Source organism: Achromobacter sp. (genome assembly GCF_049647645.1).
Lineage (GTDB): Bacteria > Pseudomonadota > Gammaproteobacteria > Burkholderiales > Burkholderiaceae_B > Achromobacter.
Map to the genome: position 1 here is coordinate 57,672 of NZ_JBARYB010000091.1, position 47,814 is coordinate 105,485.

Here is a 47,814-nt window from a genome sequence, read left to right on the forward strand (position 1 = left end):
CACCTTCGATGCCGGCGGCATCTCGCTCAAGCCCGCCGCCACCATGGACGAAATGAAGTACGACATGTGCGGCGCCGCCAGCGTGCTGGGCTCGTTCCGCGCCCTGGCCGAACTGGAGCTGCCGCTGGACGTGGTCGGCCTGATCCCCGCTTGCGAAAACCTGCCCAGCGGCAAGGCCAACAAGCCGGGCGACGTCGTCACCAGCATGGCCGGCCTGACAATTGAAATCCTGAACACGGACGCGGAAGGCCGCCTGGTGCTGTGCGACGCGCTGACCTACGCCGAACGCTTCAAGCCGTCCGCCGTCATCGACATCGCCACCCTGACCGGCGCTTGCGTGGTGGCTCTGGGCAACGTCAACAGCGGCCTGTTCTCCAAGGACGACGCACTGGCCGACGCGCTGGCCGCCGCCGGCCGCCAGTCGCTGGACACCGCATGGCGCATGCCGATGGACGACGCCTACCAGGAACAGCTCAAGTCCAACTTCGCCGACCTCGCCAACATCGGCGGCCCGCCGGCGGGTGCGGTCACGGCGGCCTGCTTCCTGTCGCGCTTCGCCACCTCGTACCGCTGGGCCCACCTGGACATCGCCGGCACCGCCTGGCGCGGCGGCAAGGACAAGGGCGCCACCGGCCGCCCCGTACCCTTGCTGATGCAGTTCCTGCTGGACCAGGCTTGAAGCGGCGGCAACGGAACCCGGCATGACGCGCATCGACTTCGCCTTCGGCGCGCCCGACCGCTTGCGCACCGCCTGCCAGGTGGTGCGCAAGCGCTACCTGGCTGGGCAGCGGATGGTGGTGTACTGTAGGGATGGCGCCCGCCTGGCCGCGTTCGACCGCATGCTCTGGGCATTCGACGACACGTCTTTCGTACCGCACGTGCTGGCCAATGATCCGCTGGCCGCCGAAACGCCGGTGGTCCTCACCGCCGGAGATCCCCAGCAGGCGGCCGCAGCGGCAAGCCAGGGCGAACAGCCCCAACCATCCTGGCTGCTGAACCTGGACAGCGACTGCCCTCCCGGTTTCGAGGCCTTCGAGCGCCTGCTTGAAATAGTCTCCGACGACCCCGAGGACAAACAGGCCGCCCGCCAGCGCTGGCGGACCTACCTGACCGCGGGCCATACGCCGCAAAGCCACGACCTCAGCCGCCAGCAGCCGGACGGTTGAGCGCCCCGACCGTACGGCGCGCCATCTCGACATCCGGGAGCCACCATGCCCTCTCGCTCCGCCGACCACGGCATCCCTACCTTGACCCAACGGGCCGAGCCCTCGCTCTACCCGCCGCCGGCCGAGGACGACTTGGACGCCCCCCTGTTGACCGAGCTGGCCGACGACGCTGCGGCGGCCCATGACGACAACGCCTTTCCGCTGCTGACGGACGTGGCCGACAGCGACGATACGTCCCTCGATACCGCTATACTGGAAACGCCAACCCTGGCCTCTCGCGCCGCGCTGCCTGACCCCACGGTCCTGAGCGCCCGCCTGCAGGCCGAGGTCGAACAGTTGATGCGCGAGGCGCTGGCCGAGGCCATAGACCAGATCCAGACCCGCATGGACGCGGAATTGCCACGTATCGTGGCCCGAGTCCTGCAGGATGTGAGGCCGGGTTGACCCGTCTGGAACCTATTCCCCGCGTCTGGTCTAATTCTAGGCAGAACTGGATTCTTCAGGGAACTGTAAGGTATCCTTCCCATCTAAGCCTTCTAGGCAAACATTACTCTGCCGTACACAGGAGTTCTCCATGAACGAATATCGTCCGTCCCCTTTTAACCGTTCCGGCGCCGTAGCCGGCGCGCCGGGCGAGGTCGCGCGCAACCAGGTTTTGCGCAACACCTATTGGCTCCTGGCGCTCTCGCTGATCCCGACCGTGCTGGGCGCTGCCGTGGGCATGTACACCGGCATCAACCGCATCATGGGCGCCAGCCCCGGCCTGTCCGCCATCGTCTTCCTGGTGGGCGCGTTCGGCCTGATGTTCGCGATCGAAAAGAACAAGAACAGCTCGCTGGGCGTGGTCCTGCTGCTGGCCTTCACGTTCTTCATGGGCGTGATGCTGTCGCGCCTGCTGGGCTTCGTCATGGGCATGAGCAACGGCTCGCAGCTGGTCATGACGGCCTTCGGCGGCACCGCGATCGTGTTCGGCACCATGGCCACGCTGGCCACGACCATCAAGCGCGACCTGTCGGGACTGCAGAAATTCCTGTTCATCGGCGCAGTCGTGATCCTGGTGGCGGCCCTGGCCAACATCTTCCTGCAACTGCCCGCGCTGATGCTGACCATCTCGGTCCTGGCCATCGTCGTCTTCTCGGCCTTCATGCTGGTCGACCTGCAGCGCGTGGTCAACGGCGGCGAAACCAACTACGTGTCCGCCACGCTGGCCATCTACCTGGACGTCTATAACGTCTTCTCGAACCTGCTGATGCTGCTGGGCATCTTCGGCGGCAACCGCGAATAATCGCGACGCAGCCAAACCGGCGCAAAGGGCCTACATTCACGTGTAGGCCCTTTTTCTTTGCCGCGCCAGGCGCCTTTCTGCCGGAACCATGCCATGCCCGATCGCCGCCGCTTCCTCCAGACTGCCGCAGCCGCCGCCCTGAGCGCGCCGGCGTGGCCGGCCCGCGCGCTCAGCGTGGTGACGCCGATGTGGACCCGGACCATACCCGTATCCGGCGAGGCGCTGCCTGTCATCGGACTGGGCACCGCCGACACCTTCAACGTCTCTCCCGCTGACAAGGCCGCCATGGCGCCGCTGGCGCAAGTGCTGGACACGCTGCTGCAGAAGGGAGGCAAGCTGATCGACACTGCCCCCAGCTACGGGCAGGCGGAAGCGGTCACCGGCGCGCTGCTGGCCCGCGACGGCGGCCAGCGCGCCAGGACGTTCCTGGCGACCAAGATCAGCACGCAGGGCCACGAATCAGCCATGCGCCAGGTCCGGCAATCGCAGCAGGCGCTAGGCAGCGACAAGCTCGATCTGGTCCAGGTGCACAACCTGATCGACACCGCCAACCAACTGGCGCTACTGCGCGAACTGAAGCAGCAGGGCGTGATCCGCTATCTCGGCATCACTCACTACACCGACCATGCCCATGACGAACTGACTGAACTGGTCGAACGCGAAAAGCCCGACTTCCTCCAGGTCAATCTGTCCGTGGCCGACCGCAACGCCGAAAAGCGCCTGCTGCCCGCCTGCCAGGCCCATGGCGTCGCGGTGCTGATCAACCGCCCCTTCCAGGACGGCGCCCTGTTCCGCCGGGTCAAGGGCATGGCGCTGCCCAAGTGGGCCGCCGAGATCGATTGCGAGTCCTGGGCGCAGATCTTCCTGAAGTTCATCATCAGCCATCCCGCGGTCACCGCCGTCATCCCCGCCACCTCCAAGCCGGCCAACATGGTGGACAACGCACAGGCCGGCTTCGGGCGGATGCCGGACGCCGCCATGCGGGAACGCATCGCCGCCCTGCTGGCCTGACGCCATGGCGCCCGCCCCCGGCAGCTTGCCAGGCCGCGCCGCGCAGGCCTTGGGCATCCCCCAGGAAGAACTGGCGCCGGCGGCCTGCGGCTTCGCCTTTTTCTTCTTTCTGTTCTGCGGCTATTTCATGCTGCGCCCGATACGCGAGACCATGGGCATCCAGGCGGGCGTCGACCAGCTGCAATGGCTGTTCACCGCGACCTTCGTCGCCATGCTGGCCGTGGTGCCGCTGTTTGGCTGGCTGTCGGCGCGCGTGCCCCGCGACATGCTGGTGACCTGGGTCTACGCCCTCTTCGCGCTCAGCATGGCCGCTTTCGCCGTGCTGCTCCATCTGCGGCCCGGCAGCGTCTGGGCCGCGCGCGGCTTCTACGTCTGGCTGTCGGTCTTCAACCTGTTCGTCGTCTCCATCGCCTGGAGTCTGATGGCCGACGTGTTCCGCATGGATTCGGCCAAGCGGCTGTTCGCCCTGATCGCCGCGGGCGCCAGCGCCGGCGGGCTGGCCGGCCCGCTTTTGGGCGGCATGCTGGCCGGCGTCCTGGGTCCCGCCGGCCTGCTGCTGCTGTCGGCGCTGCTGTTGACCGCCACCCTGCCGCTCAAGCGCTGGCTGCTGCGCTGGCGCGCGGCCAACCGCGAGGACGCGGCGCCGGACGACATGCGCCGGCCGATCGAGGGTTCGATCCTGGCAGGCATCTCGCGCATCTTCCAGTCGCCCTATCTGCTGGGAATTTCGCTGCTGGTGATCCTGCTGGCCACGCTCAACACCTTTCTCTACATGGAGCAGGCCCGGCTGGTGGCGCATGCCTTTGCCGACACGGCCCAACGCATCCGCGTCTTCAGCGCGCTGGACTTCACGGTGCAGGCCTTGTCGCTGGCGTCGCAGATCTTCATCACCGGCCGCGTCGCCACGCGCCTGGGGCTGCGCTTCCTGCTGACCGCCGTGCCGCTGACGATGACGGTCGCCTTCCTGGCCCTGGCGGCCTTTCCCGTGTTCGGCGTGCTGGCCGCGGCCATGATCGTGCGCCGCGTCGGCGAATACGCGTTGATCCGGCCCGGACGTGAAATGCTGTTCACGGCGGTCTCGCCGGAAGACAAGTACAAGACCAAGAATGTCATCGATACCGTGGTCTACCGCGCCGGCGACGCAGCCAGCGGCTGGGTCAAGGCGGGCGTGGACATGCTGGGCTACGGCGTGGCCCTGGTCGCCGCGCTGGGCGCGGTCTGCGCGCTGGCCGCCGCGGCGGTAGGCCATGGCCTGGGCCGGACCGCGGACCGGCGCAACGAGGACAAGTCTTAGATTTTATTGAACATCCGTCTCATTGAAACAAACGTATTCTCCAGGCCGCGACCGCACAATGGCGCAGCTCTCAATGCCTGGGGAAACGTGATGAAACGCACCGCCTGTCTTGCCGCCCTGTTGCTCAACCTGGCCGCGCCCGCCGCACTGGCCGCCTATCCGGAACGCGCCATCACGCTGATCGTGCCGGCCGCGGCCGGCGGCAACGCCGACATCACCGCACGCCTGGTGGGCCAGGAAATGAGCCGCCAATTGGGTCAGCCCGTGGTGGTGGAAAACCGCGTCGGCGCGGGCGGCCGCATCGGCACCCAGGCCGTGGCGCGCGCGGCGGCCGACGGCTACACCATCGGCTATGCCCACGTCGGCACTCTGGTGCTGCATCGTTTCCTGTTCAAGCAACAGTTGTACGACCTGGACCGCGACATCGCCGCAATCGGCCTGGTCGCCGAAACACCCAACGTCATCGTGGTGAATGCGTCCTCGCCCTATCGCGACCTGAAGGGCTTCATCGAAGCCAGCCGCGCCCAGCCGGAACGCCTGACCATGACCTCGGCCGACCCGGGCACCACCAGCGAGGTCGGCGTCAAGCTCTTCATCGCCCAGACCGGCGCCGCCGTGCGCCAGATCCCGTACAAGGCCACGGCCGCGCAATTGTCCGACCTGCTGGGCGGCCATGTCGATTCCATGATGGAAAACCTGCCGCCGCTGATCGGCAACCTGAAGGACGGCCGCCTGCGCGCGCTGGCGGTCACCACCCGGACCCGCGCAGCCTCCAATCCGGACGTGCCCACCGTGGCGGAACAAGGCTATCCCGACTACGAGCAGTCGGCCTGGAGCGCACTGGTCGCGCCCGCCGGCACCCCGCCCGAGGTCATCGCCAGGCTGAACGCGGCCATGAATGCGGCGCTGCGCTCGGACAATGTCAGCAAGGAACTGCGCAGCCGTTCCCAAGAGCCCCTGGGCGGCACGCCGCAGGACGTACAGAACCAGATACGCAAGGAGCTGCCCAAATGGGAAGGCATCATCAAGGCCGCCGGCACCACGCTGGATTGAGCCCGAACGCCACACGAACGGGAGCCCCCGCATGGCCACGGTAAGCCGCGAGGACTTCTCCTGCGCCGCCGCGACCAACACGTCGGCCTACCGGCGCGTCACCATACCGATGCTGCGGATCGAGGCGGGGCCTGGCCCCGCCGTGGCCTTGATGGCGGGCGTGCATGGCGATGAATGGGAAGGCCAGGCCGCCATCCTGGAGCTGTGGCGCCTGCTGCCCGGCATCCTGCGGCGCGGCACGGTCTATCTGCTGCCCGCGGTCAACGCCGAGGCCTCGCTGGCCGGCACGCGCCTGTCGCCCTCGGACGACGGCAACCTGAACCGCGCCTTCCTGGGCGCCCCCGCGCGCGGCTACACGGAAAGCGTGGCGGCCGCGCTGGAAGCCCGGCTGTTGCCCCGCATACAGGCGCTGGTGGACGTGCACAGCGGCGGCGCGTCGCTGCGCTACCTGCCTTCATCCGTGATCACGCGTTACGGCAACGATGCCTACGACGAACGCCTGCCCGCCCTGGCGCGCGCCTTCGGGCTGCCCGATTGCATGTTCTTCCGCGGCACCGAGGCGGGCTCCATGCCGGCTGCCGCCAGCCGTCACGGCGTGCTGCGCCTGAGCGCCGAAATCGGCGGCGGACGCGAAACCAGCCAGGCGCTGGTCGACCGCTGCCGCGACGGCCTGCTGGGCTGCCTGGGCGAACTGGGCCTCCTGCCCGACCGCCCTCCCGCGCCAAACTCGGAAGTCCGCCTCTACGACCTGGACGCTCCCGCCGCCACTGTGCGCGCCAGCGAAGCTGGCGTGTTCGTGCCTGCCGTCGGACTGGGGCAAATGGTCGGCGCGCGCCAGCGCATCGGCCAACTGATCGAACCCGCCCGCCCCGACCTGCCATTGCGGACCCTGACCAGCCCGCAGGCCGGCACCATCGTCTGCCTGCGCGCCATTGCCCGCAGCGACGACGGCGATTGCCTGCTGCAGATCGCGCCCGCCCTGCCCCTCGACTCCCTCGCTTCAAAGTACTGAAACATGCAGATGAACCCTAGCTTGTCCGGCCTGCGCTGCATCCGCTGCGCCAGCCTGTGGCCGCCCGCCGATTACCCCGAAGGCTGCCCCAGCTGCCTGGAAGCCGGCCACCCTGCCGGCCTGGAATGCCTCTACGACCCATCCACGGACGACGCCATGCCCCTGCCGGTGCTGGACGCCGTCACGCTGGGCGAAGGCGCCACCCCCTGCCTCGCCGCGCCCGCGCTGGCGCAGACCGAGGGCCTGGGCCAGCTGTGGCTGAAATGCGAAAGCGCCAATCCCACGGGCAGCCACAAGGACCGCATGGCGGCCCAGTTGGTGTCGCGCGCACGCCTGGCGGGCGCTACCCGCGTGGCGGCCGCGTCCAGCGGCAATGCCGGGGTCTCGCTGGCCGCCTATTGCGCCGCCGCGCGGTTGGAGGCCGACATCGCCATCACCACCAACTGCCCGCCCTTGCAGCGCGAAGCCATGCAGCGCTTCGGCGCCCGGCTGACCGCCTTCGAGGACAGCCTGAGCCGCTGGCCCCATGTCGAGGACTTGTGCCGCAATCACGGCGCCTTCGCCGGCACCAACTATCTGAATCCGCCCGTCGGCACCCATCCCTACGGCGTGGAAGGCTACAAGCCCATTGCGCTGGAAATCCTGGAAGCCTGCGGCGTGCCCAGCGACATCGTCGTGCCCACCGCCCGCGGCGATCTGCTGTGGGGCATTTTCCTGGGCTGGCAGCATCTGCTGCAAAGCGGACGCATCGCCCGCCTGCCCCGCCTGCACGCGGTAGAGCCGTATGCCCGCCTGTCACGCGCCCGCGCCACCGGTGACGTGCGCAAGCTATGGGACGGCGTGACGGACCAGTATTCGATCGCCGGCGGCACCAGCACCCTGCAATCGCTGGAAGCCTTGTCGCGCTCCGGCGGCACGCCAGTCGAGGTATCGGACGCCGCGGCCGCACAGGCGCAGCAGCGGCTGGAACGCATGGGCCTGGCGACCGAGCTGTCGTCGGCGGCGGCGCTCGCTGCCGTTTCCCGGCTGCGGCGCTCGGGCCTGCTGGACGCGGAATCGTCTGTCGTGCTGATCGTGACCTCGGACGGCCGCCGCGGCTAGCGTCCCGAAGCGGACGTTAAACGCCGAAGCTGTCCACCAGCGGCGCCAGCGCGCCGCGCAGGCAGGTCGCCCAGAATTTGCCCGCTTCGGACAAGGGGCGGCTGCCGTGCAGGATCATGTGGCATTCGAAATGCACCGGCGCGGCCAGCGGGCGATAGCTCAGGCCCGCCGCCGCCATGCCGACCGCCGTGGCCGGGTTGGCGATGCCCACTCCGTGCCCTGCCAGCGCCAATTGGCACACGGTGCTGGAGTACGGCGTTTCGATGGCCACCTTCAGGCGCTGCCCCGCTTGCGCCAGCAGCGCGTCCAGGCGCTTGCGCGACCCGTCCTCTGCATTCAGCGCGATCACGTCGGCGTCGGCCAGATGCGAAAACTCCACCTGTTCCAGCCGCGCCAGCGGATGCCCCTTGGGAAAGACCGCCACGGCGCGCAGGCTGGCCAGCCGGTGGCCGCGCAGTCCTTCCAGTTCGGACTCGTCCGCCACCGCGGCCAGGTCCAGCTCGCCCGACACCACCATGTCGCGCAAAGTGTTGGAGTCGCGGATCTGCAGATACAGCCCGGTGTCGGGATAGCGCTCGCGAAAGCGCGCGATGGTGTCACTGATGACCGCGCCGCTGTAGGCATGGATGCAGCCGATGCGCAGCCGCGGCTGCGCCGCGCCGCGGATCGCGCGGATCTTGCGGCCCAGGCTTTCCAGGCCGACATTCAGGCGACGGATTTCCTCGTATAGCAGCGTCGCCTCGGGCGTGCGCTGCATGCGCTGGCGCACGCGCTCGAACAGGCGCAGCTCGATGCTGGCTTCGAGCGCGGCCAGGGTGGCGCTGACGGTCGCGGGCGACACGTCCAGCCGCCTGGCGGCGGCGGTCACGCTTTCCGTTTCATAGACGGTGCGGAAGGTCTCGACCTGCTTGAGCGTGAAGGTCATGGCCAGGTCGCAATGCGCTCAGATGCGCTGCAGGTCCATCAACACGCGGCGGGTCGACAAGGGGCGGCCCGCCAGGATTTCGGCCAGCCGTTCGCGCAGGTCGCGGCGCAGGGCCGGCTCGATCGCCGGATCATCGAAATCGGGTGGCGCTTCGTCCACGCCATAGCCGGTTTCGCGCAGCAAGGTCCATTCGAAGCGGCGCAGCGCGCCCGCCGCGCGGGTGCCGCCGGACAACTGCTGCAAGGCGAAATCGTAGGCGTCGTACAACAGCGGATGGGCGTCTTCGCGCGGCAGCAGCCGCAGCAGCAGCTCGTTCATGTACCAGGCCGACATCAGCGCGGTGCCGGTCAGCGGCCGGATGCCGGCGATTTCGGCTCGGGTCAGGGTCTTGACCTCGCCATTGCCGGTCCACGACAGTAGCAGCGGCTGAAACGCGGACAGCACCGGACGCAAGACGGAATACGGGCGCTTGGCGCCCTTGGCGACCATGGCCACACAGCCATGATCGCGGGAGAAAGTCTGAACGATCAGGGAAGTCTCACGCCACGCGGTGGCGTGCAACATATATCCGGGGCGATCCTGGACGCGAGGCGCCCTTCTACTCATAGCCCAGATCGCGGAGCGCACCCTCGCGGTCGGACCAGCCCTTGCGCACCTTGATGTAGACCTCCAGGTGCACCGGCTTGTCCAGCAGCTTGGCGATGTCCTGCCGCGCCTCCGTGGCGATGCGCTTCATGTGCATGCCGCCCGTGCCCAACAGGATGGGCTTGTGGCTGTCGCGTTCGACCACCACGCAGGCATTGATGCTGGCGCCCTTGCTGGTCTCTTCCCACTGCTCGATGACGACGGTACAGCCGTAGGGCAGCTCGTCACCGACCAGGCGGAAGATCTTCTCGCGCACAAGCTCCGCGGCGATGAAGCGCATCGGGCGGTCGGTCAGCGTATCTTCCTCGAACATCGCCTCGCCTTCCGGCAGGCGCGACGCAATCTCTTCCAACAACTGATCCAGCTGCTGCTTCTTGGTGGCGCTGACCGGCACCACCGCTCCGTAGGGATGCAGCGCCATGATCTTGGAGACGAAGGCGAACAGGTCGTCGCGATTCTTCAAGGCGTCGATTTTGGACACGACCAGGATGGTGCGTTCGGGCGCGGGCAGCAGCGGCAGCAGCTTGGCATCGCCTTCGGACCATTTACCGGCCTCGACCACATGCACCACCACGTCCACGTCGGCCAGGGCCTGCGTGACCACGCGGTTCATCATGCGGTTCATGGCGCCGCCATGGCGGGTCTGGAAACCGGGGGTGTCGACGAACACGAACTGTTCGTGCTCGCGCGTCAACACACCGTGGATGCGATGGCGCGTGGTCTGCGCCTTGCGCGACACGATGGAAATCTTGGAACCGATCAGGGCATTCGTCAGGGTGGACTTGCCCACATTGGGGCGGCCCACGATGGCGACGAAGCCGGTACGAAAAGGGGTATCGCTCATTTAGTCTCTTGAGCCACTGCCACCGGCAGCGACAATTGCGCGGTTTTGCGCGCCTTGCCCGACTTGCGGGCAGCCTTGGTCGCCGGGCTGACGGCCAATGCGGCCTCCAGCGCCAGCTTGGCCGCCGATTGCTCGGCGGCGCGGCGGCTGGCGCCAGGCGCCATCACCTTGATCTCGAGCGCCGGAATGGCGCATTCGACTTCGAACTGCTGGCTGTGAGCCGCGCCATGCGTGGCCACCACCGTGTACAGCGGCAGCGCCAGCTTGCGGCCCTGCAGGAATTCCTGCAGCAAGGTCTTGGCGTCCTTGCCCAGGGTCTTGGGATCGACGGAGGCCAGCACCGGCTGGTACTGGCGCACGATCACGCGGCGGGCGGCATCGAAGCCCGCGTCCAGGAAGACGGCTCCGAACAAAGCCTCGACCGTGTCCGCCAGGATGGAAGGACGGCGGAAGCCGCCGCTCTTCAATTCGCCTTCGCCCAGGCGCAGGTACTGCGACAGTTCCAGCCGCTGGGCGATGTCCGCCAGCGAAGCCTGCTTGACCAGGTTGGCGCGCAGGCGCGACAGGTCGCCTTCGTCGATTTTGGAATAACGCTCGAACAGCATCGCCGCGACGACGAAGTTCAGCACGGAATCCCCAAGGAATTCCAGGCGCTCGTTGTGGCGCGCGCCGTGGCTGCGATGCGTCAGCGCCTGTTCGAGCAATGCCGCATCACTGAAGTGGTGATCCAGGCGGTTTTCTAGCGTGGCTAGCGACATAATCAGTTGAAGCGGCCGATGCGGCTCAGGTCGCTGAAATTCATCCAGATGAAGAACGCGCGGCCGACGATATTGGCTTCCGGAACGAAGCCCCAGTATCGGCTGTCGGCGCTGTTATCCCGATTATCGCCCATGGCGAAAAACTGCCCTTCGGGTACTTTGCAGCGTACCCCATTACGGCTGTATTGGCAGTTTTCCCGGTTGGGAAATTGCCACATCGCCCCAAACTCCTGCGGCTTACCCTCATCCAGCAGGATCTTGTGCTCAATTTCGCCCAATTTCTCCTTATATTGCGCAATATAGGAGACGCGATCCGGTTCGAAATAGTCGCCGTCGCGCACATGCGGCACCAATTCGCCGTTGATGTAGAGCTTTTTGTCCAGGTAGGCGACCTCGTCGCCCGGCAAACCGACCACGCGCTTGATGTAATCGACGTCCGGGTCCACGGGGTAGCGGAACACGAACACATCGCCGCGCTGGGGTTTGCCCACGTCGATGATCTTCTTGTCGATGACGGGCAGGCGCAGGCCGTAGCTGAACTTGTTCACCAGGATCAGGTCGCCCGACTGCAAGGTCGGCAGCATGGAGCCCGACGGAATGCGGAACGGCTCGACCACGAACGAGCGCAGCATGAACACGAACAGGATCACCGGGAAGAAGCTGACCGCGTATTCGATCCACCACGGCATGCGGCGCGCGGCATCGCCGGCTTCGCGGCGCAGGCGCTCAGCCTCCTGGGCGTCGCCGACCAGGGCCGTATCGTATTGCGCCATCGCCGCCTGGGCCCGGCGTTCGCGGCCCTTGCGCAGCACTGCCAGATCAAGCACCCAGATAATGCCGGTCAACACCAGCAAAACAAAAAGAATCAGGGCAAAGTTCCAACTCATCAGCTAACCGCCTTTTCGGGTTCTATTTGTCTTCCACTTGCAGGATGGCGAGGAACGCCTCCTGCGGAATTTCCACGCTGCCCACCTGCTTCATGCGCTTCTTGCCGGCCTTCTGCTTTTCCAGCAGCTTCTTCTTGCGCGAGATGTCGCCGCCGTAGCACTTGGCCAGCACGTTTTTGCGCAGCGCCTTGACGTTCTCGCGGGCGATGATTTCAGCGCCGATGGCGGCCTGGATGACCACGTCGAACATCTGGCGCGGAATCAGGCCGCGCATGCGCGTGACCACGTCGCGGGCGCGATGGCGCGCGTTGCTGCGGTGGACGATCACGGCCAGCGCATCGACGCGGTCGTTGTTGATCAGCAGGTCCACGCGCACCACGTCGGCCGAGCGGTACTCCAGGAACTCGTAGTCCATCGAGGCATAGCCGCGCGACACCGACTTCAGCTTGTCGAAGAAGTCCAGCACGATCTCGGCCAGCGGGATCTCGTACACCAGGTGCACCTGGCGGCCGTGGTAGCTCATGTTGACTTGCGAGCCGCGCTTGTTGTTGCACAGCGTCATCACAGGACCCACGTAGTCCTGCGGCATGAACAGCGTGACCTTCACGATGGGTTCGCGGATGTCGGCGATCTTGCCCACTTCAGGCATGCGCGACGGGCTTTCCACCGTGATCACCGAACCGTCGCGCTGCTCGACTTCATACACCACCGACGGCGCGGTGGTAATGATGTCCATGTCGAATTCGCGCTCCAGGCGCTCCTGCACGATTTCCATGTGCAAAAGACCCAGGAAGCCGCAACGGAAGCCGAAGCCCAGAGCCTGCGACACTTCCGGCTCGAACATCAGCGCGGCGTCGTTCAGCTTGAGCTTGTCGAGCGAATCGCGCAGTTGGTCGTACTCGGAGCTTTCCACCGGATACAGACCCGCGAACACCTGCGGCTTCACTTCCTTGAAGCCGGGCAGCGGCGTGGCGGCGGGCTTGTTGGCCAGGGTGACGGTGTCGCCCACCTTGGCATCTTCCAGCTGCTTGATGCCGGCGATGATGAAACCGACCTCGCCCGCCGACAGGTGCGGACGCTGTTGCGACTTCGGCGTGAAGACGCCAGTCTGCTCGCACAGATGGGTGGCGCCCGACGCCATCAGCAGGATCTTGTCCTTGGGCTTGAGCACGCCGTTAATGATGCGCACCAGCATCACCACGCCGACGTAGTTGTCGAACCACGAATCGATGATGAGCGCCTGCAGCGGCGCGTCCGGATCGCCCTTGGGAGGCGGCACGCGGGCGACGACCATTTCCAGGATCTCGTCGATGCCCATGCCGGTCTTGGCGCTGGCCAGCACCGCCTGCGACGCGTCGATGCCGATCACGTCCTCGACTTCCTGGCGGGCGCCTTCGGGATCGGCCTGCGGCAGGTCCATCTTGTTCAGCACGGGCAGCACTTCCACGCCCAGTTCGATGGCGGTATAGCAATTGGCCACGGTCTGCGCCTCGACGCCCTGCGAGGCGTCCACCACCAGCAGCGCGCCTTCGCAAGCCGACAGGGAACGGCTGACTTCATACGAGAAGTCCACGTGTCCCGGGGTGTCGATCAGGTTCAGGTTGTAGACCTTGCCGTCCTGCGCCTTGTAATGCAGGGCCGCGGTCTGGGCCTTGATGGTGATGCCGCGTTCGCGCTCGATTTCCATGGAATCGAGAACCTGGGCCGACATCTCGCGATCCGCCAATCCGCCGCAGCGCTGGATCAGGCGATCGGCCAGAGTCGATTTGCCGTGATCGATGTGGGCAATGATGGAGAAGTTGCGAATATGCTGCATGCTTGAAATTATAAGGGACGGAACACTCGGCACAGGGCCGGAAGACACCGCCGCCGGAATACGCACGGCTGACGAGGTGGGTGCCAACGGGCCTGGCCCGGGCAAAACAAGGGGGCGCCATGCGCCCCCTCTTGCGGCAACCAGCCATTTTAGCCGGTCTTGAGCCTTTTTTCTGCGAACTCTGGGGACGAGCCCGGCATTACTTCGACGCCGGCACCGCCACCCACTGCGTCTGTTCGCCGCGGCGCACCAGCAGCCCAGCCGCGCGGCCCTTGTCCAGCTTGGCCACGAGTTCGCCGAACTGCTTGGCGCCCGTGACGTCGGTGTCGTTCAGGGCCAACACGATATCGCCTTCCTGCAGGCCGGCCTTGCCGGCGGCGCCTTCGGCCACCTTGACCTGGACGCCGCCCTTGATGCGCAGCTTCTTCTGCACGTCGGCCGGCACGTCGACCACGCCCAGGCCCAGCGCATTGGTGACTTCCGGCACCGGCGCCGCGCCCTTCTTGCTGGCGGAAGCGGCCTTCTCGGTCGGGATTTCGCCGACCTTGACCGACAGGGTCAGGTTCTTGCCCTTGCGCCACACTTCCATGTCGGCGCGCGTGCCCGGCTTGGTTTCGCCCACGATGCGCGGCAGATCGGACCAGCGCTTGATGGGTTCGCCGTTGAACTTGAGGATCACGTCGCCCGGCTGCACCCCGGCCTGCTCGGCGGGACCTTCGGCTTCCACGCTGCTCACCAGCGCGCCCTCGGCCTTGGGCAGGCCGATGGCTTCGGCCACGTCCTTGCCCACTTCGCCGATCTGGACGCCGACGCGGCCGCGCGTGACCTTGCCGGTAGCGCGCAACTGGTCCACGACGCGCATGGCTTCGTCGATCGGGATGGCCAGCGAAATGCCCATGAAGCCGCCGCTGCGCGAAATGATCTGGGAGTTGATGCCCACCACCTCGCCCTGCAGGTTGATCAACGGACCGCCCGAGTTGCCCGGGTTGACCGCCACGTCAGTCTGGATGAAAGGCAGGTATTCGCCGGTATCGCGGCCGATGGCGCTGACGATGCCGGAGGTCACGGTGGAATCCAGGCCGAACGGCGAGCCAATGGCCAGCACCCACTGCCCCTTCTTGAGCTTTTTGGGATCGCCTATGACCAGCGGCGTCATGTCCTTGGCTTCGATCTTGATCAGCGCCACATCGGTGCGCTCATCCGTGCCGATGACCTTGGCCTTGAACTCGCGGCCGTCCGTCAACGTAACGTAGATGTCCGTCGCGTCCACCACCACGTGGTTGTTGGTCAGGATGTAGCCGTCGTCCGAAATAAAGAAGCCGGAACCCACGCCGCGCGGCACGGTGCGCTCTTCGGGCTGGGAAGGCTGCGGACGCTGGCGTTGTGACGGGCCGGGTTGGCCGCCTCCGGGAGGCTGGAATTCGGGGCCGAAGAACCAGCGGAATAGTTCGTAGGGATCATTGCCGCCGCCAGGCCCCATGCCGCGTACCGGCACCGTGGCCGTGGTGCGGATGTTGACGACCGCGGGGTCGGCCTTTTCGACAATGCTCGTGAAATCAGGCAGCGTCACCGTCGGCGCCTGGGCGACCGCGGCAGGCACGTAGGCGGCGGACATCATGACGCTGGCCGCAGCCGCCACCAGAAAGCGCCGGAAAAATGCATTCGACACTGTCATTGCTTTCATAAGTGTTACTCCGAAATTGCTGCTTGCCGCACCCGGCCGATCACTTGGGTTCGGCTGGAGGCGCTGCTGCCGCAGGCGCGGCGGGCACATATTCAGTGGCTTGCGCCAGCTGTTCCAGCGTCGCGACGGGCACTTCGCCCACGGCGGTCAGCCAGAAATCAGCGATGCGCGCGCCATAGACGGTAATCGCCCCGCGTTGCGCGGCGCCGTGGGGAGGACGGTGGCCGCGCTGGCTGTCGTAGGGTTCGATGAACACGGAAATGGCCGCCAGTCCATCGGACAATACCATCTGGTTGACCGTGACGCCCTTCCCCATCGAGCGCGCCACCTGCATGACCGGCTTGAAGCCCTTGGGCGCCGGGATGCGCCAGCCCTGGGCGGCCAGATCCACCGGTTTCATCGAGGGTTCCAGCACCTTCCAGTCGCGCGTGCTCCAGCGCGAGGTCAGCAACTGGGGATCGACTTCCGGGCCCAAGCGCAGCGAGGTGAACGAGACCTGCTCGACCACGCCGCGGGCCGCGTTCAGCGTCTGGGCTTTCAACAGCAGATTGGTTTCGACGTCCGCGCACAGCCGATAGCCGTAGCGCAGCTTGTCCAATGGTTCGATCGTGATCAGGCGGCACTCCCGCCCGGCCACGCGGTGCAGGGCGGATTCGGCGCGGATCTTGTAGTACTCGGACAGATTCGCCGCGTCTCCCAGCAGCAGGCCCGGGAAGCGGTCGCCGCGGCGGCGCTCCAGCAGCACGGTCTTGCGCTCGGGGATGAGGCACTGCACGTCTTCGTTGTGGCGCAGGTACTCGCGCGGCTGGCCGTCGAGGATTTCCAGGCGTTCGCGCTCGCCGGTACCGTCCATGACGTGCACCAGGCGCGAAGACTGGATCGTTTCGCCTTGTTGGTACATGAAGACGCCCGCGTAGTCCTGCTTGCGGGCGGCTTGTTGGATGCGGGTCAGCAACTGGACCACATCATCGGCGGCCGCAGGCTCGGCATCAGCGGCGCGCGCGGGCTCGTGCGCGGCCAGGAAAGCGGTCAGGAGCGTTGCGGCAAACCAGCTGGCGCGGTGGGCCTGCAGCGCGGCGGTCCGACCCAGCACCGGCCAGCGCGATGGAAGCACCAACGCCATCAGCGCCCCACTCCGGTGTCAAAGGACACCTGGCGCACGGCGCTGGGGCCGGCCATCTGGCGATGCGCCTCCAGATAGTCGCGCAAGCCAGTATCGTCGGCGGAGGCCGCCGGCGTGGTGCTGGCATCGGCCAGCACGCGCACTTCAGTGGCTGGTTCGCCCGTCAGGTAGGGCTGCGCCACCCAGGCGACGGTCGCGACCGCCGCGGCCACGGCCAGGCCAGATAGGCCGACACGCAACGGCGAGCGGCGCCGAGGCGCCGCAACAATGGGCAATTCCGCGTCCAGCGCCCGTGCCAGGCGGGCCTGGAAGGCCGCGCTCGGGGTCAGCGCCAGGTCGGCGTTGCGCAGGGAATCACCGATCAGATGATAGGTGTCCCAGGTCTCGCGCCCCTCGCGGGACAACAAGCCGGGAAATATGTCGTCGGATTCTTCTCCGTCCATCCAGGCGGAAACCGATTCCTCCCAGGAGGACTCGGCGATCACAACGGATTTGGCTGCTGTTTGCATGACTGCCACTCCTTACCAGCGACGCTCGGCATCGGTGCCTAGCAATGGACGCAACTTGACGGCGATGGCTTCACGCGCACGAAAAATGCGGGAACGCACCGTACCGATAGGGCAATCCATGCTCTGGGCGATGTCTTCGTAACTCATACCTTCGATTTCACGCAGGACAATTGCGGTGCGCAATTCTTCAGGCAATTCCTCGATAGCCGCGTTCACCGTCTCGGCGATTTCGCGGCTGGCGACCATGGATTCCGGCGTGCTTATATCGGTTAGGTTGTCGGTTTCGTTAAAAGTTTCACCGTCTTCCGTTTCTATCGCATTGGGCGCGCTGGGACGCCGGCCCTGCGAGGCCAGCCAGTTGCGCGCCGTATTGATGGCGATCCGGTACAGCCAGGTGTAAAAGGCGCTTTCGCCCCGGAACTGGGGCAAGGCGCGGTAGGCCTTGATGAAGGCCTCCTGGGCCACATCCTCGATTTCCGAGGGGTCGCGGATCATGCGGGCCAACAGGCGGAGAATCTTGCGCTGGTACTTGAGCACCAGCAGGTCGAAAGCCTTCTTGTCGCCCCGCTGGACGCGCGCGACAAGCTCAGCGTCGACTTCGCGCTCGCTCATGACGCCTCCCGCAGGCGGGCCGCCGGACGGGCGGGCCGTGCAGCGCCGGCCAGCAAGCACAAGCGCCGCCAGGACTCGGGCCGCAACGTCCGCTGCCAGACGGTGAGGGTAATTGTGCTGTTGGTAAAGGCCGTACTCCCGGTGGACAAGGGCTGCAAAGTGAGCGTCAGCCAGCGCGGACCGCGCTGCCCTTGCAACAGCCTCGCGTCCTGCCAGCCTTCCGGCAGGCGCACCTGCCAGCGCCCTGCCCCGGCTGCCGCGCGCAATGCGGATACGGGGGACAGGCTGCTCCGTGCCGAGTGTAACAGCCCGGCCAGCACAAGCAGGAGCGCGATCGCCGCGCCTGCCGCCCATGCCATGCCGTGCCAGGCCGCCGCCATCAGCGCACTGCCTCCAGCGGCGGCCAGCGCCAGGCCAAAAAGCGCCGTGGCGCCTTTTGGCTGCAGGACAGGCACGCGAAACGCCCAGCGTCCCCCGAGCGGCTCGTCCAAATCAGACCCGGCGAACGGCCATCGAGCCGTTGGTGCCGCCGAAGCCGAACGAGTTGGACAGGCCGACGTCGATCTTCATCTGCCGCGCCTCGTTGGCGCAGTAATCCAGATCGCATTCCGGATCTTGATTGAAGATGTTGATCGTGGGCGGCGACACCTGGTTGTAGACCGCCAGGGTGGTGAACACCGCCTCGATGCCGCCAGCCGCGCCAAGCAGGTGCCCGGTCATGGACTTGGTCGAATTGACCACCAGCTTCTTGGCGTGGTCGCCGAAAGCCAGCTTCAGCGCATCGGTCTCGTTCTTGTCGCCCAGGGGCGTCGAAGTGCCGTGGGCGTTGACGTACTGGATATCTTCCGCGTTCAGGCCGCCGTTGCGCAACGCGTTCAAAACGCCGCGGCGCGGGCCGTCCTTGTCGGGAGCCGTGATGTGGTGCGCGTCCGAGCTCATGCCGTAGCCTGCGAGCTCGCCATAGATGCGCGCGCCGCGCTTCTTGGCGTGTTCGTACTCTTCCAGCACCAGTACGCCTGCACCTTCGCCCAGCACGAAGCCGTCGCGGTCGCGGTCCCAGGGGCGCGAAGCCGTCTCAGGATCGTCGTTGCGGGTCGATAGGGCGCGCATGGCGGCAAAACCGCCGATGCCCAGCGGCGACACGGTCGACTCGGCGCCGCCGGCCACCATGACGTCGGCATCGCCGTACTCGATCAGGCGCGCGGCATCGCCGATGCAATGCAGGCCAGTGGTGCAAGCCGACACCACCGCGTAGCTCGGACCCTTCATGCCATAGGTAATGGACAGATGGCCGGAAATCAGGTTGATCAGCGAACCGGGCACGAAGAACGGCGAAATCCGGCGCGGACCCTTGGCCAGGTATTCGACCTGCGTTTCCTCGATGCGCGGCAGGCCGCCGATGCCGGAGCCCACGATCACGCCGATGCGTTCCGCGTTGGCTTCGGTGACTTCCAGGCCGCTATCGCGCCATGCCTGCATCCCGGCTGCCAGGCCGTAATGGATGAAGGTATCCATCTGGCGGGCTTCCTTGGCCGAGATATAGGTGCTGATGTCGAAGTCTTTGACTTCGCCGGCAATATGCGTGGTGATGGCCGAGGGATCGAAACGGGTGATGCGGCTGATGCCAGAACGTCCGTTGACGATATTGTCCCAAGCGGTGGTCAAGTCGTTCCCGACGGGAGAAACGATACCCAGGCCAGTGATGACGACACGTCGCTTCACGGATGACTCCTCAAACAGACAAAAGAAAGGCGGTTTTCGGGATGCGCTGCACGTGCGGTCCACACGAAAGCGGGTCGGGCTTTACTACGCCCTTCCCGCATGCGGACCGCACGGCAAATTCCTGAAACCGCCCCGATTTCCCGGTTGGCTGCGACAGACGTCGCGAGGCAACCAGAAGGGTAAAAGCCCAGCTTACTGCTTGCCGTGCGAATTGATGTAGTCAATCGCTTGTTGCACGGTCGTGATCTTTTCGGCCTCTTCGTCGGGGATCTCGGTCTCGAATTCGTCTTCGAGCGCCATGACCAGTTCGACCATGTCGAGCGAATCGGCACCGAGGTCGTCAAGGAAGGAGGATTCGTTCTTGATCTCGGCTTCGTTGACGCCAAGTTGTTCAGCGACGATCTTCTTGACGCGCTGTTCGATGCTTTCCATGCAGATCTCCAAATGGGAAAAATCCCGCGAATTATAGCCAAGCGCTGAGTTTTGCGACGCCTGGCCGTGACAAAAATAACACCGCGCACTTGATCTGTCGCCGGGAGTGGCGCAGGAAACCGGTGTGCGGCGTTTCCGGTTGAATCTCGCGTTGCCGCGCCGATGGTGTCCGGCGGCGGCGCGGCGGAACTAGCCGCCTGCGCGCGATTCGTGACTTATTGCATGTACATCCCGCCGTTGACGTGCAGGGTGGTGCCGGTAATGTAACCCGCCTGCGGCCCGGACAAAAATGCCACTGCGTGGGCGATGTCTGCGGGCGAACCCAGGCGGCCGAGCGGAATTTGCTGCAGCAAGGCCGAAGTCTGGCTTTCGCCCAGCGCGCGCGTCATGTCGGTATCGATGAAACCGGGCGCGACGCAGTTCACGGTAATGTTGCGGCTGCCCAGTTCGCGCGCCAGGGCGCGCGACATGCCGGCCACGCCAGCCTTGGCGGCCGCGTAGTTGGCCTGGCCGGGGTTGCCGCTGGAACCCACCACCGACGTGACGTTGATGATGCGTCCCCAGCGGGCCTTCATCATGCTGCGCAGCACGGCGCGCGACAGGCGGAAAACCGAAGCCAGGTTGGTGTCGATGACCGCCGACCAGTCCTCGTCCTTCATGCGCATTGCCAGCGTATCACGGGTGATGCCGGCGTTATTGACGAGGATGTGGGGCCCGCCGCCTTCCTTGCCCAGTGCGTCGATCAACGCATCGCAGGCCGCAGCGTCGGTCACGTCCAGCACCACGCCGCGGCCGCCGAACGGCGCCAGCGCTTCAGTGATGGCGGCAGCGCCCGATTCCGAGGTGGCAGTGCCGACAACGGTGGCGCCGCGCGCGGCCAGTTCCTGGGCAATGGCGCGGCCGATGCCGCGCGTGGCGCCGGTCACCAGCGCGATCTTGCCCTGCAGTTCGATCGAGGTGTTGTCCATGTTCTTAATTTCCGTTGACGGCGGCCAACGCGGCTTCAAGCGAAGCAGGATCGGTAATGGCCATGCCCGTGAGTTCGGGGTCGATGCGCTTGGTCAGGCCGGCCAGCACCTTGCCGGGACCGCATTCGATGACGTGCGTGACGCCCTGCGCCTTCATCGCGCGCAGGGTTTCAACCCAGCGCACAGGATGCCATGCCTGGCGCACCAGCGCATCCCGGATTGCCCCGGGCTCGACAGGCGAAGCCACGTCGACGTTGTTGATCACTTGCACCTGCGGCGCGGACACCGTCACGCCGGCCAGCGCGCCGGCCAGCACTTCGGCGGCGGGCTTGAGCAGGCTGGAATGGAACGGCGCGGACACGGGCAGCAGCAGCGCGCGCTTGGCGCCCGCGGCCTTGGCCAGATCGCAGGCGCGCTCGACCGCGGCCTTGTGGCCTGCGATCACGACCTGCGCGGGCGCGTTGAAATTCACGGCCTCGACGACCTCGCCCTGGGCGGCGGCCTCGCAGGCAACGCGCACGGCGTCGTCGTCCAGACCCAGGATGGCGGCCATGGCGCCAGTGCCCACCGGTACGGCGGCCTGCATGGCATCGGCGCGCACGCGCACCAGGCGCACGGCGTCCTCAAGCGCGAGCGAGCCCGCGGCCGTCAGCGCGGCATATTCGCCCAGACTGTGGCCGGCCACGACATCGGGCTTGCGGCCGCCCGCGGCACACCAGGCCGCGTACATCGCGACGCCGGCGGTCAGCATGGCAGGCTGGGTATTGGTGGTCAGATTGAGCTGTTCCGCAGGGCCTTGCGCGATCAGCGCGCCCAGGTCCTGCCCCAGCGCCTGAGTAGCCCGCGCCACGGTGTCCGTGACGGCCGCGACGCCGGACCAGGCGTCCAACATGCCGACAGCTTGGGAACCTTGGCCAGGAAAGACAAAAGCGATTTTCATGATTGACCGTATGGATTGATTCAGTGTCTGTGTGGAATGCCAGGCACATCGTTCCGGCAGCCGCGGCGCATGCGCCGCGCCACGCCGGAGCGCGCCCTTACATGCGGGCCAGTACCGAGCCCCAGGTGAATCCGCCGCCCACGCCTTGCATCAGGATCAACTGGCCCGGCTTGACGCGGCCGTCGCGGCGCGCGGCGTCCAGGGCCAGCGGCACGCTGGCCGCCGAAGTGTTGGCATGGCTGTCGACGGTGACGACGACCTTCTCGACCGGCACCGCAAGCTTGCGCGCCAGGAAATTCAGGATGCGCACGTTGGCCTGGTGCGGGATCAGCCAATCGACGTCGGCGATCTCAATGCCCGCCTCGGCGCAGGTGTCGCGCGCGGAACGGTCCAGCACGGTGACGGCTTGCTTGAACACGGCCTGTCCGTCCATGCGCAGGAAGGGATCGCCGGTCACGTCGCCATAGGCGACGTTGCCTGCGGCATTCAGGATCTTGGCCTGGCTGCCATCGGCGTGCAATTGCGCGGCCAGAATGCCCGGCTTGTCGGAAGCCTTGAGCACCACGGCGCCGGCGCCGTCACCGAACAGCACGCAAGTGCCGCGGTCGTTCCAGTCCAGGATGCGCGAAAAGACTTCGGCGCCGATCACCAGCGCGCAACGAGCGCGACCGGCGCGGATGAAGCTGTCCGCAGTGGTCAGCGCGTAAACGAAACCGCTGCACACGGCCTGCACGTCGAAGGCCGCCGAACCCTTGGCGCCAAGGTTGGCTTGCACGATGCAGGCGGTGCTCGGGAAAACGAAATCCGGGGTCGACGTGGCAAGGACGATCAGATCGACCTCGGAAGCGTCCACGCCCGCGTCGGCCAACGCGCGGCGCGCGGCCTCGGTGGCCAGTTGGCTGGTCGTGACGCCGCGTTCGGCCAAGTGGCGCTGCCGGATGCCGGTGCGCTCGACGATCCATTCGTCGGAGGTGGCGATGTCGCGCGTCGCCAGCTCCGCCGCCAGTTCGTCATTCGAAACCACGCGTTCCGGCAGGAAGCTGCCGGTGCCCGCGATCACGGAATATTTCATTGCGGTATCCATCAAGCGGTGTCCCCAGCCACGTTCCGCGACGGCGCCGTTGGGCCCTCGCCAGATTGAACGCGCTTGGTAATCTGAGCGACCGTCTCAGCGGTGCGCTCCAGCAGTTTACTCACTACGGCTTCGCGGGCGCGCTGCAACGCAAAACCATAGGCGTAGACGTCCGCCGAACCATGGCTCTTGATGACCACGCCGCGCAGGCCCAGCAAGGCGGCGCCGTTATAGCGCCGGTTGTCGACGCGGGTGCGCAGGCGGTTGAGCACCGGCTTGGCCACCGCGCCAGCCAGCAGCGTGATCAGATTGCGTTTGAACTCTTCGCGAATGACACTGGACAACATCTTCGCCAGCCCTTCGACGGACTTGAGCACGACGTTGCCGACGAAACCGTCGCAGACGACGACGTCAACCGTGCCCTTGAATATGTCATTGCCTTCCACGTTGCCGTAGAAGTTCAGCGGGCTGCTTCGAAGAAGCTCGGCGGCTTCCTTGACGACTTCGTTGCCCTTGATGACCTCTTCGCCGATATTGAGCAAGCCCACGGAGGGACGCTCGCGATGGTCTACCGCCTGCGACAGCGCGGCGCCCATGATGGCGAATTGGAGCAGGTGCTCGGCCGTGCAGTCCACATTCGCACCCAGGTCCAGCACCGTGGTGGCGCGGCCCGTCTGGTTCGGAATGGACGTGGCGATCGCGGGGCGGTCTATGCCGTCCAGCGTCTTGAGCACATAGCGTGAAATGGCCATCCACGCGCCGGTATTGCCCGCGGAAACGCAGGCGTCGGCGCGCCCGTCCTTGACGGACTGGGCGGCCAGGCGCATGGAGGAGTCTTTTTTGCGGCGCAGGGCGACCTCGACCGGGTCGTCCATGGTGACGACTTCGGAAGCCGCCACGATTTCAATGCGATCGCGCGCTACCCCACGGTGCTCGGAGAGCGCCGCTTCAATAGCGTCGGGAAGCCCGACCAGCAATAGCCGGGTATCCGGAAATTGCCGGGCGAACTCGATCGCAGCCGGAATCGTGACGGGCAGACCGAAGTCTCCGCCCATACAGTCTATGGCGATGCGTATCACGGGTGCCAGGTATCAGCGCTCAGCCGAAATGGTCCGAGTACGAGTTCGGCCCGGGGGCCTTATTCGTCGGCCTTGGTCTTCAGGACCTTGCGGCCGCGATAGAAGCCGTTGGGGCTGATGTGGTGACGCAGATGCGCTTCGCCCGTGTTGGGTTCGATCGCCGTCGGCGGGTTCACCAGAAAATCGTGCGAGCGGTGCATACCGCGCTTGGACGGGGACTTCTTGTTTTGTTGAACGGCCATGATGACTCCTAGAAACGGGGCGCATTGTACGCGATGCGGCCCGATGTTGATCTCAATCTTTGTGCTTCAGTTGTTCCAGCACCGCAAACGGCGACGGACGCTTGACAGCGGGCTCCTCGGGAGAAGCTTCGCTGACCTTGGCCTGCGCGCCCGGGCATACATCATGCTTGGGCACATACGGAACGCTCAGAATGAGCTCATCTTCGATCTGGGCCAGCAGATCAAAATGATGCGAACCCACCACCTTTTCAGGCAGGTTGGACACAAAACCATTTCCTTCTTCGTCCTCGTCGTCCTCGTCGGATGGATTCCCGTAGGAAGCATCGTCGTCGAGATCGGCTTCGGACTTGACCAGCTGCAAAAGGACTTCGCTGTCGATCGGGTACACAAACGGCTCATTGCACCGCTGGCACACCAGCACCGGATTCGCCTGAACATGGACATGCAGCAGCGGCCGGCCCAGCATGAGGCCGGATTTACCCATTTCGCCGCGCACGGACCATGTCACCAGCCCGGCATCGCCCTGCGGTTGTTCGGGTAGCCCTTCAACCGCGCGCGAAAACCGCACAAGAGGTATGGTTCCTTGCGCTTCCTTGCCCATGTGGGCAAATGCGTATGCATCAATGCGCTTGATGTTCAGTCCTTTGCATTCGCGGGGTTGTGCATGCGCCTATATGCGGCGCGGCTTGACGTAGAGGTTTAATACCCCGGGGCTTAACACCCCGACCTCACGCCCAACCATGCAAAAATCCCGCAAAACGTTAGATAATACTGTGACTTACGCATTAACGTCAAATATCGCATGCCTTCAAAGCCTAGCCTGATCCTCGCGTCCAGCTCGCGTTACCGCAAAGAACTGCTGTCCCGCCTGCGCCTGCCCTTCACGACGATTTCCCCCGATGTAGACGAAACGCCACAGTCCGGCGAAACGCCTGAATCCCTGGCGCTGCGCCTGTCCGTGGCCAAAGCCATGGCGGTCGCCGCCAAACATCCAGGCAGCATCGTAATCGGCTCGGACCAGGTGGCCACCGTGGACGGGCAGCCCATCGGCAAGCCGGGAGATTTCCCGCGCGCCCTGGCGCAATTGCGGACCCTGTCGGGTCAGATCGTGGAATTCCACAGCGCCCTGGCGGTCACCGACGGCCAACGGGTGGAAAAAGCCGACATTGTCACGCGCTGCCGTTTCCGCCAGTTGACGGACCGCGCCATCGAGGCCTATTTGCGCGCCGAGGAACCCTACGATACCGCAGGCAGCGCCAAGGCGGAAAGCCTGGGCATCGCGCTGATGGAAAGCATCCAGAGCGACGACCCCACCGCCATCATCGGCCTGCCGCTGATCGCACTGACCCGCATGCTGACGCAGTTCGGCCTGGACCCGCTGGACGCCCCTGGAGCGCCCGCATGAGCGGCGCGCTGCACCTGATCCCGGTTGGCCTGGGCGAAGCCCCGCCCGAGCGCTGGCTGCCCGCCGAGGTGCGCGCCCTGGCGGGCCGGCTGGACACCTATATCGCCGAAAACGCCAAGACCGCACGCGCCTTCCTCAAACTGATCGGCACCACCCGGCCGCTGCAGGAAATCACCATCCACACCCTGAGCGACAAGGTCAACGCGGCCCAGATCAAGGCCTGGCTCGAACCGGCGCTCAAGGGCGCGGAAATCGGCCTGGTTTCCGAGGCTGGCTGCCCCGCCGTCGCGGATCCGGGCGCCAAGGTCGCGGACGCCGCCCATCGACTCGGCATCACCGTCAAGCCCTGGGTCGGCCCCTCGTCCATCCTGCTGGGGCTGATGGCCAGCGGCCTGGACGGCCAGCGCTTCGCCTTCCACGGCTATGCGCCGGTGGACCCGGCGGAACGCGCCAAGCAGCTGCGCGCCTGGGAGCAGCACTCAGCCAAGCACAACCAGACCCAGCTGCTGATCGAGACCCCCTACCGCAACGCCGCCATGTTCGCCACGCTGCTGGCCAGCCTGAAGGGCGATACCAAGCTATGCGTGGCGCGCTCGGTCACCACCGCCGACGAATGGATCGTCACCCGCAGCGTGGCCGATTGGAAAAAGCAGCCGGCGCCCCAGCTAGACAAGCTGCCCACGCTGTTCCTGTTCCTGGCGCGCTGACCCATGCGCCGCCTCATTCTTGCGCCGCTTGCCGCGGCCATCCTGGCGGGGTGCGCCGCGCGCGGCCCCGCCGGCCTGGATCTGGACACCTCGGTCACCGCGGTCAGCCAGGCCAGCCGGGTGCGCAGCATCGTGCTGCACTACACCAGCGTCGACGATGCCCGTTCGATGGAATTGCTCTCCAAGGGCAAGGTCAGCTCCCATTACCTCGTGAACGACGCCGGCCGCGTCTACCGGCTGGTGGACGAGAACCGCGCCGCCTGGCATGCCGGAGCCAGCTCCTGGTACGGCAACATCGCCATGAACAGCACGTCCATCGGCATCGAAATCGTCAACCCCGGCTGGACGGAAGGCACGGACGGCAAGCCCGTCTGGCATCCCTACAACGAGCGGCAACTGCGCGCGCTGACCATACTGCTGCGCGACATCGCCCAACGGCACGGCGTGGCGCCCGAAAACATCGTGGGCCACAGCGATATCGCGCCGCAGCGCAAGGTGGACCCCGGCCCCCTTTTCCCCTGGAAGATGCTGGCCGCGGCGGGAATCGGGCGCTGGTATGACGAAACCGGCGCCGCCGAGCACCTCGCGCGGCTGCAGGCCCAGGGTGTTCCCGACGTGGCGTGGTTCCAGCAGCAGCTGGCGCGGCTGGGGTATGCCTGCCCGCAGGACGGCAGGCTGGATCCGGCCACGATCGGCGCGTTGGCGGCCTTCCAGATGCATTACCGTCCGACGCTGTACGACGGCCAGCCCGACGCGGAAACCGCCGCCATCATGCTGGCGATGCTGTAGAGGCCCTCAGCTATCTGCGGCCGCGCAGCCACGCGACCAACCGCCAGCCCAGCAGCAGGGCCAGCACGGCGGCGTACATCGCGGGCTGCGCCAGGTCATTCTTGCCGGCCTTGTGCCACCAATAATGCAGCACCGCCAGCAAGCCTATGGCATAGATGGCGCGATGCAGGCTCTGCCAACGCTTGCCCAGCCTGCGCATGGCCCACTGCGTGGAGGTGGCCGCCAACGCGGCCATCAGCACGAACGCCGCAAATCCCACCATGATGAAGGGGCGTTCGCCGATGTCGCGCAGCATGCTCGCAGGATCGAAGCCGCGGTCCCACCAGACCCAGGCCATGAAGTGCATGAAACCGTAGAAGAACGCGAACAGCCCGCACATGCGGCGCAGGCGCACCAGGGCCGGCTGGCCGGTCAGCCGGCGCAGCGGCGTGATGGCCAGCGTCACGAGCAGACAGACCAGCGTCCAGGTGCCCGATGAACGGGTCAGGAACTCGACGGGATTCGCCGTCAGCCCATTGTTCACGCCCAGCCAGATCCAGCGCGCAAAAGGCGCAAGGCCCAGCAGGAACAGGAATGGCTTGATACGCCCCACCGCCTTGGCGGAAAGCTGGGTCTTGCGCGGCGGCGCGGCCGGCGCCGCCTGCGGAGTGCCGTCAGGCATGGAATCGCCTCAGTAGTTCGCCTTCAGGTCCATGCCCTGGTAGAGCGAAGCCACCTGCTCGCCATAACCGTTGAACATCAAGGTTTTGCGCTTGGGCGAGAACAGCCCGTCCTCGCCGATGCGGCGCTCGGTGGCCTGGCTCCAGCGCGGATGGGGCACGTCCGGGTTCACATTGGCATAGAAGCCATACTCCTGCGGCGCGGCCTTGATCCAGGACGACACAGGCAGCTTTTCCACCAGGCGGATCTTTACCAGGGACTTGGCCGACTTGAAGCCGTACTTCCACGGAACCGCCAGCCGCAGCGGCGCGCCGTTCTGATTCGGCAACACCTTGCCGTAGACGCCGAACACCAGCATGGCCAGGGGGTTCATGGCCTCGTCGATGCGCAGGCCCTCCACATAAGGCCACTCCAGGACCGCGGCGCGCACGCCCGGCATGTTCTCGCGCTGCACGGCGGTCACGAATTCCACGTACTTGGCATTGCCCGTGGGCTCGACCTGCTTGAGCAGCGCCGACAGCGAATAGCCCACCCAGGGGATCACCATGGACCAGCCCTCGACGCAGCGCAGCCGGTAGACGCGCTCTTCCATCGGCGCCAGCTTGAGCAGCTCCTCTATGGAAAACGTGCGCGGCTTGCCGACCTCGCCCTCGACGCTCACGCTCCAGGGACGTGTCTGCAACTTGCCGGCGTTGGCGGCTGGCTCATCCTTATCCATGCCGAACTCGTAGTAATTGTTGTACGACGTGATGTCGGCCAGCGAGGTCTGCTTGTCCATGACGCTCAGGGCGGCATTGGCCTTGCCCGGCAGCGCGCCGGCCTCCTGCGCATGCGCGCTGCGCATGGCCCAGCCCGGCAGGCCAGCGGCGGCGGCAACCACCCCGGCGCGCAGCATCAGTTCGCGGCGCGAGCGCCAGACGGCCTCGGAGGTGATCTCGGACGGAAGAAAATCGTCGGGCTTGCGTATCAACATCATGGTCTCCGGTGTAGCGCCCGCAGGATCATGGGCGCGCCCTGCGCAAGCCATGGACGCCGCGCCGCCCCATGATATTCCGCGGCAGGCGGCGCTTGCGGGTATTTCCTATAGACCCGCGCCGGCGGCAGGCGTTCCGCGTTGTGTGCGCGGACGACCCGGCACTATCGGAAGATCGTCATGCCACGCGCGGCAGCAGCCACTCGCGCACTTTTGGCACGCTATCGAGCACAGCCTGGGGCGCACAACCCTCAAGCTCCTTCAAGGTATGCGCGCCATAGGTCACGCCCAGGCCGTGCACGCCGGCATTGATCGCCATCTGCAGGTCGTGTGAGGTGTCACCCACCATCACCACGCGATCCGGATCCACGTCCAACTCCTGCATCAGCTCATGCAACATGGCGGGATGCGGCTTGCTGAAGGTTTCGTCGGCAGTACGAGTGGCGTCGAACAGCGGCCCCAGGCCGGTCGCGGCCAACGCGCGGGTCAGCCCCACGCGGCTCTTGCCGGTGGCCACCGCCAGACGCACGTTCTGCCCCGCCAGTTCGGCCAGCAGTTCCTGCACGCCCTCGAACAGGCGCAATTCCGGATCGCGCAACAGGTAATGCGTGCGGTAGCGCTCCAGAAAACGCGGCAGCATCGCCTGGCTCAGCTCCGGTACCGCGCGGCGCAAGGCGCTTTCCAGGGACAGGCCTATCACCCAGCTGGCATCGGATGCCGAAGGCACCGCCAGCTCCAGGTCGCGGCAAGCGCCCTGGATGGCGGCCACGATGCTGTGCGTGGAATCCATCAGGGTGCCATCCCAGTCAAAAACGACTAGCGAATACGACATAATCAGACCGACTCCAGTTGTTTCAGTATTTTCCGGCAAGCTGGAGGCAGCTCGGCGGTAAGCGTCAGGGGCTCGCCCGTCACCGGGTGGGCCAGGGTCAATTGGTGGGCGTGCAGGAACATCCTGCCAAAGCCCATGCGCGCGAACTGCGCCCGCACCTCGTCATGGCCGTACTTGTCGTCGCCCACGATGGGAAAGCCGCTGGCGGCCAGATGCACCCGAATCTGGTGGGTGCGGCCGGTGCGCAATTCGGCGTCGACCAGACTATAGCCACCCAAGCGCTGCTTGAGCGTGACGATGGTGTGCGCCGACTGGCCATCCGGGTCCACCTTGACCCGGCGCTCGCCGGACTGGGTGGTCCACTTGGACAGGCCCAGTTTGATGTGCTGGCGGTCATTGACCCAATCGCCCTCGACGAGGGCCAGGTAGTGCTTATCCCCTTTTCCTTCGCGCAGCATGGCGTGCAGCGCCAGCAAGGCGCTGCGCTTCTTGGCCACCATCAAGAGGCCGGAGGTTTCCCGGTCCAGGCGGTGGACCAGTTCCAGGAACTTGGCGCCAGGCCGAGCGGCCCGCAATTGCTCGATCACGCCGAAGGACACGCCGCTGCCGCCATGGACCGCCACGCCAGCGGGCTTGTCCACCACCAGCAGGGCCTCGTCTTCGAACACCACCGGAAATTCCGCGCCGGGCACCGGACGGGGTTTGCCCGGATCGGGCAAGCGCAGGGGCGGAATACGCACGACGTCGCCTTCGGCGACCCGATAGTCGGCCGAAGTGCGTCCCTTGTTTATTCGCACCTCACCGCCACGGATGGCCTTGTAGATGTGGGTTTTGGGGACGCCCTTGCACAGTCTGGCCAGAAAGTTGTCCAGCCGCTGGCCGGCTTGCTCGGCGTCGACCTCCACCATGCGAACGGCGGGGGGAGCTTTAGAGAGGGTTTTCGAGGAGGAAGTTTCTTTGCGCATTGCGGAAAGCGACATATAATCGGGACAGCCTAAAGGGGCTGAACTAGCCGCCTGACGTAGAGATGCAACGTTACGCAACTCCGTCGAGCGCGCGGGCCGCCATTGTACTGCCTGCTCATTCAACCCCTGGGGTCATTTGGTCGCCGGCGCAACCGCGCCCTGCCGGATAGTGGTGTGGCATTCATTTTGCCCGCTGTCCCAGCAGGTCCGTTGCATGCCGCAAGCGGCTCTGAAGCACCGCAAGAATCGTCGCATATTTAAAGCACCAGCTGCGCGTGGGCAACCAATCCGACCGCAACTGCCGTTCACAGCACTTTTCCGTCAAACCACATTCAGTGAAGCTGACCCTCCTGCTGACAGAACCCCGAGCCCCACGGCTCGACGTGCCCGCCTGACCCGCGGCGGATACGCCTGGGCGCCGCCCAGGTACGGTCCGCATTTCTTGCCCGCTTCAGCCGCAGCCCGAGTGACCCGAGGTCACGCGCCGATATCGGCGCGTCATGACAACGGAGAACCCCTCTCATGAAGCGCATGCTGTTCAATGCGACGCATCAGGAAGAATTACGCGTCGCTATCGTCGATGGGCAAAAACTCATCGACCTCGACATCGAGACTGCCGGCCGCGAACAACGCAAAGGCAACATCTACAAAGGTGTCATCACCCGGATCGAACCCGGCCTCGAGGCTTGCTTCGTCAACTACGGCGAAGACCGCCACGGCTTCCTGCCCTTCAAGGAAGTGGCCCGCAGCTTCTTCAAGGAAGGTGTGGACGTCCGCAGCGCCCGTATCCAGGACGCCCTGCGCGAAGGCCAGGAACTGATCGTCCAGGTTGAAAAGGAAGAGCGCGGCAACAAGGGCGCCGCCCTGACCACGTTCATCTCGCTGGCTGGCCGCTACCTGGTCCTGATGCCCAACAACCCCCGCGGCGGCGGTGTTTCGCGCCGCGTCGAGGGCGAGGACCGCCAGGAACTGCGCGACACCATGGAGCAGCTTGATCTGCCCCAGGGCATGAGCATCATTGCCCGCACCGCCGGCATCGGCCGCAATGTCGAAGAACTCCAGTGGGACTTGTCCTACCTGTTGCAGCTCTGGACCGCCATCGACGGCGCCGCGCGCGACAACTCCGCGCCGATCCTGATCTACCTGGAATCCAGCCTGGTCATCCGGGCCATCCGCGACTACTTCTCCCCGGAAATCGGTGAAATCCTCATCGATACCGACGAGATCGCCGACCAGGCCACGGCTTTCATGAGCGTGGTGATGCCGGACAACGTCCAGCGCGTCAAACGCTACCGCGACGATATCCCGCTGTTCTCCCGCTTCCAGATCGAACACCAGATCGAAACGGCCTACTCGCGCACGGTGACGCTGCCTTCGGGCGGCGCCATCGTCATCGACCACACCGAAGCCCTGGTTTCCGTGGACGTCAACTCGGCCCGCTCCACGCGCGGCGCCGACATCGAGGAAACCGCGCTGCGCACCAACTCGGAAGCGGCCGACGAAGTGGCCCGCCAGCTGCGCTTGCGCGACCTGGGCGGCCTGATCGTCATCGACTTCATCGACATGGAGGACAGCAAGAACCAGCGCGCCGTCGAACAGCGCCTGCGTGATGCTCTCCATTTCGACCGCGCCCGCGTCCAGATGGGCAAGATTTCGCGTTTTGGCCTGATGGAACTGTCGCGTCAGCGCCTGCGCCCGGCCCTGAACGAAGGCTCGCACATCACTTGCCCGCGCTGCAACGGCACCGGCGTGATCCGTGACGCCGAGTCCAGCGCCCTGCACGTGCTGCGTCTGCTGCAAGAAGAAGCAATGAAGGAAAACACCGCCGCCGTGCATGCGCAAGTGCCGGTCGACGTGGCTACCTATCTGCTGAACGAAAAGCGCGCCGACATCACCAAGATGGAAGCCCGCCTCAAGGTCAACCTGATGCTGATCCCCAACAAGCATCTGGAAACGCCGCATCACCACATCGAGCGCCTGCGCCACGACGATCCGCGCCTGGAAGAACTGAAGACCAGCTTCGAACTGGTTGAAGCTCCGGCCACGGACGCCCCCTGGCAGCCGCGCGAGCACGAGATCAAGTCGCGTCCGGAAGCACTGGTCAAGGGCATTACGCCCTCGCAGCCCGCTCCGGTTTCGACGCCCGCTCCCGCCGCACCCGCGCCCGCCTCGGCAGCCGCCGGCGGCCTGGGTGGTCTGTTCAAGCGCCTGGTCGGCTGGCTGACTGGTGGCGGAGCCGAAGCCGCCAAGCCCGCCCCCGCCGCCCAGGACGACAGCGCCAAGCGCGCAAGCTCCGGCCGCGGCAAGGGACGCAGCGGCCATGACGGCCAGGAACGTCGTGGCGAACGCCATGGTTCGGACCGCAACCGCAACCGCCGCGGCGAATCGCGCGCCGAAGGCGCCGAAGCCAGCGAAGGCGGCCGCCACCACGTGCGCGGCAACCGTCGCCCCGAAGGCGAACGCCAGGAACGCGGCGATCGCCACAACCGCAACGAAGCCCGCGGCGAACGCGACACCCAGTCCACGCAAGCGGCCCTGGCGTCCAACCGTCCCGAGCAAGCCGTGGATGCCGGCGGCGAGGATACCGGCGCCGGCCGCAACCGCCGCCGCGGCCGTGGCCGCAATCGCCGCGAGGAAGGCCAATCCGACGCCCCGATGAGCGAACAGGAAAGCATGGTCGCCGCCCTGGCGCAGACGGTTGCCACCGCCCTGCCCGAGACCAAGCCTGCCCCTGAAACCGCCGAGCTTGTCGCCGAGACCACCGAAACCGTCGAACAGGGCGCCGATGGCGTGCCCGGCATCGAAGGCGCCGAAGGCGCGGCCGATCCCGAGCGCAAGCGCCGCCGCCGCCGCAGCCGCCGTGGCCGCCGCAGTCCGGATGAAGCAGGTCTGGCCGGCAGCGATGAGCAGCTGGAAGATGGCGTCGACGATGACGGCGCCGAGCCGTCGGAAGAAGCCGCTGCCCAACCCGCCGTGACCGCCGCGCAAGCCGTGGAGCCGGCGCCGGTCCAGCAGGTCGAAGCCGCTCCGGCCCAGCCTCAGCAGGTCGAAGCCGCTCCGGTGCACGCCCAACAGGTTGAAGCCGCTCCGGTGGAACCCGCCAAGGTTGCCGCCACGCCGGTTGAAGCCCATCAGGCCGAACCCGTGCAAGCCGTTGAACCCCTGGCCCAGCCCGTGCAGACGGCCGCCCCCGAGGTAACGCAGCCGGTCTCCGTGCAGGCCGCCAGCGAGGTCGCCGCCCCCGCGGCATCCGAGCAGGCGCCGGTGGAAGCCGCTGTCGTCGAACCCGTGGTAGCGCCCGTTGCCCCTGCCGCACCTGTCGTCCAGGAAACGGCTGCCCCGGCGCCTGCCGCCGCACCCGCAGCCAGCCAGCCCATCGTGGTGCCGGCAGTTGCTCCGTCGGCCAAGGCACAGGCCCTGCATGACGTGGTGAACGCCGCCGGCCTGCAGTGGGTGGAAACCGATCCGGATCGCCACGCACAGACCCAGCTGCGCATCGCCGCGGCACATACGCCGGTCCGCCTGGGCCGCGAGCGCAAGCCGGTCGCGTCCGTTTCCAACGAGCCGCTGGTTCAGGTCGAAACCCGCCACTAAGCCGCAAGCCCGCAAGGGCTTGCGCGTGGCAATACCCCGCACCCCGGGGAACTGGATAGCAATCCAGTTCCCCGGGGTGTTTTCATTGCGGGCCGCGCGGCTCGCGGTCGCGCCCGCTGCGGTCCATCCCCGGTGCGTCAGTCCCGCACGCGATTCACCTGCACGCCCCCGCCCCTGCTGATCAATCGCCCTCTATCCGGTCCTCAGGCAGGTTCAAGGCCTGCCCGGCCTCTTCGACGAACGCCTCCGCCAGCGCCGAATGCGGCATATGCCGGGCCCAGAGGATCCCCATGCAGCGCAGCGGCGCGCGCCCCGGCAGCGGCACGCGCTTGACGCGCCGGCTGTCCAGCCAATCCGGCGCCCAATCGGGCACCAGCGACACCCCCAGCCCTTCCGACACCATGCAGGCGATGCCCATGAGGCCATCGACCTCCAGGCGCTCGCGCGGCACGATGCCGTGCTGGCGCAAGTATTGATCCGCCAGGCGGCCTCCCCAGACGTTGCGGTCGTAGCGGATGAACGGCTGCGTGCTCATCAGTTCATGGGCGTCGTTGCTTGCGGTCTCGGGCGGCGCCAGCACCACCAGCGGCTCTTCCGCCACCAGTTTCCAGGCATAGCCCTTGGACAGGTTGAACTGGGGTTTGACGATGAAGGCCGCGTCCAGGTCGCCATTGATCACCCGGTGATACAGGTGATTGGACGTGCCCGGCTCGACGAAGACGGCAAGCTTGGGCAGGCGCCGGTACAGGCGCGCCAGCACGGTGGGCATGATGCCCGTCAACGCCGACACCGACACGCCCAGGCGCAGTTCGCCCAGCGGCGCGTCGTCGCTGGCGCTGGCGCGTAGGTCCCGCACTTCACGCAGCACGCTGCGGGCGCGCTCCAGCACCTTCAGGCCCGCCTCGGTGGCCTTGACGCTGCGGCCGACGCGCTTGATGAGAGCGGCGCCCAACTCCTCTTCCAGGGTGCGCACCCGCGCCGCGATGGCGGCTGGCGTCAGGTCCAGCCGCCGCGCCGCCTCCGCCAGCGATCCGCATTCGACCACAGACACAAAGCTCTGCACATATCGCGTATCCAAAACGTCCCCTTTTTTTCTGAATGCACGGTTTGCGCCAGGGCAAACCACAACAATTTTATGGATTGAAGCAATTAAACAGCAGATGTTCATCGGCCGGTTCAGTGCCAGAATCAGACGTTGCCGCCGCGCCGCCTGGCGCGTCCTTTTCATTCATCAGAAAACGAGTAGAGACAATGAGCACGCAAGCCAGCATTCCCGGCGTTTTTTCTCCGGTCCTGACGCCGTTCGACCAAGCCTATCGTCCCGCCTTGGGACGCTACGTGAAGCACTGCCGCTGGCTGCGCGAGCAATCCGTCGGCCTGGCCATTTTCGGCACCAACTCGGAAGCAAACTCGCTCGCCCTGTCCGAAAAGCGCAGCCTGCTGGACGCGCTGCTGGAAGCCGGCGTGGAACCGTCCGCGCTGATGCCCGGCACCGGCGCCTGCGCGCTGCCCGACGCGATCGAATTGACCCGCCACGCCGTGCACAGCGGCAGCATGGGCGTACTGGTCTTGCCGCCCTTCTACTACAAGGGCGTAAGCGACGAGGGCCTGTTCCGCTACTACGCCGAACTGATCGAAGGCGTGGGCGACGACCGGCTGCGCATGTACCTTTACCACATCCCGCCCGTGAGCCAGGTGCCGCTGAGCCTGGACCTGATCGACCGCCTGCTGGATCGCTATCCCGGCCAGGTCGCGGGCGTGAAGGACAGCGGCGGAGACTGGAACAACACGGCAGCCATGATCGAACGCTTCGCCCCGCGCGGCTTCCAGGTCTACGCGGGCAGCGAAGCCTTCCTGCTGCAAACCCTGCGCGCCGGCGGCGTGGGCTGCATCACCGCCACCGGCAACGTCAACCCGGGCCCCATCGTCGCCCTGCAGCAGCGTTGGCAGGAAGCCGACGCCGACGCCCGCCAGGCCGGCTTGAACGCGACCCGCAATGTGTTCGGAAAATTCCCCATGATCCCCGCGATGAAGGCTGCCATCGCCTGGAAATCCGGCGATGCCGCCTGGGCGACGGTGCGTCCGCCCCTGGTGGAGCTGAACGCCGAACAGCGCACCGCCTTGCAAGCCGCCCTGAACGAAAACGGCTTCAACATGCCGGGTGCGGAAACGCTGGCGGACAACTAGTCCCCTGTCCCGCGGGCGCGCCGCCGCCGGCGGGATCGAACAGCGCCACCTCTGCGGCAGAAAGCGCCCCGGCGCACGGCCATCCGGGGCCGTGCGCCGGGGCGCTTTGCTTGGCGATGCGGTTAGCGGCTCAGCTCACCACGCCGATGTTCCAAGGCACGAACTCATGATCGCCCAGCCCCAGAAGCTCGCTCTTGCTGCGGGTGCCGGAGGCTACCAGCAGGATTTCCTCGAAGATGCGCTGCGCCACTTCCTGCAGGGTCGCGGTGCCATCCAGGATGTCGCCGCAATTGACGTCCATGTCTTCGGTCAGCCTTTCGTACATCGGCGTATTGGTCGCCAGCTTGATCGAAGGCACGGGCTTGGCGCCGAACATCGAACCGCGGCCGGTGGTGAAACAGATCATGTTGGCGCCGCCCGCGATCTGGCCAGTCGCGGACACGGGGTCGAAGCCGGGCGTATCCATGAAGACCATGCCGGGCTGGCGCACCGGTTCCGCGTAGCGGTAGACCTCCATCAGCGCGGTGGTGCCGCCCTTCATCGAAGAACCCAGCGATTTCTCGAAGATGTTGGCCAGACCGCCCATCTGGTTACCAGGGCTGACCTTGCCGTTGATCTGCACGTCGCGCCCGGGCGAATACTCTTCCTTCCACCAACGGATACGCTGCACCAGCTTCTCGCCGACTTCGCGGTTGCGGGCGCGCGACGTCAGCGTGTGCTCCACGCCGTAGATCTCGGGCGTTTCGGACAGGATGGCGGTGCCGCCATGACGCACCAGGATGTCCATCGCCGCACCCAGTGCCGGATTGGCCGTGATGGACGAAAACCCATCCGACCCGCCGCACTGCAGCCCCACCGTCAAGTGCCGCGCCGGCAGCGGCACGCGCTCGACCTCATTGGCCTGCGGCAGCAGGGCTTGCACCGCGGCGACGCCGGCCTCGATGGTTTTACGCGTGCCGCCGGTCTCCTGCATGATGAAGGTCTTCAGACGGGCTCCCGCCTCCAGGCCTTGATCCTTGAGCAAGGCATCCAGCTGGTTGCGCTCGCAGCCCAAGCCGACGATCAGCACGGCCGCGAAGTTGGCGTGGCAGGCGTAGCCCCCCATCGTCCGACGCAACAGATCCATGGGTTCGCCGGACATCTCCATGCCGCAGCCCATGCCATGGCTCAGCGCCACCACGCCGTCCACATTGGGGTAGGCTGCCATCAGCTCCGGGGTGAAGGCTTCGGCGATGCGGTGCACCACCGTCGCCGAACAGTTCACCGTCGCCATGACGCCTATGTAGTTGCGGGTGGCGATCTGCCCATTGGCGCGCACGATGCCGAGAAAGCGCGCTTGCTCGGACTCGGGCAGGACGGGCGTGGGCACGTAGTCGCGGGCGTGCGCGTAGTCCCGGTCGAACTCCTGGAAGTCCATGTTGTGCGAGTGGACGTAGGTGCCGGCAGGAATATCGCCCGCCGCAAAGCCGATGCAGACGTTGTACTTGAGGATGGGCTCGCCGGCGCGCAGGTCGCGCGCCGCGATCTTGTGGCCGGCCGGGATCTGGCTGCGGCTGACGATACCCTCGGAAGGCACGGCCATGCCTATGCCGATGGGCACGCGCGCCACCACGACGTTGTCCGCGGAGTGCAGCCGGATGACGGGGCCGGCGGCGCGCTTTTCGCTTAAATCGATCATATCTTGGTCTCGCTGGGATGAAGGGAACGCCCGGACGCAGATGCGCGGGCGGACCGGCTATTCGGGTTTGATGCCGATGTCGCGGATCAGGACGGACCAGCGCGGCAACTCGGCGCCCACGAAGCGTGTGAAGGTCTCGGAATCGCTGCCCACCACCGTGAAACCCTGCTCGCTCAGCTTGGCCTGCATGTCGCTCTGTTGCAGGGCGGCGCGGATGGAATCGGAAAGCTTGCCCACCACGGGCTTGGGCGTGTTGGCAGGCGCGAACACGCCATACCAGGTCGACACTTCGAAATCCTTGAAGCCCGATTCAGCCAGGGTCGGAATCTGCGGCGCCTTCGGGTCCCGCTTCAGGCTGGTGATGGCCAGCGGCCGGACCTTGCCCGAATTGATGTGCGGCAACGCCACGGGAAGATTGGCGAACATGAACGGCACGTGCCCGCCCAGCACATCGGCCATGGCAGCCGATTCACCCTTGTAGGGCACGTGCGTTACCTTGGTGCCCACCATGTGCGCGTACAGCTCCCCGGCGATATGCTGCGGGCCGCCCTGGCCCGACGAGGCGTAGCTCACGGCGCCGTCACCGGCCTTGCGGATGTGCTCGGTGAGCTCCTGCACAGTCTTGGCATCAACCAGGGCCGGATTGACCACCAGGATCAGGGGCATGGTCACCACCTGCGACACCGGCGCGAAGTCCTTTTCAGGCTTGAACGGCAGGGACGGGAACAAGGACGGGGCGACCACCATGGTGGACTGCGAACCCAGGAACAGCGAATAGCCGTCGGCAGGCGAACGGGCCACGTTGTCGGCGGCGATGGTGCCGGTAGCGCCGGCCCGGTTCTCCACCACCACCTGCTGCCCCAGGCTTTCGGCCATCTTGGCGCCCACCAGCCGCGCCACGATGTCCGCGCCGCCCCCCGGAGCAAAACCCACCACCATGCGCAGCGGCTTGTTCGGAAACTCCTCGGCCATCACGGCCGACGCGCCGCAGGAAAGAGCAAGAGCCAGGCCCAGTGCAGCGGCCATGCGCGTCAGGGGACGCGCGGGAGTACAGGGGTAGTTCATGTGTTGGTCTCCGTCAGCCGTCACCGCGCCCCCTCCCCTGACGCGGCCAGGCGCGCTGCGGAGTCTCGGGGGCCGGGCGACGGTCATTGTGTGTTTTGTGCAATGCCAGGGCATTCTGGCGATTGCACTACTCACCAACAAGTATGTGAACGCACCGTCAAAAGATAATATTTTTGCGGTGTGAGAGAAGACCGAACGGAACGCCGCGCGACAGCCCAAAAAAAATCCACCCCTGGGGGTGGATCTCTCTGTACGGCGCGCCCTAGGGCGGCGCCACATGCATGGACGCGCAGCCGAATCAGAACTGATACGTGTACGTCAGTTGGAGCACGTCCAGGCCCGGGTTCGGGCGCTTGATGCTGGCGTTGGAGAAGTGCGAATAGCGCAGGCCGATGCGATTGTTCGGCGTCACGAGAAAGCCCATGCCGATGTGATCGCCAAACTGGAAGGCCGTGCTGATGTTCTCGTCAGCGAAACGCGTGCTGGAGAAGAGCGTGGCGCCGATACCGGCTTCAATGTAGAAGCGTTCGCCGGTCCACCAGCGGAACATCGGGATGGCGTTGAGTTGCCAGACATGGCCGGGCGAACGCGAACCGCTAGCCTTCCAGTAGGACGCGCCGAGTTCAGGCGTCAGGTCCAGTCGGCCCCAGTTGCCGCCGAACTGGTAGGTCCAGACCGAAGCCGTTTCGTAGTTGATCGTCAGGCGCTGATAGTGGTCTCCAATGCCGTAATGCATGCTGACGCCGCCCTGGGTACCGGTGGAGGATTGGGCGCTCGCCAGCGACGCGGTTGCGGCCAGGGCAAGCCCCACAAGGCCGGTAAGCATCTTCTTCTTGGTCAACTGCATTGGAAAACTCCGTAGATTTCAAACCTAGTACGCAACATAGCAAAATACGGGCCGGACGACTTGATTTGTGTCGCACGCAGGCAACATCGCGGATGGAAAAGACTGTTCCGAAAAACATCCGTCACATGCCGCCTGACAAACTCCCTAAAACAAGAATGCCGCCGGGAGCCTGAGGCTGCCGGCGGCACCTGATCACAGCCGTTCCAGTCCGCCCGACAAGGCCGGCCGGATGGCAGGAATATTCAGGCAGTCACCACGTCCGCGGGCTGGTTGGTCAGCAAGGCCAGCAGGCGGGCGATTTCCTCGCGCAGTTGGCGGCGGTCCACGACCATGTCGATGGCGCCCTTCTGCAGCAGGAACTCAGCGCGCTGGAAGCCTTCCGGCAGCTTTTCGCGCACGGTCTGCTCGATCACGCGCGGGCCGGCAAAGCCGATCAGCGCCTTGGGCTCGGCGATGACCACGTCGCCCATGAAGGCGAAGCTGGCAGACACGCCGCCCATGGTGGGGTCGGTCAACACGCTGATGAACGGCAGGCCGGCCGCCGACAGGCGGGTCAGCATGGCGTTGGTCTTGGCCATCTGCATCAGCGACAGCAGGCTTTCCTGCATGCGCGCGCCGCCCGAGGCAGCCACGCAGATGAAGGGCGTCCTGTTGTCCAGGGCGGCCTGGGCGCCGCGCGCAAAGCGCTCGCCCACCACCGAGCCCATGGAGCCGCCCATGAATTCGAATTCAAAGCAGGCCAGGGTCGCGGGCACGCCGCGGATCGAGCCGCTCATGACCACCATGGCGTCGGTCTCGCCGGTTTGCTTGACCGCTTCCTGCAGACGCTCGGGATACTTGCGCGTGTCCTTGAACTTCAGCGTGTCGACCGAACGCGTGGTCTGGCCGATTTCAACCCGGCCTTCCACGTCCAGCAGCGAATCGATGCGGGCGCGGGCCCCGATGCGCATGTGGTGGTCGCACTTGGGGCAAACGTGCAGGTTGGCCGCCAAGTCTTCGCTGTACAGCACCGATTCGCACGAGGGGCATTTCACCCAAAGGCCTTCGGGAACGCGGCGGGGGCCGCTTTCGCTGGTTTTGTTGATGCGAGGAGGCAGGAGTTTTTCGATCCAGCTCATTGATTATTCATCCCGTATGAAGTCGCGCCCGCCGCTCAGGCCGACGCGCTTGCTCGTTTTACTTGATCCAGCGCTTGCCGGATGGTGCGCAGCCAGCCGCTGGCGGCGGTGACTGCGGCGTCGGTTTTCTGGGCTGCGGGGGCATCCGCCACCGCCTGCTCCATGGTTTCAATCAGTTTGCTGCCGATCACGACGGCGTCGGCCACGCGCGCCACGCGCTGGGCGCTTTCGGCATCGCGGATGCCGAAGCCCACGCCGACCGGGATATCGCGCACGTGGCGGCGGATCACGGCCACGCGCTCGGCAACGTCGTCGGTATTGAGCGAGCCCGAACCCGTGACGCCCTTGAGCGACACGTAGTACACGTAGCCTCGGGCCACTTCAGCGACGGCCTTGATGCGCGCTTCCGTGGACGTGGGGGCCAGCAGGAAGATCGGAGCAATGCCGTGTTCGCCCAGCGTGGCGGCGAATTCGACCACCTCTTCGGGCGGATAGTCCACCACCAGCACGCCGTCCACGCCGGCCTGCTCGGCGCGGCGCGCGAACTCGGCCTGGCCCATGCGCTCTATCGGGTTGGCGTAGCCCATCAGCACCACTGGAGTGGCGGCGTCGCGCTGGCGGAACTCGGCCACCAGGTCCAGCACGCGGGCCAGGCCCACGCCCTGCGCGATGGCGCGGTCGGCGGCGCGCTGGATCACCGGGCCGTCGGCCATGGGATCGGAGAACGGCACGCCCAGCTCGATGACGTCGGCGCCGGCCTCGACCAGCGCGTGCATCAGGGGAACGGTCGCGGCGGGCGAGGGATCGCCTGCGGCAATGTAGGGAATCAGCGCCGCGGCGCGGCCGGATTCGGCGGTGCGCGCAAAAGCGGCGGCGATGCGGTCGGTGCGAGTGGTCATGGACAGGGCCTCAGAGCTCGATGCCGGCCTGTTCGGCCACGGTATGCATGTCTTTGTCGCCACGGCCCGACAAATTGACCAGGATGACGGCGTCGCGCGGCAGCGTGGCGGCCATCTTCACGGCTTGCGCGATGGCGTGCGACGACTCCAGCGCGGGCATGATGCCTTCGATGCGGCAGCAGTCGTGGAAAGCCTTGAGGGCTTCCGCGTCGGTGATGCCGACGTATTCCGCGCGGCCGGAGTCCTTCAGCCAGGCATGTTCCGGGCCGACGCCGGGATAGTCGAGGCCGGCGGAGACCGAATGGGTTTCCTGGACCTGGCCGTCGGCGTCCTGCATGACGTAGGTGCGGTTGCCATGCAGCACGCCCACCTGGCCCGCGGCCAGGGAAGCGGCGTGGCGGCCGCTGTCCATGCCCTCGCCCGCCGCCTCGACGCCGATCAGGCGCACGTTTTCGTAGGGGATGTAGGGATGGAAGATGCCCATGGCGTTGGAACCGCCGCCCACCGCCGCCACGACGTAATCAGGCTGGCGGCCGGCGGCTTCAGGCATTTGCGTCAGGCATTCGTTGCCGATGACGGTCTGGAAATCGCGCACCATGCGGGGATAGGGGTCGGGACCCGCCACCGTGCCGATGATGTAGAACGTGTTTTCAATGTTGGTGACCCAGTCGCGCATGGCTTCGTTCAGCGCGTCCTTCAGGGTGCGCGAACCGGAGTTGACCGGCACCACCGTGGCGCCCAGCAGCTTCATGCGGTAGACGTTCGACGCCTGGCGGCGGACGTCCTCGCTGCCCATGTAGACCACGCATTCCATGCCGTAGCGCGCCGCCACCGTGGCGGTCGCCACGCCGTGCTGGCCGGCGCCCGTTTCGGCGATGACGCGAGGCTTGCCCATGCGCTTGGCCAGCAATGCCTGGCCGATGCAGTTGTTGACCTTGTGGGCGCCGGTATGGTTCAGGTCTTCGCGCTTGAACCAGATCTGGGCGCCGCCCACCATTTCCGACCAGCGCCGGGCATGGTAGACCGGGCTGGGACGGCCCACGAAATGCTTGAGTTCGTAGTTGAACTCTTCCTGGAAGGCGGGGTCGACACGGTAATGGTCATAGGCCGCGCGCAGCTCGTCGAGCGCGTGCATCAGCGTTTCCGCCACGAAAACACCGCCATAAGGGCCGAAATGGCCCTGGGCATCCGGAAAGTCGTAAGGTTTCACCAAGCATCTCCCCCGGGTATCGCGGCGGCCACTGCCTGCCGCAAATCCGGTTTGCAACCCGTCATTTTACCTGACGCCGGCAGCAGCCGGGCGCTACGCCCTGGCCGCCCCTGCAATCGTCGGCTTGCCGTCAGAGCGACTGCCCCAGGCGGCGCAGGAAGGTGTCGCAAGCGGCCAACTGATCCAGCGCGACGTACTCGTTGGGCTTGTGGGCCTGTTCGATATGGCCGGGGCCGCAGACCACCGTGGGGATGCCGATGCCCTGGAACAGGCCGGCCTCGGTGCCGTAGGCGACCTTGCGGGTGGCGCGGTCTTCGGTCAGGGCGCGCACCAGCTGGGTGATGGCGGCTTCCTCTGAAGCCTCCAGGGCGGGAGCTGCCGCGCCGGTCTCGATTTCGATGCTGGCGCCGTCGAACTCGGCCTGCATGCGCGGCAGGAGCTCTTCGCGCACGTATTTTTCGACTTCTGCCTGGATCTGGTCGGGCTGCATGCCCGGCAGGTTGCGGAATTCGTAGGTGAATTCGCACAATTCGGGAATGGTGTTGACTGCAATGCCGCCCCGGATCTGGTTGGTGGTCATCGTGGAGAACGGCACGTCGTAGAACTGGTCATAGGGGCCGTTGGCCTTGAAGCTGTCGGCCAAGTCGCGGATGCGGCAGATCAGGCGCGCGGCGTATTCGATGGCGTTGCAGCCGCGCGGGGTCAGCGACGAATGCGCCGCCTTGCCATGCACCTTGCAGCGGAACAGGTTGATGCCCTTGTGCGCCACCACCACCTGCATGCCGGTGGGCTCGCCCACCACGCAGCCTTCGGGGCGGATGCCGCGCTCGTGCAGATCGGCCAGCATGTAGGGCGCGCCGGCGCAGCCGACTTCCTCGTCGTACGAGAACGCCAGGTGCATCGGCTTCTTGCGCGGCATGGCCAGGAACTCCGGCACCAGGGCCAACGAGCTGGCGATGAAGCCCTTCATGTCGCAGCTGCCGCGTCCATAGAGCAGGCCGTCTTTTTCGACGAGCTTGAACGGATCCGTGCTCCATTCCTGGCCGTCCACCGGCACCACGTCGGTGTGGCCGGAAAGCACGATGCCGCCCTGCATACCGCCGTCCTGGGCGGGCAAGGTAGCGAACAGGTTGGCCTTGGTGCGCTCGGGATTGTGCGCCAGCCATGCGTCGACGCCCTGACCCTTGAGCCAATCCCGGACGGTTTCGATCAGGGCAAGATTGGAATTGCGGCTGGTGGTGTCAAAGCCAACCAGCGTTTCCAGCCAGGTGCGCGCGTTCATGTCACTACTCTCTTGGGGAAAAAGAGGAGTGTAAGGCCAGCGCGCGTCCTCGTCTCGGGCAGGGCCCGGCGCGCAAGCGCCTAGAATGTCGCCCGGTTAGGCAAACCCCCAAGGAGCAACCGTGCAGCACAAAGCAGTTCCCACGCGCAACATCGTGGCGGCAGTGATAGGCAACGCCCTCGAATGGTATGACTTCCTGGTGTTCGCGTTCATGACGCCGATCATCTCGAAGCTGTTCTTCCCCACCGACCCCAACGTTCCCGGCAGCGAACTGAACGCGATCCTGATGACCACCGCCATCTTCGGCGTCGGCTTCTTCATGCGTCCGGTCGGCGGCATCATCCTTGGCCTGTACGGCGACAAGAAAGGCCGCAAGGCGGCCATGGTGATGGTGACCTCGCTGATGGCCGTGTCCATCGCCCTGATCACCGTCGCCCCCACCTACCACGCGGCCGGCATCCTGGCGCCGATCTTCATCCTGATCGCGCGTCTGCTGCAGGGCTTCTCCGCTGGCGGCGAATTCGGCACCTCGACCGCGCTGCTGATCGAAATGGCGCCCAACGGCAAGCGCGGCTTCTATGGTTCCTGGCAGATGGCGGGCCAGATGCTGGCCCTGCTGATCGGCGCGGCCTGCGGCACGCTCATCACCGAATTCTTCACGCCCCAGGAGATCGCCGATTGGGCATGGCGCCTGCCCTTCGCCTTTGGCCTGGTAATTGTTCCCATCGCCATCTATATTCGCCGCAACGTCGATGAAACCGATGCCTTCAAGCAGCTCAAGGAAGAAGAGCGCCAAGCCGCCGCGCGCGGCGAGGTGCAGCGCCTGAGCCTGGGCCAGATGCTGAAGACGCATACCCGCGAAACCCTGATCGGCGTGGGCCTGGTCGTGACCGCGACAGTGTCCATCTACATTACCTTCACGTATCTGGTGACCTACTCCACGCAGATCCTGAAGCTGCCGCTGAACCAGACCTTCCTGGTGCAGATGGCGGGCGCGGCGCTGATGGTGCTGCTGACGCCCTTCATGGGCGCCTGGTCCGACCGCGTCGGCCGCCGCCCCATCGTGATCGGCTCGCTCATCGGCTACCTGATCGTGCTGTACCCGCTGTACTACTGGCTGTCGGACGCGCCGTCCATCGGCCGCCTGCTGGCCGTGCAGGTCGTGGTCTGCCTGTTCGTGTCGGCGTTCTTCGGCGTATTCAGCACGGTGATGGCGGAGCTGTTCCCGGCGCGCGTGCGTTCTGTGGGCCTGTCCCTGGCCTATAACGTGGCCGTGATGATCTTCGGCGGCTTCGCGCAGTTCATCGTGACCTGGCTGATCAAGACCACCGGCTCGCCGATGGCTCCCGCCTACTACGTGATGTTCGGCGTGGCCCTGGGCCTGATCGCCGCGTTCTATATGCGCGAACGCGCGCACGAGCAGCTGGACGACTGAGTCGCGCTTGCGCCCCGGGCCGCGCGCGGCCCGGGATCCTAGCGGCGCGTCGCCGACGACACGCCCTGCACTTCAGCCAGGGCGTCCAACGCGCGGGACAGGGATTCCCCGCCGCGCACTTCCACCGTGAACACCATATGAGCCAGCGACTGCTTGCTCTGCGTATTCACGCCCACCACGTTCAGGCGCAGCCGCGCGAAGACCTCGGACAGGTCGCGCAGCAGGCCGGAACGGTCGTGCGCGCGCACGCTAATGTCCACCGGATAGAAGGTGTCGGCAGTCTCGCCCCAGGCCACCTCGATGACGCGCTCGGGTTCGCGCGCGGCCAGCGCCAGGTAGCTGTGGCAGTCGCTGCGGTGAATGGATACGCCGCGCCCCCGCGTGACGAAGCCGGCGATGGGATCCGGCGGCGCCGGACGGCAGCAGCGCGCCAGCTGCGTCAGCAGCGATCCCACTCCCACCACCAGCACGCCGCTCTTGCCGCTTTTCTCGGCGCTGCCGGCGCTGGCGTGGCGCAAGGCGGCCGGCGGCGGTTCGACGGCCGGCCCAGGCTGCTGGAACAGGGTATCGATCTGCCGCAGGCTGAACTCTTCCTTGGCCGCCGCCACGTATAGATCGTCGGCGCGGGCGAATCCCAGGTTCTGCGCCAGCTGCTCCAGATTGACGGCGGTCTTGCCCAGGCGCTGCAATTCCTTTTCGACCAGGGCCTGGCCCTGGGTGATGCGTTGCTGCAGCTCGATCGCGTTGAACCACATGCGCACCTTGGCGCGGGCCCGCGGGCTGGCCAGGAAGCCCAGCTGCGGATTGAGCCAGTCGCGCGACGGCCCGCCGGACTTGGCGGAGATGATCTCCACGGTCTGGCCGGTGGACAGGCGTGTCTGCAGCGGCACCATCTGCCCGTCGACGCGGGCGCCGCGGCAGCGGTGGCCCAGGTCCGTATGCAGGTGATAGGCGAAATCCACCGGCGTGGCGCCGGCGGGCAATTCGATCACGCGCGCCTGCGGCGTCAGTACGTAGATGCGCTCATCGGTATGCGGCGGCGCCGTCGCCTGGCCCCGGCTTTTGCCGGATGCAGCCTTGGCGGGCGCGGGCTTGGCCGGTTCGCCGCCCTCGACATCGCTGTTCCAGGCCAGCAGCTGGCGCATCCACGCCAGTTGCCGGTCGTATTCGCTGGAGGCCGCCACCTGGCCGCCCTTGGCGCCCGCTTCCTTGTAGCGCCAGTGCGCGGCCATGCCGTACTCGGCGAACTGGTGCATCTCGCGCGTGCGGATCTGCACTTCGAAGGGACGGCCATCGTCGTCGGCCACCACCGTATGCAGGGAACGGTAGCCATTGGGTTTGGGCCGCGAAATATAGTCGTCGAACTCCTCGGAGATCGGCGTCCACATTTCGTGCACCATGCCCAGCGCGGTATAGCAGGCGCGCACGTCGTCGACGATGATGCGCAGCGCGCGCAGGTCGTACATCTGCGAGAAATCCAGCCGCTTCACGCGCATCTTGTTCCAGATGCTGTAGATGTGCTTGGGCCGGCCGCTGACCTCGGCCTCGACGCCCGCACCAGCCAGCCCGGCCTGCAGGCGCTCGATGGCGCCGGCGATGAAAGCCTCGCGCTCCGCCCGCTTCTCTTCCAGCAGGCGGGCGATCTGCTTGTATTTTTCAGGCTCCAGGAAGCGGAACGCCAGGTCTTCCATTTCCCACTTGATCTGCCAGATCCCGAGGCGGTTCGCCAGCGGCGCATACAGGTCCAGGGTTTCCCGGGCGAAATCGGTGGAGCACGGCGCCTTGCTTTCCGCGTGCCAGCGCAAGGTGCGCAAGCGCGACGCCAGCCGCATCAGCACGATGCGCAGGTCGGCCGCCATGGCCAGCAGCATCTTGCGCTGCATTTCCTTTTGCGAGCCGCTTTCGGCGGCCGCGTCGCTCGCCTGCCGCGCCACCACGCCCAGCCGCAGCAGGGCGCGCGTGCCCTGCACCAGCCGCGCGATCTCGGC

47 protein-coding genes (1 of these 47 cut by a window edge) are annotated in these 47,814 nt (G+C 66.1%); 15 read left to right on the top strand and 32 right to left on the bottom strand.

Going from position 1 to position 47,814, the window contains the following annotated elements:
- The 9 genes from WBB14_RS10695 to WBB14_RS10735 form a co-directional block, all read left to right on the top strand.
- On the top strand, nucleotides 1-679 hold the end of the coding sequence (locus tag WBB14_RS10695) for a leucyl aminopeptidase (protein ID WP_424239798.1). The gene continues 830 nt to the left of window position 1, outside the view; only the last 679 of its 1,509 coding nucleotides appear in the window; the start codon falls outside the window, past its left edge; it ends in the stop codon at nucleotides 677-679.
- 22 nt (nucleotides 680-701) lie between these two features.
- Complete coding sequence (locus tag WBB14_RS10700) at nucleotides 702-1,166, top strand: DNA polymerase III subunit chi (RefSeq protein WP_424239799.1); 465 nt, start codon at nucleotides 702-704, stop codon at nucleotides 1,164-1,166.
- 45 nt (nucleotides 1,167-1,211) lie between these two features.
- A complete protein-coding gene (locus WBB14_RS10705) occupies nucleotides 1,212-1,610 on the top strand; it encodes a hypothetical protein (protein WP_424239800.1) in 399 nt (132 codons plus the stop codon).
- A 130-nt stretch (nucleotides 1,611-1,740) separates the two neighbouring features.
- A complete protein-coding gene (locus WBB14_RS10710) occupies nucleotides 1,741-2,451 on the top strand; it encodes a Bax inhibitor-1/YccA family protein (protein WP_424239801.1) in 711 nt (236 codons plus the stop codon).
- Between the two features lie 93 nt (nucleotides 2,452-2,544).
- On the top strand, nucleotides 2,545-3,462 hold the full coding sequence (locus tag WBB14_RS10715; RefSeq protein ID WP_424239802.1) for an aldo/keto reductase: 918 nt from the start codon (nucleotides 2,545-2,547) through the stop codon (nucleotides 3,460-3,462).
- A 4-nt stretch (nucleotides 3,463-3,466) separates the two neighbouring features.
- Nucleotides 3,467-4,756: an NTP/NDP exchange transporter gene (locus WBB14_RS10720; protein WP_424239803.1), complete on the top strand. Its 1,290-nt coding sequence runs from the start codon at nucleotides 3,467-3,469 to the stop codon at nucleotides 4,754-4,756.
- Nucleotides 4,757-4,846: 90 nt separating this feature from the next.
- Nucleotides 4,847-5,809, top strand: coding sequence for a Bug family tripartite tricarboxylate transporter substrate binding protein (locus WBB14_RS10725; RefSeq protein ID WP_424239804.1), 963 nt, complete (start codon nucleotides 4,847-4,849; stop codon nucleotides 5,807-5,809).
- A gap of 31 nt (nucleotides 5,810-5,840) precedes the next feature.
- On the top strand, nucleotides 5,841-6,821 hold the full coding sequence (locus WBB14_RS10730) for a succinylglutamate desuccinylase (RefSeq protein WP_424239805.1): 981 nt from the start codon (nucleotides 5,841-5,843) through the stop codon (nucleotides 6,819-6,821).
- A gap of 3 nt (nucleotides 6,822-6,824) precedes the next feature.
- The gene (locus WBB14_RS10735) at nucleotides 6,825-7,922 is read left to right on the top strand and encodes a pyridoxal-phosphate dependent enzyme (RefSeq protein WP_424239806.1); all 1,098 of its coding nucleotides are present in this window, start codon (nucleotides 6,825-6,827) and stop codon (nucleotides 7,920-7,922) included.
- A gap of 16 nt (nucleotides 7,923-7,938) precedes the next feature.
- Here WBB14_RS10735 and WBB14_RS10740 read toward each other — a convergent pair whose 3' ends face one another.
- The 19 genes from WBB14_RS10740 to WBB14_RS10830 form a co-directional block, all read right to left on the bottom strand.
- Entirely contained in the window at nucleotides 7,939-8,847 is a 909-nt protein-coding gene (locus WBB14_RS10740) for a LysR family transcriptional regulator (RefSeq protein ID WP_424239807.1), read from the bottom strand.
- An 18-nt stretch (nucleotides 8,848-8,865) separates the two neighbouring features.
- Nucleotides 8,866-9,453 carry a DNA repair protein RecO gene (recO, locus tag WBB14_RS10745; RefSeq protein WP_207470133.1) on the bottom strand — a complete coding sequence of 196 codons (588 nt, stop codon included), beginning with the start codon at nucleotides 9,451-9,453 and terminating at the stop codon, nucleotides 8,866-8,868.
- Entirely contained in the window at nucleotides 9,446-10,336 is an 891-nt protein-coding gene (gene era, locus WBB14_RS10750) for a GTPase Era (RefSeq protein ID WP_424239808.1), read from the bottom strand. The genes recO and era overlap by 8 nt, the downstream gene beginning before the upstream one ends.
- Nucleotides 10,333-11,094, bottom strand: coding sequence for a ribonuclease III (gene rnc / locus WBB14_RS10755; RefSeq protein WP_424239809.1), 762 nt, complete (start codon nucleotides 11,092-11,094; stop codon nucleotides 10,333-10,335). The genes era and rnc overlap by 4 nt, the downstream gene beginning before the upstream one ends.
- Nucleotides 11,095-11,096: 2 nt before the next feature.
- A complete protein-coding gene (gene lepB / locus WBB14_RS10760; RefSeq protein ID WP_424239810.1) occupies nucleotides 11,097-11,981 on the bottom strand; it encodes a signal peptidase I in 885 nt (294 codons plus the stop codon).
- 22 nt (nucleotides 11,982-12,003) lie between these two features.
- Nucleotides 12,004-13,797 (bottom strand): translation elongation factor 4, encoded by a 1,794-nt coding sequence (gene lepA / locus WBB14_RS10765; protein WP_332010909.1) that lies wholly within the window; start codon nucleotides 13,795-13,797, stop codon nucleotides 12,004-12,006.
- Between the two features lie 199 nt (nucleotides 13,798-13,996).
- Nucleotides 13,997-15,415, bottom strand: coding sequence for a DegQ family serine endoprotease (locus tag WBB14_RS10770; RefSeq protein WP_424239837.1), 1,419 nt, complete (start codon nucleotides 15,413-15,415; stop codon nucleotides 13,997-13,999).
- Nucleotides 15,416-15,521: 106 nt separating this feature from the next.
- Nucleotides 15,522-16,604 (bottom strand): MucB/RseB C-terminal domain-containing protein, encoded by a 1,083-nt coding sequence (locus tag WBB14_RS10775; protein ID WP_424239811.1) that lies wholly within the window; start codon nucleotides 16,602-16,604, stop codon nucleotides 15,522-15,524.
- Nucleotides 16,604-17,113 carry a sigma-E factor negative regulatory protein gene (locus tag WBB14_RS10780; RefSeq protein ID WP_424239812.1) on the bottom strand — a complete coding sequence of 170 codons (510 nt, stop codon included), beginning with the start codon at nucleotides 17,111-17,113 and terminating at the stop codon, nucleotides 16,604-16,606. Before WBB14_RS10780 ends, WBB14_RS10775 begins: the two co-directional genes overlap by 1 nt.
- A 12-nt stretch (nucleotides 17,114-17,125) precedes the next feature.
- Nucleotides 17,126-17,725 carry an RNA polymerase sigma factor RpoE gene (rpoE, locus tag WBB14_RS10785; RefSeq protein WP_013392230.1) on the bottom strand — a complete coding sequence of 200 codons (600 nt, stop codon included), beginning with the start codon at nucleotides 17,723-17,725 and terminating at the stop codon, nucleotides 17,126-17,128.
- Nucleotides 17,722-18,216, bottom strand: coding sequence for a hypothetical protein (locus WBB14_RS10790; protein WP_424239813.1), 495 nt, complete (start codon nucleotides 18,214-18,216; stop codon nucleotides 17,722-17,724). The genes rpoE and WBB14_RS10790 overlap by 4 nt, the downstream gene beginning before the upstream one ends.
- 1 nt (nucleotide 18,217) lies before the next feature.
- Complete coding sequence (gene fabF, locus WBB14_RS10795) at nucleotides 18,218-19,447, bottom strand: beta-ketoacyl-ACP synthase II (RefSeq protein ID WP_424239814.1); 1,230 nt, start codon at nucleotides 19,445-19,447, stop codon at nucleotides 18,218-18,220.
- Between the two features lie 192 nt (nucleotides 19,448-19,639).
- The gene (gene acpP / locus WBB14_RS10800; protein WP_003813816.1) at nucleotides 19,640-19,879 is read right to left on the bottom strand and encodes an acyl carrier protein; all 240 of its coding nucleotides are present in this window, start codon (nucleotides 19,877-19,879) and stop codon (nucleotides 19,640-19,642) included.
- A gap of 215 nt (nucleotides 19,880-20,094) precedes the next feature.
- Nucleotides 20,095-20,847 carry a 3-oxoacyl-ACP reductase FabG gene (gene fabG, locus WBB14_RS10805; protein WP_424239815.1) on the bottom strand — a complete coding sequence of 251 codons (753 nt, stop codon included), beginning with the start codon at nucleotides 20,845-20,847 and terminating at the stop codon, nucleotides 20,095-20,097.
- Nucleotides 20,848-20,851: 4 nt separating this feature from the next.
- Nucleotides 20,852-21,787 carry an ACP S-malonyltransferase gene (gene fabD, locus WBB14_RS10810; RefSeq protein WP_424239816.1) on the bottom strand — a complete coding sequence of 312 codons (936 nt, stop codon included), beginning with the start codon at nucleotides 21,785-21,787 and terminating at the stop codon, nucleotides 20,852-20,854.
- 97 nt (nucleotides 21,788-21,884) lie between these two features.
- Nucleotides 21,885-22,871: a beta-ketoacyl-ACP synthase III gene (locus tag WBB14_RS10815; protein ID WP_424239817.1), complete on the bottom strand. Its 987-nt coding sequence runs from the start codon at nucleotides 22,869-22,871 to the stop codon at nucleotides 21,885-21,887.
- Entirely contained in the window at nucleotides 22,871-23,938 is a 1,068-nt protein-coding gene (gene plsX / locus WBB14_RS10820) for a phosphate acyltransferase PlsX (protein ID WP_424239818.1), read from the bottom strand. Before plsX ends, WBB14_RS10815 begins: the two co-directional genes overlap by 1 nt.
- Nucleotides 23,939-23,997: 59 nt before the next feature.
- Complete coding sequence (rpmF, locus tag WBB14_RS10825) at nucleotides 23,998-24,180, bottom strand: 50S ribosomal protein L32 (RefSeq protein WP_013392223.1); 183 nt, start codon at nucleotides 24,178-24,180, stop codon at nucleotides 23,998-24,000.
- A gap of 52 nt (nucleotides 24,181-24,232) precedes the next feature.
- Nucleotides 24,233-24,781, bottom strand: a complete 549-nt coding sequence (locus WBB14_RS10830) for a YceD family protein (protein ID WP_424239819.1) — start codon at nucleotides 24,779-24,781, stop codon at nucleotides 24,233-24,235.
- A 201-nt stretch (nucleotides 24,782-24,982) separates the two neighbouring features.
- Between WBB14_RS10830 and WBB14_RS10835 the strand changes: the two genes are divergently transcribed.
- The 3 genes from WBB14_RS10835 to WBB14_RS10845 are packed head-to-tail and all read left to right on the top strand — an operon-like array spanning nucleotide 24,983 to nucleotide 27,081.
- A complete protein-coding gene (locus tag WBB14_RS10835) occupies nucleotides 24,983-25,585 on the top strand; it encodes a Maf-like protein (protein WP_424239820.1) in 603 nt (200 codons plus the stop codon).
- Entirely contained in the window at nucleotides 25,582-26,292 is a 711-nt protein-coding gene (locus tag WBB14_RS10840; RefSeq protein ID WP_424239821.1) for an SAM-dependent methyltransferase, read from the top strand. Before WBB14_RS10835 ends, WBB14_RS10840 begins: the two co-directional genes overlap by 4 nt.
- Before the next feature lie 3 nt (nucleotides 26,293-26,295).
- Nucleotides 26,296-27,081, top strand: a complete 786-nt coding sequence (locus tag WBB14_RS10845; RefSeq protein ID WP_424239822.1) for an N-acetylmuramoyl-L-alanine amidase — start codon at nucleotides 26,296-26,298, stop codon at nucleotides 27,079-27,081.
- A gap of 10 nt (nucleotides 27,082-27,091) precedes the next feature.
- Here WBB14_RS10845 and msrQ read toward each other — a convergent pair whose 3' ends face one another.
- From msrQ to WBB14_RS10865, 4 genes are all read right to left on the bottom strand, one after another.
- Nucleotides 27,092-27,742, bottom strand: coding sequence for a protein-methionine-sulfoxide reductase heme-binding subunit MsrQ (gene msrQ / locus WBB14_RS10850; protein ID WP_424239823.1), 651 nt, complete (start codon nucleotides 27,740-27,742; stop codon nucleotides 27,092-27,094).
- Nucleotides 27,743-27,751: 9 nt separating this feature from the next.
- Nucleotides 27,752-28,714 (bottom strand): protein-methionine-sulfoxide reductase catalytic subunit MsrP, encoded by a 963-nt coding sequence (msrP, locus tag WBB14_RS10855; RefSeq protein ID WP_424239838.1) that lies wholly within the window; start codon nucleotides 28,712-28,714, stop codon nucleotides 27,752-27,754.
- Between the two features lie 178 nt (nucleotides 28,715-28,892).
- Nucleotides 28,893-29,546 carry an HAD family hydrolase gene (locus tag WBB14_RS10860; RefSeq protein WP_424239824.1) on the bottom strand — a complete coding sequence of 218 codons (654 nt, stop codon included), beginning with the start codon at nucleotides 29,544-29,546 and terminating at the stop codon, nucleotides 28,893-28,895.
- A gap of 2 nt (nucleotides 29,547-29,548) precedes the next feature.
- Nucleotides 29,549-30,511 carry an RluA family pseudouridine synthase gene (locus WBB14_RS10865; RefSeq protein WP_424239825.1) on the bottom strand — a complete coding sequence of 321 codons (963 nt, stop codon included), beginning with the start codon at nucleotides 30,509-30,511 and terminating at the stop codon, nucleotides 29,549-29,551.
- Nucleotides 30,512-31,033: 522 nt separating this feature from the next.
- Between WBB14_RS10865 and WBB14_RS10870 the strand changes: the two genes are divergently transcribed.
- Nucleotides 31,034-34,105: an Rne/Rng family ribonuclease gene (locus WBB14_RS10870; protein ID WP_424239826.1), complete on the top strand. Its 3,072-nt coding sequence runs from the start codon at nucleotides 31,034-31,036 to the stop codon at nucleotides 34,103-34,105.
- Nucleotides 34,106-34,286: 181 nt separating this feature from the next.
- On the opposite strand, the gene WBB14_RS10875 is transcribed toward WBB14_RS10870, so the two are convergent.
- Nucleotides 34,287-35,183 carry a LysR family transcriptional regulator gene (locus tag WBB14_RS10875; RefSeq protein ID WP_424239827.1) on the bottom strand — a complete coding sequence of 299 codons (897 nt, stop codon included), beginning with the start codon at nucleotides 35,181-35,183 and terminating at the stop codon, nucleotides 34,287-34,289.
- Nucleotides 35,184-35,356: 173 nt separating this feature from the next.
- Here WBB14_RS10875 and WBB14_RS10880 point away from each other — a divergent pair, with 173 nt between their 5' ends.
- On the top strand, nucleotides 35,357-36,292 hold the full coding sequence (locus tag WBB14_RS10880) for a dihydrodipicolinate synthase family protein (protein ID WP_424239828.1): 936 nt from the start codon (nucleotides 35,357-35,359) through the stop codon (nucleotides 36,290-36,292).
- A 130-nt stretch (nucleotides 36,293-36,422) separates the two neighbouring features.
- On the opposite strand, the gene WBB14_RS10885 is transcribed toward WBB14_RS10880, so the two are convergent.
- The 7 genes from WBB14_RS10885 to argE all read right to left on the bottom strand — a co-directional run bounded on the left by WBB14_RS10885 (nucleotide 36,423) and on the right by argE (nucleotide 44,391).
- Nucleotides 36,423-37,970 carry a UxaA family hydrolase gene (locus WBB14_RS10885; protein ID WP_424239829.1) on the bottom strand — a complete coding sequence of 516 codons (1,548 nt, stop codon included), beginning with the start codon at nucleotides 37,968-37,970 and terminating at the stop codon, nucleotides 36,423-36,425.
- Between the two features lie 57 nt (nucleotides 37,971-38,027).
- Nucleotides 38,028-39,035: a Bug family tripartite tricarboxylate transporter substrate binding protein gene (locus WBB14_RS10890; RefSeq protein ID WP_424239830.1), complete on the bottom strand. Its 1,008-nt coding sequence runs from the start codon at nucleotides 39,033-39,035 to the stop codon at nucleotides 38,028-38,030.
- A 298-nt stretch (nucleotides 39,036-39,333) separates the two neighbouring features.
- Nucleotides 39,334-39,882: an acyloxyacyl hydrolase gene (locus tag WBB14_RS10895; protein ID WP_424239831.1), complete on the bottom strand. Its 549-nt coding sequence runs from the start codon at nucleotides 39,880-39,882 to the stop codon at nucleotides 39,334-39,336.
- Between the two features lie 242 nt (nucleotides 39,883-40,124).
- Nucleotides 40,125-41,000, bottom strand: a complete 876-nt coding sequence (accD, locus tag WBB14_RS10900) for an acetyl-CoA carboxylase, carboxyltransferase subunit beta (RefSeq protein WP_424239832.1) — start codon at nucleotides 40,998-41,000, stop codon at nucleotides 40,125-40,127.
- Between the two features lie 35 nt (nucleotides 41,001-41,035).
- Nucleotides 41,036-41,899 (bottom strand): tryptophan synthase subunit alpha, encoded by an 864-nt coding sequence (gene trpA, locus WBB14_RS10905; RefSeq protein ID WP_424239833.1) that lies wholly within the window; start codon nucleotides 41,897-41,899, stop codon nucleotides 41,036-41,038.
- Nucleotides 41,900-41,909: 10 nt separating this feature from the next.
- Entirely contained in the window at nucleotides 41,910-43,109 is a 1,200-nt protein-coding gene (trpB, locus tag WBB14_RS10910; protein ID WP_013392206.1) for a tryptophan synthase subunit beta, read from the bottom strand.
- A gap of 130 nt (nucleotides 43,110-43,239) precedes the next feature.
- Nucleotides 43,240-44,391 carry an acetylornithine deacetylase gene (gene argE, locus WBB14_RS10915; RefSeq protein WP_424239834.1) on the bottom strand — a complete coding sequence of 384 codons (1,152 nt, stop codon included), beginning with the start codon at nucleotides 44,389-44,391 and terminating at the stop codon, nucleotides 43,240-43,242.
- Between the two features lie 121 nt (nucleotides 44,392-44,512).
- On the opposite strand from argE, the gene WBB14_RS10920 reads away from it, so the two are divergent.
- Nucleotides 44,513-45,826, top strand: a complete 1,314-nt coding sequence (locus WBB14_RS10920; protein WP_332012718.1) for an MFS transporter — start codon at nucleotides 44,513-44,515, stop codon at nucleotides 45,824-45,826.
- Nucleotides 45,827-45,864: 38 nt separating this feature from the next.
- Here the strand turns inward: WBB14_RS10920 and WBB14_RS10925 are convergent.
- A partial coding sequence (locus WBB14_RS10925; protein ID WP_424239835.1) for a RelA/SpoT family protein occupies nucleotides 45,865-47,814 on the bottom strand: 1,950 nt, incomplete at its 5' end.

Bases quoted from the DNA above. Each gene is read 5' to 3' on its own strand.
- rpoE (WP_013392230.1), bottom strand. From the start codon at position 17,725: ATGAGCGAGCGCGAAGTCGACGCTGAGCTTGTCGCGCGCGTCCAGCGG.
- WBB14_RS10725 (WP_424239804.1), top strand. From the start codon at position 4,847: ATGAAACGCACCGCCTGTCTTGCCGCCCTGTTGCTCAACCTGGCCGCG.
- WBB14_RS10860 (WP_424239824.1), bottom strand. From the start codon at position 29,546: ATGTCGTATTCGCTAGTCGTTTTTGACTGGGATGGCACCCTGATGGAT.
- WBB14_RS10865 (WP_424239825.1), bottom strand. From the start codon at position 30,511: ATGCGCAAAGAAACTTCCTCCTCGAAAACCCTCTCTAAAGCTCCCCCC.
- WBB14_RS10890 (WP_424239830.1), bottom strand. From the start codon at position 39,035: ATGAACTACCCCTGTACTCCCGCGCGTCCCCTGACGCGCATGGCCGCT.
- WBB14_RS10830 (WP_424239819.1), bottom strand. From the start codon at position 24,781: ATGGGCAAGGAAGCGCAAGGAACCATACCTCTTGTGCGGTTTTCGCGC.
- WBB14_RS10845 (WP_424239822.1), top strand. From the start codon at position 26,296: ATGCGCCGCCTCATTCTTGCGCCGCTTGCCGCGGCCATCCTGGCGGGG.
- WBB14_RS10715 (WP_424239802.1), top strand. From the start codon at position 2,545: ATGCCCGATCGCCGCCGCTTCCTCCAGACTGCCGCAGCCGCCGCCCTG.
- WBB14_RS10740 (WP_424239807.1), bottom strand. From the start codon at position 8,847: ATGACCTTCACGCTCAAGCAGGTCGAGACCTTCCGCACCGTCTATGAA.
- accD (WP_424239832.1), bottom strand. From the start codon at position 41,000: ATGAGCTGGATCGAAAAACTCCTGCCTCCTCGCATCAACAAAACCAGC.
- argE (WP_424239834.1), bottom strand. From the start codon at position 44,391: ATGAACGCGCGCACCTGGCTGGAAACGCTGGTTGGCTTTGACACCACC.
- WBB14_RS10775 (WP_424239811.1), bottom strand. From the start codon at position 16,604: ATGGCGTTGGTGCTTCCATCGCGCTGGCCGGTGCTGGGTCGGACCGCC.
- WBB14_RS10885 (WP_424239829.1), bottom strand. From the start codon at position 37,970: ATGATCGATTTAAGCGAAAAGCGCGCCGCCGGCCCCGTCATCCGGCTG.
- lepB (WP_424239810.1), bottom strand. From the start codon at position 11,981: ATGAGTTGGAACTTTGCCCTGATTCTTTTTGTTTTGCTGGTGTTGACC.
- msrQ (WP_424239823.1), bottom strand. From the start codon at position 27,742: ATGCCTGACGGCACTCCGCAGGCGGCGCCGGCCGCGCCGCCGCGCAAG.
- acpP (WP_003813816.1), bottom strand. From the start codon at position 19,879: ATGGAAAGCATCGAACAGCGCGTCAAGAAGATCGTCGCTGAACAACTT.
- recO (WP_207470133.1), bottom strand. From the start codon at position 9,453: ATGAGTAGAAGGGCGCCTCGCGTCCAGGATCGCCCCGGATATATGTTG.
- WBB14_RS10895 (WP_424239831.1), bottom strand. From the start codon at position 39,882: ATGCAGTTGACCAAGAAGAAGATGCTTACCGGCCTTGTGGGGCTTGCC.
- WBB14_RS10780 (WP_424239812.1), bottom strand. From the start codon at position 17,113: ATGCAAACAGCAGCCAAATCCGTTGTGATCGCCGAGTCCTCCTGGGAG.
- trpA (WP_424239833.1), bottom strand. From the start codon at position 41,899: ATGACCACTCGCACCGACCGCATCGCCGCCGCTTTTGCGCGCACCGCC.
- WBB14_RS10835 (WP_424239820.1), top strand. From the start codon at position 24,983: ATGCCTTCAAAGCCTAGCCTGATCCTCGCGTCCAGCTCGCGTTACCGC.
- rnc (WP_424239809.1), bottom strand. From the start codon at position 11,094: ATGTCGCTAGCCACGCTAGAAAACCGCCTGGATCACCACTTCAGTGAT.
- fabG (WP_424239815.1), bottom strand. From the start codon at position 20,847: ATGGACAACACCTCGATCGAACTGCAGGGCAAGATCGCGCTGGTGACC.
- WBB14_RS10730 (WP_424239805.1), top strand. From the start codon at position 5,841: ATGGCCACGGTAAGCCGCGAGGACTTCTCCTGCGCCGCCGCGACCAAC.
- WBB14_RS10770 (WP_424239837.1), bottom strand. From the start codon at position 15,415: ATGATGTCCGCCGCCTACGTGCCTGCCGCGGTCGCCCAGGCGCCGACG.
- era (WP_424239808.1), bottom strand. From the start codon at position 10,336: ATGAGCGATACCCCTTTTCGTACCGGCTTCGTCGCCATCGTGGGCCGC.
- WBB14_RS10710 (WP_424239801.1), top strand. From the start codon at position 1,741: ATGAACGAATATCGTCCGTCCCCTTTTAACCGTTCCGGCGCCGTAGCC.
- WBB14_RS10880 (WP_424239828.1), top strand. From the start codon at position 35,357: ATGAGCACGCAAGCCAGCATTCCCGGCGTTTTTTCTCCGGTCCTGACG.
- rpmF (WP_013392223.1), bottom strand. From the start codon at position 24,180: ATGGCCGTTCAACAAAACAAGAAGTCCCCGTCCAAGCGCGGTATGCAC.
- WBB14_RS10840 (WP_424239821.1), top strand. From the start codon at position 25,582: ATGAGCGGCGCGCTGCACCTGATCCCGGTTGGCCTGGGCGAAGCCCCG.
- WBB14_RS10705 (WP_424239800.1), top strand. From the start codon at position 1,212: ATGCCCTCTCGCTCCGCCGACCACGGCATCCCTACCTTGACCCAACGG.
- WBB14_RS10815 (WP_424239817.1), bottom strand. From the start codon at position 22,871: ATGGATACCGCAATGAAATATTCCGTGATCGCGGGCACCGGCAGCTTC.
- WBB14_RS10720 (WP_424239803.1), top strand. From the start codon at position 3,467: ATGGCGCCCGCCCCCGGCAGCTTGCCAGGCCGCGCCGCGCAGGCCTTG.
- WBB14_RS10735 (WP_424239806.1), top strand. From the start codon at position 6,825: ATGCAGATGAACCCTAGCTTGTCCGGCCTGCGCTGCATCCGCTGCGCC.
- msrP (WP_424239838.1), bottom strand. From the start codon at position 28,714: ATGTTGATACGCAAGCCCGACGATTTTCTTCCGTCCGAGATCACCTCC.
- WBB14_RS10870 (WP_424239826.1), top strand. From the start codon at position 31,034: ATGAAGCGCATGCTGTTCAATGCGACGCATCAGGAAGAATTACGCGTC.
- lepA (WP_332010909.1), bottom strand. From the start codon at position 13,797: ATGCAGCATATTCGCAACTTCTCCATCATTGCCCACATCGATCACGGC.
- fabD (WP_424239816.1), bottom strand. From the start codon at position 21,787: ATGAAAATCGCTTTTGTCTTTCCTGGCCAAGGTTCCCAAGCTGTCGGC.
- WBB14_RS10700 (WP_424239799.1), top strand. From the start codon at position 702: ATGACGCGCATCGACTTCGCCTTCGGCGCGCCCGACCGCTTGCGCACC.